Genomic DNA, 41974 nt, shown 5'->3' with positions numbered 1-41974 from the left:
TCCTGGTCTGGGTCCGGCTCAAGTCCTTGGCGGCTCAAACCGGTCGAACGGTCTATCAACTCAAGCACGGCTTACTGGATGACTACCTTATTCGACAACTTAAAAATCCTTCGCTAGAAATGCGTCTTGCGTAAGTCCTGTTCCTATTAACACCTCCATGTTATAGTTTTTTCCCTACCGAATTACTCAGGCTTTTCTCGCGCCTAGCGCAGACGGATTTCTTCCATATATGTACCAGTACGACAACTACGATCAGACCTTGGTGAATGAGCGCGTCGCTCAATTTCGAGGTCAAACCGAACGGTTCCTGAAAGGAGAGCTCAGCGAAGATCAGTTCCGGCCTCTTCGCTTGATGAATGGCTTATATATCCAAAAACATGCGCCGATGTTGCGCATCGCTATTCCTTATGGACTGCTCTCCTCGCGCCAACTCCGCATGCTGGCCCACATTGCGCGAAAGTACGACAAAGGCTACGGCCATTTCACTACACGGCAGAACATTCAATTCAATTGGCCGAAGCTTGAGGATGTGCCGGATGTTCTGGGTGATCTCGCCACAGTCGAGATGCACGCCATTCAAACCAGCGGCAACTGCATCCGCAACGTCACCAGCGATCACCTGGCCGGAGTCAGCGACGACGAACTCGAGGATCCACGCCCTTATTGTGAAATTATTCGGCAGTGGTCCACTCTCCACCCGGAATTCAGCTTTCTGCCGCGCAAGTTCAAGATTGCCGTCAATGGCGCTCTTAAGGACCGGGCCGCAACTCAGGTGCACGACATCGGTTTGCAGCTCGTCAAAAGCGATCGAGGCGAAATTGGTTTCGAAGTACTGGTGGGCGGCGGCCTCGGACGGACACCGATCATAGGCGTGACGATCCGCCCGTTCCTTGAGGAAAAGCACCTGCTGTCTTATCTGGAGGCGATTCTCCGCGTTTATAACCGCTTCGGGCGTCGGGACAACAAGTTCAAGGCGCGAATTAAAATCCTGGTCAAGGAATTAGGAAAGGAGAAGTTCACGGAGATGGTCGAGGCCGAATGGGCCTCAATGAAGGACGATCTTCTTTTGGACGGTAACGAAATCGAGCGGGTCAAAGCATTCTTCCAGCCTCCATCCTACCAGATGCTGGCCGATGATCCCCTATTAGCGGAAAAGATGGCACAGGACAGCCAATTTGCCGCCTGGTTCCGTCATAACACCTTTGCCCACAAAGTGGCGGGCTATCGGGTTGTTTTCCTCTCTTTGAAAACGCCGGGAACACCACCGGGAGATCTCAGCGCGAGCCAAATGGATATGGTAGCCGATTTGGCCGACCGTTATGGTTTCGGCGAAATTCGCGTTACCCATACTCAGAACCTTGTTCTGGCTGATGTCAGGCAGGCCGATTTATACGAACTTTGGCAGAGCCTTAAGGCTCTGGAGCTGGCAACACCAAACATCGGTACAGCGACGGATGTCATCTGCTGCCCCGGCCTTGATTTCTGTTCGCTGGCGAACGCCACATCGATTCCCATTGCCAACGGCATTCAGCAGATCTTCGACAATTTGGACTATCTCTATGACTTGGGCGATATCCGGATCAATATCTCGGGCTGCATGAACGGCTGCGGACATCATACCGTCGGCCATATCGGAATTCTGGGCGTCGATAAAAAAGGGGAAGAGTGGTACCAAATCACTCTGGGCGGTTCATCCGCTAAAGACGCCTCGCTCGGCGAACGGCTGGGTCCCTCGATAGCCAAGGACCAAGTTTCCCACGCCGTGGAAGCAATTTTTCAAACCTACCGGGAGCTGCGACTGGAGGACGAGGCATTTCTCGAAACTGTTCGACGCATCGGTATGCAACCTTTCCAGGAGCGAGTTTATGGAGATAATTAAAGACGGCCGTATAGTCGCAAACGACTGGCGGCACCTGGCCGATGACGAAATATTGCCGGAACAGGCCGTAACAGTTTCGCTGTTACGTTGGAAGAGCGAGAAAGATCGCCTGCTCGCTTGCGGCGTCCCCATTGGGCTGCGTCTTAACAGCGATAACGGGCTTGAAGACATTGCAGATGACCTCAAACACTTCGCGGTAATCGTCTTGGAGTTTCGCCATTTCACCGACGGCCGAAGCTTCTCTCTGGCTCGGCTTTTGCGGGAACGGTACGGGTTTGACGGTGAGCTTCGAGCCCACGGAGACTTTATCAGGGATCAGATATTCTTTCTGGCTCGGGTAGGGGTAAACGCTTTCGAGCCAACCCATCCCGCGAACCTGCAAGAGATGCTGCCCGTACTACAGGAGTTCACGGTGAAATACCAAGCCGCCGTTGACGTAAAAGAACCACTTTATCGCCGCCGCAAATAACCGGCGCGTCTTTTGGGCAAACCAAAACCAAAGATTGCTTCAGCAAAGCCTCGCGCAACCGCCGGCTATTAAAAGAACGGCTCCCGACAACTTAAATCACCCCGGTAAAGCCGGGGATTTATCGGGTGAGCGCCTCAAAGTCACCCAAGATGGCTGGCTTAACTCCTAGTCTCTTCTGGCGCTAAAGCTCCAAAGCGCCTTTCACCCCACCTCTTCGGAATAAGCACCAAGCGGCTTTTTACCATTCCACTGGGTGTGCCCCATATTTTGGCGCGCTTTCCTGTAAATCTCTGATCTTGGCCGAACTGCGCGACTCATGATAGCCGTCGTATAAGTCAAACTTTAGAGGGTTCCCCGGCAAAGCCGGGGTCAACCTCACTGAACGACGCGAAAGCTCAACAGTTACGGACAATTGAGTTCTGCGACTCAGTTCTTTTTATTGCCATGCCTCATAATGTTGATGCCCTTTAAAAGATTAAGCGCCTCGTTCAACGGATAATCCTGCAAGGCCAAGGCCTCTTCGCTCTTATCCTCTCCCTTGATTTCATCTTTCTTGAGCGGTTTCTCGTTTCCATTGCCGAGATGATTAACCAAATCAGCTTCCTTAATTGGAGCAAACTCAGACTGAGCGGCCATCTCCAGCTTCACTTTTGAGATCGGCACGTCCGGAGCAATACCTTCCGCCTGTATGGAGCGTCCAGAGGGCGTGTAATACCGGGCCGTGGTCAGCTTAACTGCGCCGCCATTACTGGTGGGCAAGATCGTCTGCACCGAACCTTTACCGAAAGTCTTTTCGCCCATGATGATGGCGCGCTTATGGTCCTGCAAGGCACCGGCCACGATCTCCGAGGCCGAGGCGGAGCCGGAGTTTATCAGCACAACAATGGGAGCGCCGTTCAAAATATCGTTCGGCGTTGCGCTGAATCGCATCTTGGCGTCTTCGACACGGCCGTCGGTATAAACAATCAGCCCGTTTTCCAGGAAGGCATCGCTAACCGCTACTGCCGCGTTGAGAACTCCACCGGGATTATTGCGGAGATCCAACACCACGCCCTTCAAGTCACCGTTCTTTTTGAGCTCGCTGACGGCCTCGACGACATTGTCCCCGGTCTTTGACTGGAAGCTGGTAATGCGAAGATAGCCGTATCCTTCCTCAAGAAGCCGGCTCTTTACGCTTTTGACTTTAATAACATCGCGTACAATCTTGATCTTCAGCGGTTGTTCGACACCCTCGCGGACAACGGTCAAGACTATTTCGCTACCCGGCTCGCCGCGCATCAACTTAACCGCATCATTCAGGCTCATGCCTTTTACCGGTTTGTCGTCCAGCCGGATAATGAGATCGCCGGCCTTGATGCCGGCTTTCTGCGCCGGGGTATCGTCGATCGGCGCGATGACTTTCACGAAGCCGTTTTCCATTCCGACCTCAATACCCAAGCCGCCGAACTGCCCGGTAGTGCCAACCTTCAGCTCGTTATACTGCTCCTGATCCAAATACGCCGAATGAGGATCAAGACCGGCAAGCATGCCGCGAATTGCATCCTCCAACAGTTTCTGGTCCGCTACCGGCTCCACGTAATCCTGGCGTATGCGCCCGTAAACCTCCGAAAAAGTTTTCAACCCTTCGAAGGGGATTGCATTTGCATCACCACTGACCTCGCGCTCGGCAAGCACGCTGCCGCCCGTACTGATCAAAATGCCGAGCAGAACGCCAAAGATAAGAACCAGAAAATTTCTTTGTCGCAACATAGATTTTCCTACAACAAAAAACGCCCTGAACAAGGGCTCTAATCAATCCGTATAAACCGTTAGTCTCTGTGACTACACCACAACATCGGGTTTACCGGTCGCCCCTTCTCCCGAATGCCAAAATAAAGCCCGGACTCCATGCGCCCGCCACTAGCGCCGACTGTGGCGATGATATCACCGCCGCTGACCCAGTCCCCGACATTCTTATACAAACTCTGATTGAAAGCGTAGAGACTCATATATCCGTCGCCGTGATCTAGGATGGTCAGCAACCCATAGCCTCGCAACCAATCAGAGTACGCTACCCTACCTTCCGCCACGGCGTGCACCGGAGCCCCCTCCGGCGCCCCGATGACGACCCCATCCCAACGACCGCTCATGCGCGGATTGCCAAACTGCTCAAGCATCGAACCCTTCGTCGGATATGTTAACTGACCATATAGGGTCGCAAAGGGTCCCTTCCTGATTAACGGATTTCGCGCTGGCTCGGATTCCTCCGCTAAAGGCCGAATGGCGGCAACCAGATTTTGCAGGCGTTCCTCATTTTCTTGAAGCCGCTTTAACTGGGCATCCTTATCTTGAAGGCCGTGCTCCAAGCTGGCCAAAACCTCTCGACGAGATTGCCGAGACTTATCCAGCTCAATGCGTTCCTTTGCCGCCTGTTCTCGGGTGTATTGGAGTCGCTCCGTTTCGGCCAATACTTCCCGCTGCAACCGCGAGGCGGTAGTTAAATCCTTTTGCATCCCCTGCACTAGCGAAGATCGAGCTTGATTCAGGTAATTGTAATAAGCTAACACACGACTGAGCTGGGCAGGATCTTCCTGGTTCAACACCAGTTTCAGCCATTCTTGGCGACCGGCGGCGTAGGCCGCACGAGCGTGTCCCTTCAGAGTTTTATATTGTGTTTTTACCGCCGCCTGCAGTTGGCTGCGCTGGCGTTCCAAGTCGCTTAAATGCCGGGATTGAGCTTGCACTTTCATCTCAAGCTCTTTGAGCGTTTTTGCCAGACGACCGTAGTCCCGCTCGATGGCGCTCAATTGATCGACGAGCGCGTGTTTGCGTGATTCTAGAGCATCTCGAGACTTTCGCACCGTCTTGATCCGCTCCCGGACCGTGTTTAGTTCGTCCACCCGATCCGTTGGTTCCGAAACAGCCCATGCAAAAGGCATGTTGAATGCTAAAGCCAAACATACGACACGTGCGACTCGGTGACAGGGCAAGACAGTAAACATCAGTTCAACAACGATCGCCCCGTCATCTCCGCAGGCTTTTCAATCCCAATAATGGCGAGCAAAGTTGGCGCCACATCGGCCAGATTGCCTCCATCACTCAATTGGCCGTTTCTCCCTTTATATACAAGCGGCACCGGATTGACCGAATGCGCGGTCTGAACCCCACCATTCGAAGGATCGATCATTTGCTCGACATTGCCGTGATCGGCGGTAATCAGCAATTCACCTCCAACCTTCTCCAGCGCCTCGACAACCCAACCCAATGACTCGTCCAGAGTTTCCACCGCCCGAATCGATGCCGCTAAATCGCCGGTATGACCAACCATATCACCATTGGCGTAGTTACAGATAATGACGTCGTACTCGCCGCATTCGATCGCGTTGACCAATTCATCAGTAACTTCAGGGGCACTCATTTCGGGCTTGAGATCGTAGGTCTTGACCTTAGGCGATGGCACCAGAATGCGTGTTTCCCCCGGAAACGGCGTTTCCACTCCGCCGTTGAAGAAAAATGTGACATGGGCATACTTTTCGGTCTCGGCCAGCCGAAGCTGCTTTAAGCCATGCTTCGACAAAACTTCACCTAGGCTATTGGTCATGCTTTCCGGCGGATAAGCGACGGGAAACTTAAAATCTTGATGATACTCGGTCAATGTAACGAAACCACCCAACTTCGGAACGATTTCTCGATGGAACCCTGAAAAATCGGGTTCATTGAGCGCTCGCGTCAGCTCTCGGGCACGGTCTGCCCGGAAATTCATGAAAACGACGATGTCTCCGTCTTTGAGAGTCACCGGCGCTTCATCATCCGGAACAATCGAGGTAGCCTTAACGAACTCATCCGATTCCCCGCGATTGTAGGCCTGTTTCAACCCCTCGATCGCACTTTGGGCCCGATAATCGGCTTTCCCTTGCACGATAAGCTCGTACGCCTGCTGAACACGCTCCCAGCGATTATCCCGATCCATCGCGTAGAAACGGCCGATAATGGACGCGATCCGACCGGCGCTCAGTTCGGTGAATTTCGCATCCATGGCGCGGATCGAGTCGCCCGCGCTCTTGGGTGGCATATCTCGGCCGTCCAAGAAGGCATGCACATAGACCTTTCTCAATCCCTTGCGAACCGCGAGCTCCGCCATGGCATGGATATGAGTCTCGTGACTGTGAACGCCACCGGGTGAGAGCAGTCCTAAGATATGAAGCGCCTTATTGTTCTGCAGGGCCTTGTCTACGGCTTCGCATAAAATGGGATTGGAGTAAAACGAACGGTCCCTCACCGCTTTACTGATTAGCGTAAAGTCCTGATAAATGAGTCGGCCCGCGCCCAAATGCAAATGCCCCACCTCGGAATTGCCCATTTGGTCATCGGGCAAGCCGACGACTTCACCGGAGCAATTGAGCAAAGTATGCGGACAAGTGTTCCAGAGCTGCGTCCATGTAGGGGTTTTTGCCAGAGCGATAGCGTTGTGGTCTTTGGTTTCGCTATAACCGAAACCGTCCAGAATGATAAGAACAACGGGTTTAGGACGATTCAACTTCAAAGTATAATCTCCCACTTGGTTTTTGCTTGTTTACCTGGCAATAGAAGCCTTATCGCTCCCCCGCAGAAGAAAATCAAAATGCCTTAATGGATAAGTCGCCGCTTTCGCGGGATGGAAAGGACCTTGAACTCGATATCACCGGATAAATATGAGATCGGAAAAATGGCGCGCCACACCCTTAGGCGCCGGGAAAAACTAAGTGATATTCTAACTTTTTTTTGCAAGCCCGTGTTGCTCGACCGCGCTGGCTAAAGAGCGCACAAACTCTTACATTGCGAAGCCTCCGATGACCAAATCAAACGAGATATTGATTACGGAAGATGCCGACATCGCGCAGGCTGCCTATTGCCTGAAAGCCATGTCTCATCCGTTGCGGCTCAAGATTCTATGCACACTGGGCAACAACAGAGTCAGCGTTCAGGACATTGTCGAACAGGTCGGCACGACTCAGAGCAATATTTCTCAGCATTTGGGAATTCTGCGCGACAAAGGCATTCTTGCCTGTAAAAAAGACGCCAACCGCGTGTACTATTACGTCGACGATGAGCGCACACTGCAGCTGATCAGGCTGATGAAGGAAGTATTTTGTCGTCATTAAAACTGTCTTTAGTTGGAGCTGAATTTTTTCTATGACCGTCACACTAGACCGCCTCTTGGAATTCTTGGGCAACCACTGGATCATGGCCAGCGGCTTGCTCATTGTTACGATTTTGCTGATCCAGGATTTCATTGACAGCGCCTTTCGCAAACACAAGGCCATCTCGCCCATTGAGGCTGTAGGCTTAATGAATGACGAAAATACCGTAGTCATCGATGTGCGCGAGCCCAATGAATATGCCAATGGTCATATCGAAAATGCGAAATTCATTCCCCTGGGCAAAATTGAGGAACGAGCCCATGAATTGGAGGCATACAAGCAAAATCCTGTCATCGTAACCTGCCAATCCGGTACACGCTCTCCCCAGGCCTGCAAAAAATTAATCGGTTTAGGGTTTACGCGAGTCTTCGAAATGAAAGGCGGGATGCTGGCATGGGAAGACCAAAAATACCCCGTCGTTAAGAAGCGGAATAGCAAGTAATTCGACCTACTCCGCCCCCTTTCGCTAACTTCAAAAATTAAAAGAATCAAGGATCATCCATGGCCGAAGAGACCAATCAGCAGGAAAGACAGTTTGCCCTACAAAAGATTTACGTTAAGGATGTCTCGTTCGAGACACCGAATTCGCCGGAAGTGTTTACGCTTAAATGGGAACCAAAGATCGAATTCAACCTGTCAAGCAATGCTCAAAAGCTTCAGGACAACCTGTACGAGGTTAGCCTCACCACCACCCTAACGGTCAAACTCGAGGAAAAAACCGCTTATTTGGTGGAAGTCTGCCAGGCCGGGATCTTTGCAATGGTCGGCTTTGACGAACAGGAACTCGGCCCCTTGATTGGCAGTTACTGCCCGAACGTCCTCTTCCCGTATGCACGAGAGGCTGTTTCCGACCTCGTAACCAAAGGCGGCTTTCCCCCCATGCTCCTCGCACCCGTAAATTTCGATGCGTTATACATGCAGCACATGCAACAACAGCAAGGTGCAGCCCCCACAAGCCACTAACGGGATAACCTTCGTCTTACACATGACAGCTGTATCAGTTCTCGGCGCCGGCTCTTGGGGCACAGCCCTCGCCCTGTTGATGGCCCGTAACGGCCATCCTACGACGCTTTGGGGTCATCGCCCGGAGCACGTAGCCAAACTCCATGCCGCACGCTGCAACGATCGTTACTTACCCGGCGCCCATTTTCCCGATAACCTTAAAGTCGTCGCGAATCTCGCCGAAGCCGTTGAGTGTGCGGAGATTCTCATCATTGCGGCACCCAGCCATGCATTCCGAAGCCTGCTGATAAACCTTGCCCCGCATCTTGCTTCGGAATCGAAAATCGCATGGGCCACGAAAGGCTTGGAGCTGGAAAGCGGAAAGCTTTTACACCAGGTCACGGAGGACGTTCTCGGACCCGATATTCCCGCAGCGGTACTATCCGGCCCCAGCTTCGCCCGTGACTTGGCCGCCAATCTTCCGACGGCCATTACGGTGGCGTCACGGCAGGTCGAGTTCGCCAGAATGCTGGCCGGTCTGCTGCATAACAACCGCTTCCGGGCTTATACCACCGAAGACATCATCGGAGTTCAATTAGGCGGGGCGACCAAGAACGTACTGGCCATCGCCGCCGGAGTCGCCGACGGTTTAGGTTTCGGCGCTAACTCGCGTGCGGCACTCATAACCCGGGGACTTGCCGAGATGATGCGATTGGGATTGGCGCTGGGCGGCAAATCGGAAACCTTCATGGGACTTGCCGGTGTCGGCGATCTCATACTGACCTGCACCGACAACCAATCTCGAAACCGGCGGTTCGGCCTTGGACTCGGCAAAGGACTCTCGCGGGAGCAAATCACTGCCGAAATCGGCCAGGAGATCGAAGGCATCACCACCACTAAAGTCATCTACCGGCTGGCGCAAAGTCTCGGAATCGAGATGCCGATCACCGAGCAGACCTACAAAATCCTCTACGAGAATCTCGCCCCCTTAGAGGCCGTTAACAATCTACTCATACGGGAACAAAAATCGGAAGCCGTGGTGGCGTGAGCCGTCCTCGATTACGCCCGCTCAGACGCCCCTGAAAAGCCGTTCTGCCGCCATGCTTCGTAAAGCACCAGCGCCACGGTGTTCGAGAGATTGAGGCTACGGCTTTCCGGCTTCATCGGGACATAAAGACGGTGCGAGTCCGGGAGGGCTGTAAGCAGCGCTCCCGGCAAACCTCTGGTTTCCGGACCAAATAATAAGGTGTCATTGGGTCGGAAATCGACCTCCGCATAGCAGCGCCGCCCCTTAGTAGTAAGTGCAAACAGCCGTTCCGGCCGAACCCGATCCATAAATTCGTCCAATCCTCTATATTCCCGCACATCCGCCCATTCTCGATAATCGAGCCCGGCTCGTCGCAACTTGGCGTCATCCAACCGGAAGCCCAAGGGATGAATGAGGTGCAGCAATGCGCCCGTATTGGCGCAAAGGCGGATGATGTTTCCTGTATTCGGCGGTATTTCGGGCTCGTAAAGGACGATATGGAACACGTCTAGGATTTACCGTGCTCCGGCAAGGGATTGATCGGTTCCAGTTTCCAGATGTCGCGGTTGTACTCTGAAATCGTGCGGTCGGTGGAAAACTTGCCGCTCGCAGCGCAGTTCAGGATGCTCATCCTCGTCCACTGCTCTTGATCCTGATAAGCGGCGGCTGCCCGCCTCTGCGCTTCGACGTAACTCGGAAAATCAGCCGCCGTCATCCAAGGATCGTGGGGGCTCCTTATCGCATGTATGACGGGATCGAAAATTCCGGGTTCAAACTGATTGAAGTGTCCGCTTTCTAGGAGATGTATCACTCGGCGCAGATCCTCGTTGCCGTTTATGACTGACTCGGGATCGTATTGGCTGCGGCCGGCCTCCACTTCCTCGGCGGTGAGGCCAAACAGGAAGAAGTTCTCTGCCCCCACTTCCTGGCGAATCTCGATGTTGGCGCCATCGAGGGTACCGATGGTCAGCGCTCCGTTCAGCATGAACTTCATGTTGCCCGTGCCGGACGCTTCCTTACCGGCGGTCGAAATCTGCTCCGAAAGATCGGTGCCGGGACAAATGAACTCCATCGCCGTAACTCGGTAATTCGGCAGGAAGGCCACCTTGAGCAGTTCGCCAACCGCGGGATCGCGGTTGATTACGCTCGAAACGTTATTGATCAGCTTAATAATCCGCTTCGCCATAACGTAGCCCGGCGCCGCCTTGCCTCCGAAAAGGACGCATCGCGGAGTCCAGTTCGCCGTATCGCCGCGCTTAATCCGATCGTAGAGGTGAATGACGTGAAGCACATTGAGCAACTGGCGCTTGTATTCGTGTATCCGTTTGACCTGAACGTCGAATAGAGCATCCGGGTTGATGTCCAGGCCTACTTCCGCTTTTTTATACTGCAAGAGACGCTCTTTGTTTTGGCGCTTGATATCCCTCCAGCGCTGGCGGAACGCGGAATCGTCGGCATATGCCGCGAGCCGGCCAAGCTGGGACAGATCGGTCAACCAGCCCTCGCCGATCGTCTCGGTAATCAATGAGGCAAGCTTGGGATTGCATCCGGCAAGCCATCTGCGAGGGGTAATGCCATTGGTTTTGTTATTGAACTTGTTTGGCCACAGCTCGTAGAAATCTCGAAACAGCCCCTGCATAAGCAAATTGGAATGGAGTTCCGCCACGCCATTGACGGAAAAGCTCCCGACTATGGCAAGGTAAGCCATGCGAACCTGCTGCTCCCAGCCTTCCTCGATCAAGGACATGCACGCCAATCGCTCCAAATCGCCCGGCCAGCGGTTGGCAACTTCCCCCAAAAACCGCGCGTTGATCTCGAAAATGATTTCCAGCAACCGCGGCAACAACTGCCTGAATAAACGCACCGGCCATTTCTCCAAGGCCTCAGGAAGCAGCGTGTGATTGGTATAAGCCATCGTACGCGAGGTGATCGCCCACGCTTCATCCCAATTCAGCCCATGTTCATCCGTCAACAGGCGCATCAACTCGGCCACCGCGATGCTAGGATGGGTATCGTTGAGCTGGAAGCAATTCTTTTCGGCAAACCGGCTGAAGTCCTCGCCGTGCACCAGCACCCATTTGCGGATGACGTCCTGGAGGCTTGCCGAAGCCAAAAAGTACTGCTGGCGGAGCCTTAACTCCTTACCGTTCTCGCTGGCATCATTCGGATACAACACCATGGTGATGTTCTCCGCCATGTTCTTGGAACGGACCGCTTCGGTGTAATCCCCCGCATTGAAGTCCTTAAGGTCGAATTCATCCGTGGCGGCCGACTTCCACAGACGCAGCGTGTTAACCGTGCCGTTCTTGTAACCGGGAACCGGAACATCATAAGGCACCGCAAGTACGTCCTGGGTATCGACCCAGCGCGTTTGCGGATGGGATTCCTCAGCGCCGTAAGTGTCCGTCCGCCCACCGAAACGTACCCGCACCGTCAGTTCCGGACGCTCCAACTCCCAGACATGACCGTTCCGCAACCAGTGATCGGGCTCCTCGACCTGGTGGCCGTCCTCGATGTTTTGCCGGAACATGCCATATTCGTAACGGAGGCCATACCCCATCACCGGCAACTGCAGGGTCGCACAGCTATCTACAAAACAAGCGGCCAACCGCCCCAACCCGCCGTTCCCCAATCCGGCGTCTTGCTCGCTCTCAATGACTTCCTCGAGATTCAACCCCAAATCATGCAGAGTCTCGCATAGCGGATCATCAATTCCGAGATTAAGCATTGCATTGCTCAATGTCCGCCCCATCAGGAATTCCATGGATAAATAGTAGGCGCGCTTGCAATCCGTTTCCTCGTAGGCGTAATGAGTATTCTTCCACCGCTCCATCAAGCGGTCGCGAACCGTCAAAGCGAGCGCCGTATAGGTGTAGTGCGCAGAGGCGCAGTATTTGTCACGACCGAGCGTATAGCTGAAATGGCGGCGGATATCCAAAGCCAGATCCTTGGCCTCCAGCCCTAGCGCGGGCAACTCGGTCAGCCAGGAGCTTCTCTTACTATTCACTAAACTTTTGTTCGGCATGGTCGGTCCGGTAATTTGGCAATTTCAGATTGGGCACGAAGAGCAAATCGTTCATCTCCAGCTGCGCGCGGACGGCGAAGCGGATAAATCAACAAAAGGCCGAAGGACACGATTATCGCATCAAAAACCGGGGCTGTTGATCGTTACGTTACCAGCGCCCAAGACGTTACACGTCCAGACTCAGTTCGGTGATCTTTCGCGTCAACGTGTTGCGACCATAACCCAATAATTTGGCCGCTTCCTGGCGGCGACCGCGGGTGAACTGCAGCGCCGTGGCGATTAGGATTCCTTCAGCCGATTCTATGGCCTCCTTTGCGACATTTTTGTCCCCTCGCCTCAAGCGTGTATCAACCCATTGCCGGAAGCAATCCTCCCAACTGTCGGCAATCGTAGACGTGCTCGCTTTAATGGTCAGCAACTCGGGCGGAAGATCGTCCAAATGAACCTCCTTGCCTGCGGCCATAACCGTAATCCAGCGGCAGGTATTTTCCAGCTGGCGCACGTTGCCCGGCCAATCGAGCCGACACAGATAGTCCTCCACGTCCTGCAGCAAGATTTTCGTGTCCACCTTCAGCTCTTGACTAGCCTCTTTGAGGAAATGCCCGAGCAGCAAAGGAATATCCTGGCGCCGCTCCCGTAAAGGCGGCAAATGAATGCGGATCACATTGAGCCTGTGGAACAAATCCTCGCGGAAGCGCCCCTCGGCCACCAGAGTATCCAAGTTTTGATGCGTCGCGGCGATAATGCGGACATCGACTTTGACTGGAGCATGCGCGCCCACGGGAAAGAACTCGCCGTCAGCCAGCACGCGCAGCAAGCGAGTCTGCAAATCCGCCGGCATATCGCCGATTTCGTCTAAGAACAAAGAGCCTCCGTCGGCCTGTTCGAAACGTCCGGCCCGCCGGGCTTGCGCGCCCGTAAACGCGCCGCGTTCATGGCCGAACAACTCGGATTCCAGCAGATCACGGGGAATCGCCGCCATATTGAGCGCGATAAAGGGCTTGTCGGCCCGTGGGCTATGACGGTGCAGCGCGCGGGCAACCAACTCCTTGCCGGTGCCCGATTCACCATTAATCAGAACGGTAATGTGAGAACGGGCCAGCCTTGCAATGGCGCGAAAGACCTCCTGCATGGCCGGCGCTTCCCCGATGATTTCCGGTGTTTTCGCAGGCACCGCCGGCTGTCCGTTCTCTTGACGCTTGCGCTGGCTCTGCGCACATGCGCGCTGCACCAAATCGACGGCCTCATCCACATCGAACGGCTTCGGCAGATATTCGAATGCGCCGCCGTGAAAAGCCGAGACGGCGCTCTCCAGATCGGAGTGCGCCGTCATGATGATGATAGGAAGCTGTGGATGTTTGGTCTGCAACTGCCTTAAGAGTTCCAGCCCGTCCATGCCCGGCATCCGGATATCGGTCACAATGGCGTCCGGTTTGCCCTGGTCGAGGGCGTCGAGCAAACCACCGGCGCTGGAAAAGCAACGCGCGTGTATCGAGGCCTTTTGCAGGGCTTTTTCTAAAACCCAGCGGATAGAACGATCATCATCGACCACCCATACTTGGGTTGAACTAATCATGTCCCTTCTCCAAAGGCAGAAAAATAGAAAAAACCGTGTTGCCCGGGGAACTGGTGCATTCCACCAGTCCACCGTGCTGATTGATCAAGGACTGCGCTATCGACAAGCCCAACCCCGTCCCGTCGGCGCGCCCCGTTACCATCGGGTAAAAAATCTGACCCAGCAGCTCCGGCTTGATGCCGGGCCCATCGTCAATTATGTCGATCTTGACGGCCATCGGATTGCGGCGATGACCAATGGTTACTTGGCGGTGGATTCGCGTGCGAATAAGGATATGTCCTTTCTGCCCCACTGCCTGCGCCGCGTTGCGCACGATGTTTAAAATCGACTGGATAAGTTGATCGCTGTCGCCGTTCACTAGGGGTAGACTCGGATCATAGTCTCTTTCGATGATGACGCTCGGCGGGGCTTCTACCTGAACCAATTGACGCACGCGCTCCAATATCCTGTGGATGTTAAGCGGGCTCTTCCGCGGCGGCTTGTTGGGCGCGAGCATCCGATCGACTAGGGACTGCAGCCGGTCGGATTCTTCCATGATGATTTTCGTGTATTCCCGCATCTCTTCTTCGACCAACTCCCTATCGAGCAACTGCGCCGCGCCGCGCAATCCGCCCAAAGGGTTCTTTATCTCGTGGGCCAATCCTCGAAGCAGCATACGAGCGGCGTTCTGCTGAGCCAAAAGCTGCTCTTCCATGGAGATGCGCAAATGCCGATCCAGTTGCTCAATCTGCACCAGTGCAGCAACCGGTTTATCCTGCTCCAACATTGGCGTGATCGTGAAATTGACCGTAATGGACTGGGGCGGAAGACCCAACGACAAATTTCGCTTGGTGAACGACTCCCCTTGCTGCAAGGTCCGTTTCAAATCCCTCTCAATATTCTGATCGTGTAGAAAGGACAACTCTTTGGCACGCGCTCCCAAGATCTGTCGCGCACTCACCGCAAACAGCATTTCCCCGGCCACGTTGATATAAACCAAACGGTATGCGGTATCGAAGACCAATACAGCATCGGTTAGGTAATCGAGTATGCGTTGATGCAGAGAGACGGGATCTGAGTTATTCATTACGGCTTTTAAAGCAAAATAAGGGCCAACAAGACTTTAAAGCCGCGTTTAAACGTGAGCATCCAAGCTCCGGCAAACCCGAAAGTAGAGACACACCATCGTAAAGCCGCCCATAAAGCGCACCATTAAGGTGCATATTGGACCGGTTTGCCGGAACATCCGTTCCGCATAAGGTGACCGTAGAGTTTAACGGCTATACATAACGCATCGAAAAACAAGGCAGAAGCTCTACCACTTGAGCCGGCCGCTCGCTCTGACCTATAAATTCTTCTATTAGGAAAGGCTCTTGCAGAATTCCTTTGAACCACCAAACGGTTACTCGGCCATGCAAACCACCTCGCCGTTTTTAAAAAACGAACAGCGAAACTTTAAGACAGGCTCAAAAACTGCTCCATTGCGTCTTGGACTTGACGACATACTCCCGACAAAAAAAACGCCCCATTAAGGGGCGTTTTAGATCCGAGCCGAATGGCACTTAGAGGCTGTAATACATATCGTATTCTACCGGGTGCGTGCTCATGCGCAGACGGGTAACTTCGTGCATCTTGAGGTCGATGTACGCATCGATCGCATCATTGGTGAAGACGCCGCCGCGAGTCAGGAACTCGCGATCCGCACTCAACGCATCCAGCGCCATATCGAGCGCATGACAAACCTGCGGAATGCTCTTTTCCTCTTCCGGCGGCAGATCGTAAAGATCCTTGTCCATGGCATCGCCCGGATGGATCTTGTTTTGGATACCGTCCAAACCGGCCATCAGCATAGCCGCGAAGGCAAAATACGGGTTGGCGGTGGAATCCGGGAAACGAACCTCGATGCGGCGCGCCTTCGGATTGGTGACATACGGAACGCGGATGGATGCCGACCGGTTGCGCGCCGAGTAAGCCAGCATGACCGGCGCTTCGAAACCCGGCACCAAGCGTTTGTAACTGTTGGTTGAAGGATTGCAGAAGGCATTCAAGGCTTTGGCGTGCTTGATGATGCCGCCGATGTAATACAGAGCCAATTCCGAAAGGCCGCCGTAAAGATCGCCGGTGAACAGGTTGACGCCGCCTTTGGCCAAAGACTGGTGAACGTGCATGCCACTTCCGTTGTCGCCGACCAGCGGTTTCGGCATGAATGTGGCCGTCTTGCCGTAAGCGTGGGCGACGTTCTGAACGGCGTATTTGAGAACGAGAACCTCGTCGGCCTTTTTAACCAAGGTGTTGAACTTGACGCCGATTTCGCACTGACCGGCGGTCGCCACTTCATGGTGATGGACCTCGACGACCAGCCCCATTTCTTCCAGCGTATTGCACATCGCCGAACGCAAGTCCTGCATGGAATCGACGGGCGGCACCGGGAAATACCCCCCTTTGATGCCCGGACGATGACCGATATTGCCGTCTTCGTAAACTTTCTCTGTATTCCAGCTGGCTTCTTCGGAGTCTACTTTGTAGAACGAGCCCTGCATGGAAACGCCCCAGCGCACGTCGTCGAACACGAAAAACTCGTTCTCTGGCCCGAACAGCGCCGTATCCGCGATACCGGTGGATTTCATGTAAGCTTCGGCGCGCTTCGCGATAGAGCGAGGATCGCGCTCATAGCCCTGCATGGTAGCGGGCTCAACGATATCGCAGCGCAAAACCAGGGTCGAATCGTCGAAAAACGGATCCATAACCGCAGTAGCCGGGTCGGGCATCAGGATCATGTCCGACTCGTTGATGCTCTTCCAACCCGCAATGGACGAACCGTCAAACATCTTGCCATCTTCGAACATGTCCTCGTCCACGGTATGAGCGGGAATGGTGACATGCTGTTCTTTGCCCCGAGTGTCGGCAAACCGCAAATCAACGTATTTGACCTCCTTTTCCTTCATCAACTGGAGTACATCTTGTGGCGTCATTCTTTATCTCCCAAACGTTAGGGTTGTAAAAATCTCAAGCGGGTTAATAAACAAAAATCATACCAATGGACAAACGCTTTTATCCCCCAGAATTACAATAGTGCAACAATTTATTTGCAAAAACAAAACGCACCAGACTGGTGCTCACGATCTATTTCGGTGCGCCCGACCGAAGAAATCCGCGGATACCCGCCACCCCCTGAGCTCCGTGGGACTTTGCCACATCCATGTCTGCCGGGGAGAGCCCGCCTAAAGCGAAGACCGGAATATTTATCTGCTCCACCAACTCGGCAAAAGTATTCCATCCTAACGGCACGGCACGAGGGTGCGTAGCCGTAGGAAGCACAGGAGAAAGAACCGCCAGATCTACGCCAACGCGCTCCGCGTGCTTTAGCTCACGGAGATTGTGACAGGATGCGGCAACCCAGTAAGGTTCCCCCAAGGGCCGTTCACTCGAGGCCATAAGCCGCTGCGCCGTAAGGTGAACGCCAGAGGCCGATGTCCGGGCAACCCAGCTCGGATCCGCATTCAGCAACAAGGTCACACCCCGCGGCCGGCAATATGCGGCGGCATAATCCGACAATGCTTCATATTGGTGCACATCAAGCCGCCGCGCCCGCAATTGGATCAAACTGATTCCCCGGGACACGAGGTCGTGCAAGCGCTCGCGCAAAACGACCGGATCGCCTGATTCATCGTCCAGGATTGCGTACTGATCAGGAAGCCTAGCGGCCGTTACAATAGGATGGTTCGCGGCTGGAAACACGAAGTGGGTCAATTCGTCAGGCGAAACCCAACTAATCGGTTGCCCTTGCATACCGGTCGGCATTCCTTCAAACCGATCCACCCGCCACACATCGAGCAGGACGCGCCGCTCCGAATAGGCATGATGAATCCGAATCAAGGGCGATGCCTCTATAACCTTAAGGTTAAGCTCCTCGTGGATTTCCCTACACAAAGCTTCCGTTACGGTTTCACCGGGTTCCAGCTTGCCGCCCGGAAACTCCCAGAGATCCCCCTGATGGACATGAGCGGGACGCCGCGCAATGAGAATTTGACCGAGGCCGTTTCGGATGACACCGGCGGCCACATGTAGCTCGGGGCGATCACTCACACGTCTTAGAGCAACTTCGACTTAGGTTCGGTATTCCGCGTTGATGCGCACGTAATCGTAAGAGAGATCGCAGGTGAGAACGCGCTGTTGTGCCCCCCCCCTCCCCAGAGCGACCCGGATCAGGATCTCATCTTCAGACATAACGGCTCGCCCAGCCTCCTCGGTGTAACTCGCTGCGCGTCCGCCGTCTTCCACGATTATAACCTCTCCCAACCATATCGAGACGCCGGATATATCGAGATCTGCGCAGCCCGAGCGCCCGACTGCGGCCAAAATTCGGCCCCAGTTGGGATCGCTCGCAAAAAAGGCGGTTTTGACCAAGGGTGAATGGGCGATGGTCTTGGCCACATTACGCGCTTCCACTTCGTTTCGAGCCTCTTCGACCACTATCCGCATCAGCTTGGTGGCGCCTTCGCCGTCCCGAACGATAGCTTCGGCCAACTCCTCGCAAACCTCCCGCACCGCTTGGGCTAGGAGCGGGAAAGCCGCGCTCTGCCGATTAAGTTCGGCATTACCGGCGGCGCCCGTTGCGAACAGGACGCAGGCATCGTTGGTCGAGGTGTCGCCGTCCACCGTGATCAAATTAAAAGAGCAATCGACGGCTTCGCTCAGACAAGCCTGCAAGCTAGCCTGCTCCACGTTTGCGTCAGTAGCGATGAATGCCAGCATGGTGGCCATATCGGGATGAATCATGCCGGCACCCTTGGCGATGCCGGTGACAGTCACCGGCACACCCGCCACTTCGACAATCCGGCTTGCACCCTTGGGCCGCGTGTCGGTAGTCATAATGGCCCGCGCCGCCCTGGCCCATCCTGCTTCGTCCAAGGCACCCAGAGCCTCCGGCAAAGCCGATTCGATCTTTTCCAGCGGAAGGTACTCGCCGATAACGCCCGTCGAGAAAGGCAGCACGTGTTCGGCTCGGGCGCCGGTCAGTTGACCCAATGCCCGACATGTCCGGCGGGCGTCTTCCAGTCCTCGTTGACCGGTACCGGCATTGGCATTTCCGGAATTGATCACAAGCCAGCGCGGGCGGTGGGCGAGATGCTCCCGAGCCACGATTACCGGCGCGGCGCAGAAGGCGTTTCGGGTAAAAACAGCCGCACAGGCAGAACCCTCGGCCGCTTCTATCACCAAGAGATCGTCGCGGTCGCTGCGCTTGATACCGGCGCCAGCCGCGCCGAGCCGAACTCCTTTTATAGCCGACAGTGTTAATCCTTCACTCGATAGGCTCATAGGGGACGATCTCAATCCAATTTGCCGTGGCATTGCTTGAATTTTTTTCCGGAACCGCAGGGGCAAGGATCATTGCGCCCGACCTTGGCGACATCCCGGATGAACGGCTGCGCGGGCCGGGATTTAACCGGCTTCTCCTCGACTTCGGCCTCTTCGGGTTCCGTAGCCAATACTTTTGCCTCGGCATGCTCGAAATGCATTTCTTTAGGTACGCGCCGCTGTTCCTCCATGACGTTCACTTCCTCCTCGCTGTGCACCTGGACCTTGGACACAATGCCGATCACCTCGTGCTTGATGCCGTCCAGCATCGAGGTGAACATCTCGAATGCTTCGCGTTTGTATTCCTGCTTCGGGTCCTTCTGCGCATAACCTCGTAGATGGATGCCCTGGCGCAGATGATCCATGGCCGCCAGATGCTCTTTCCATGAGTTATCGAGAACCTGCATCATTACGGTCTTCTCGAAATGGCGCATGACCGATTCTCCGATGGCGGCGCTTTTTCCCCAATAAATCGCGTCCAACTGGTCAACGATTTTATTCAGCAAGCGATCCTCATCCAGCCGCGGATCCTCATCCAACCACTGCTGCACCGCCAGCTTCGCTCCGATCTCGCGCCCCAGAGCCTCCTCCAGGCCCTTGACGTCCCACTGCTCTTCCAAGGTATGCGGCGGAATAAACTGAACAAACATTTGGCTGACAACATCGCGACGAATGTTCGTAATCGCCCCGGAAATATCCTCCGCCTCCATCAGTTCGTCACGCATGTGATAAACCACCTTGCGCTGATCGTTGGCGACGTTGTCATATTCCAACAACTGCTTACGGATGTCGAAGTTGCGCGCCTCAACCTTGCGCTGAGCGCTCTCGATCGCCCGCGTCACCCACGGGTGTTCGATCGCTTCGCCCTCCTTCATTCCCAGCTTCTGCATGAGCACCGCCACACGGTCGGAAGCGAAAATGCGCATCAAAGGATCTTCCAAGGACAGATAAAACCGTGAGGAGCCCGGATCGCCTTGCCGTCCGGACCGCCCGCGCAACTGGTTATCGATGCGCCGCGATTCGTGCCGCTCTGATCCGATGACGTGCAACCCGCCCGCTTTGACGACCTGATCGTGACGGATCTGCCACTCTCCCTTCAATCGCGAGACGGCCCCCGGATCGTTGGGATCGATTCCGGCCAGATCCTCTTCTAGGCTGCCACCGAGAACGATATCGGTACCGCGGCCCGCCATGTTGGTAGCGATCGTCACCGCACCGGGTTTACCGGCTTGCGCGATGATATGCGCCTCCTGCTCGTGATGCTTGGCGTTCAGCACCTGGTGCGGAATACCCTCCTTGCGCAGCGAAGCCGCCAGGAGTTCCGAATTCTCGATGGACGTGGTACCCACCAGCGCCGGCTGGCCGCGTTTCACGCACTCGCGGATATCCTCGATGATGGCGCCGTATTTTTCGCGAACAGTAAGGTAAACGAGATCACCCCGGTCCTGACGAACCATGGGCCTGTTGGGCGGGATGACGACAACCTCGAGGCCGTAGATCTGATGGAACTCCGGCGCTTCGGTATCGGCCGTACCAGTCATGCCGGACAATTTGCCGTAGAGGCGGAAATAGTTCTGAAAAGTGATGGAGGCTAAGGTCTGATTTTCATTTTGGACCGGCACATTTTCCTTTGCCTCGACCGCTTGATGCAGCCCTTCGGACCAACGCCGTCCCGGCATCGCGCGGCCGGTGAACTCATCTACAATGATGACCTGATTTTCCCGAACGATATAGTCGACATCCCGCTGAAACAGTGCGTGGGCCCGTAGCCCTGCATTGATGTAATGCATGAGCCTGATGTTGACGGCGTCGTAGAGGCTTTCGTGTGCATTGATCAAGCCGTTCTCTACCAGCAGACGCTCGATATGCTCGTGGCCTTCCTCTGTGAGATAGACCTGCCGCGATTTTTCGTCGACAGAGTAGTCACCGCGAGCGCCTTCCTTTTCCTGACGCTTGAGATTAGGAATGAGAGCGTTGATCTTGTGGTAAAGATCGCTGCGGTCTTCGGTCGGTCCTGAAATAATGAGCGGAGTTCGAGCTTCGTCGATCAGAATGGAGTCGACTTCGTCGACGATCGCAAAATACTTTTCCCGCTGCACCCTCTGGTCCTGGGAAAAGGCCATATTGTCCCGCAGGTAATCAAAGCCGAACTCGTTGTTCGTTCCGTAGGTGATGTCGGCGGCATAGGACTCGCGGCGCTGCTCCGGGCTTAGAGTGCTAACAATGACACCCACGGAGAGCCCGAGAAAGTTATAAAGCTTCCCCATCCATTCCGAGTCGCGGCGCGCCAGATAATCGTTTACGGTGACAACATGTACTCCCTTGCCGGGCAGTGCATTCAGATAAGCAGCCAGGGTGGCGACCAGCGTCTTGCCTTCGCCGGTCTTCATTTCCGAGATCCTGCCATCGTGGAGCACCATGCCGCCGATCAACTGAACATCGAAATGGCGCATGTTCAGGACGCGCCGAGAAGCCTCGCGGACGGCCGCAAACGCCTCGGGCAGCAAAGTGTCAAGGGCCTCTCCCTCTTTCAGACGATCCCTGAATTCTTGGGTTTTTTGTCGTAACGCCTCATCGGACAGACTCTGGAACTGGGGCTCCAGCGCATTGATCTTCTTGACGAGTTTTCTTTTTCTTTTGATGATTCGCTCGTTGCGACTGCCAACGATTTTCTTTACCAGCTTGCCTAGCATTGCGGTTTAATCCCGAGTCCAAACGAAAAATAATCCGACGATGATACCGCAAAACCATGGCGTTTATAATGACTCGAAAGTCATATCAAACTTTGCCGAAACATTGAATCAAAACCACAGACTCCCGCCGGATATGATTCGGCGGATCACCGCTTGGACGATGAGCTGATTTCGATGGCGCGCCAACCTGAATCCGTTGCAGGGCTACTTCGCGGGTCCGCGATCCAAGCGATCAGTGCGCAAATAGAAAGGCACCGCCGCGTGCTAAGCGCGGCAAGAAAGGCTCTGCCGGGATTTCTTGCGGACCATTGCGTGGACTGTGTGATCAAGCCGGACCAACTGATTCTTTACGTGGATTCACCGGCTTGGGCCTCACAGATTCGGTTTTATGCCCTACACCTTCTGCCGAGGATTGAACAATCGACCGGCCACCGGTTCAGAAATCTGCAGATTCGCAACGTGCTCCCGGCAGTCATAGAACCTCTCGATAAACCGCTTTTTGTCACCCCGCCCGGCTTCGTCGCCGAACTTCTGAAAAGTAGCGCGTCATCAACGTCCTCCGGGGAGCTTAAGGAAGCCTTGTTGCGGCTAAGTCAAACGGTACAGGCACTCAGGAACACAGGCCCCAGCGAAGAAGGTCAATAAAAGGAACTGCTTCGGAAATTCGGCAGGCGAGGACTAACCTATTCTTCAACCAATACCGGAAGTCATCGTAATGCGTGTGAACCTCAATTCAGAGATACATGAACGGCATCCCTGCCGCGTTTCGGCAAGTTTGATTTTCTAGGTCGCCAGGCTTTGACAAGATATCGAGGAAAGGGGCGTCAACGAGCGGCCTGAGCCGGTCTCATGAAGCATATCGGCAAAACGTCGTCTTCCATGTAGGTTACCGATTCCCAGGCATCTTTCTGTTTAAGTAGCTCCATAAGCAAACGATTGTTTAGACCATGACCGGATTTGTGGCCGACGAACGAACCGATAAGGCTATGTCCCAGAAGATAAAGGTCTCCGATGGCATCCAGAATTTTGTGCTTTACGAATTCATCGGCATAGCGTAAGCCATCTTCGTTCAGGACGCGGTAGTTATCCACCACAATCGCGTTGTCCATGCTCCCTCCCAAGGCCAGCCTGCGCTTGCGTAAGGCCTCTATGTCGCGCATGAAGCCAAAGGTTCTAGCACGGCTTACTTCCTTGACGAAAGACGTCGATGAAAAATCGATGCTGGCCGTTTGCACGTCCTTGCGAAACGCAGGATGTTCGAAATCGATCGTAAAGGTGACTTTAAAACCTTCATAAGGCTCAAAACTCGCCCATTTGTCACCGTCTTCAACCCTGAGTTTGCGCTTAATGCGAATGAAACGCTTCGGTGCATTCTGCTCCTCGACGCCCGCCGATTGAATGAGAAATACAAATGGACCGGCGCTGCCGTCCATGATGGGAACTTCCGGTGCGCTGACATCGACATAGGCGTTGTCGATGCCGAGTCCGGCGAATGCCGATAACAGATGCTCGACAGTGGAAATTTTTACGTCGCCCTTGACGAGGGTTGTGGATAAGGTAGTTTCACCGACGTTTTCAGGCCTTGCCTCGATAATGACGGGTTCAGGCAAATCCACGCGGCGGAATACGATGCCCGCGTTAGCGGCAGCCGGCCGTAAGGTCAAATAAACCTTTTCCCCGGTATGCAACCCGACCCCGGTCGCTCTAATGACATTCTTAAGTGTTCTTTGCCTAATCATCCGATTCACCTACCTTGTTTGACTATCCCCAAAAATGTTTCGCATGAAACATACACAGTTCATGCCACCCCAACATGCGAACTGTGCAGGTCCCGGATAACGGGGCGGACCGAAGCGGCCTCTCCACGCAGTCCGGGCTACCTGTCAAAAATCCGTCAATCCGCCTGTCGGCGCAGAAATGCCGGAATATCGAGATACTCGAGATCCATATCTTTTTTCGCTTCCGCCCGGACGTCGTGCTTAGGCTGTTTACGGATTACCGTTGGGCGCTGCAATTGGTCGTAATCGATTTCACCGGTGTGCTTATGTACCAATTTGATCGTAGCTTCGTTCGTCTGACGCTGATTGCTCAGGCCGGTCGCCACCACCGTAACGCGTACTTCATCGTCTAGCTCCGGATCGATGGCGGTACCGATTACAACTACAGCGTCGTCCGAAGCGAATTCTCTCACGGCATCACCCACCTCACTGAATTCACCGATAGAGAGGGTTTGGCAGGCCGTGACATTGACCAGAACGCCACGCGCGCCCTGAAGATTAATGTCCTCAAGCAACGGGCTGGCGATGGCCTTTTCCGCTGCCTGGCGGGCACGATGCTCGCCGGTACCCACACCGGTACCCATCATAGCCATACCCATTTCGGACATTACCGTTCTCACGTCGGCAAAGTCCACGTTAATGAGCCCCGGCCGGGTAATCAGATCGGCGATGCCTTGTACGGCCCCGAGCAACACGTCATTAGCCGCGGCAAAGGCATTGATCAGACTGACGTCTTTACCCAATACCGGCAACAGCTTCTCATTCGGAATCGTAATCAGCGAATCGACGAACTGGGTGAGTTCCTCGATGCCTCTCTCGGCCACGCTGCGCCGTTTCTTGCCTTCGAAAGGAAACGGCTTGGTGACCACGGCAACCGTAAGAATACCGGCTTCCTTGGCAATCTCCGCGATGACCGGAGCCGCTCCGGTCCCGGTTCCGCCGCCCATGCCGGCGGTAATAAATACCATATCCGCTCCTTCCAAAACCTCCATAATGCGATCGCGGTCATCCAGTGCGGCCTGACGACCGATTTCCGGATTTGCTCCCGCTCCCAATCCCTTGGTTAGCGCATTGCCCAATTGAATTACCGACTTGGACTTGATGTTCTTCAGCGCTTGCGCATCGGTGTTGGCGCAAATGAATTCAACCCCCTCGACATGGCTGTTGACCATATGGTTAAGGGCATTTCCACCGCCGCCGCCGATGCCGATTACCTTGATAACCGCATTTTGGCTATAAGAATCCACTAATTCGAATTGCATGTTTCCACCCCGTCTTTGCTGCATTCTGACCCTGAGGAATTTTTAAACCTAAAAATTACCCGTAAACCAACTCTTCATCTTTGCCCATAACCCTTTAAAACCCGTACCCACAGGCATGTAGCGGCCCGCCTGCGTATGGTGCTGCTTGCCGAATAGAAGCAGTCCGACGCTCGTCGCGTAAATCGGATTGCGAACCACGTCGGTCAAACCGTTGACATATTGCGGCACGCCTAGACGTACCGGCATGTGGAAAATTTCTTCCGCCAACTCGACCAATCCCTCGACTTTCGCGCTGCCGCCGCTCAGCACGATTCCGGCTGCGATTAAATCCTCGAAACCGCTCCGGCGCAGCTCCGCCTGCACCAGTAATAACAGCTCTTCATAGCGCGGCTCGACAATTTCCGCCAAATTCAAGCGGGAAATCTGACGCACTGGCCTATCTCCGATACTGGGCACCTCGATGGTATCCTCCAGCTTGGCCAACTGGGTTAGCGCACAAGCATGTTTAATCTTGATTTCTTCGGCAAACTGGGTCGGCGTTCGCAGTGCCACCGCTATGTCGTTGGTGACTTGATCCCCGGCGATAGGAATAACCGCGGTATGGCGAATGGCCCCATCGGTGAATACGGCCACATCCGTTGTTCCCCCGCCGATGTCCACCAAGCATACGCCGAGATCCTTCTCATCCTCGGTAAGCACCGCCGAGCAGGACGCAAGCTGCTCCAGAATAATGTCCTCAACCTCTAGACCGCAGCGGCGGATACATTTAATGATGTTCTGCGCCGCGCTGACCGCACCGGTTACGATATGCACCCTGGCTTCAAGCCGGATTCCCGACATGCCGATCGGTTCCTTGATACCCTCCTGCCTATCGATCACGAACTCCTGCGGGAGGATGTGAAGGATTTTTTGATCGGCCGGAATGGCAACCGCCCGCGCCGAATCGATCACTCGGTCCACGTCGCTCTGAGTAACTTCCTTGTCCTTGATGGCGACGATGCCATGCGAATTCATGCTGCTGATATGACTGCCAGCAATTCCCGCATACACCGACTGAATCCGATACCCCGCCATCAGCTCGGCTTCCTCGACGGCACGCTGAATCGATTGCACCGTCGTCTCCAGGTTCACCACCACCCCTTTCTTTAGGCCGCGGGACGGATGGGTACCGATACCAACCACCTCGATTTCACCGTCCTCGTTTATCTCACCGACAATGCAAGCAACCTTGGAGGTACCGATATCCAAGCCAACGATGAGATTCCGATCTGATTTTCTAGCCATTGCGATGAATCTGTATTTTTAACCCAAATCAGGTATACGCCCTGCTCCGAATCCGGCCGCGTTCGATGCAATCGGGTTGCGTCAGAGAATTAAGCTCCGCCCGGGATTCCGGCCTGAAAATCACCGCAAACCCGTTCGGATAGCGCAAATCCACTTTCTGGAGTGCTGCAATCCGCTCCTCACCCAAGCGCGGCAATAACGCAAGCAAGCGATCCATAGCGAGACTCGGATCTTGTTTTCCGAATTCGATTTCCACTCCGCTGCTCAGATGAGCGCTCCACGCTCTCCGATTGGTGAGCTTCAAGACGTCGATTCGCATATCTCTCTGCTTTAGCTTTCCGTTCAAGAGATAAAGCATGTTCAGCAGATGTTTCTCCTGCCCCTGAGGCCCGTCGAGTATCGGTAACTTCACATAAGATTGGATGTTCTCGGGCGAAAACCGCCCCCCGCGATAATTGATCAGACTGCCATCGCCCGAGCGGGCAACCGGTTTTTGCTCAATAACTTTCAGCAGCAACGTATCGGGCCAAAGCCGAGCAACCTGAACACTGGCTATCCACGGAAACGATTTGGCGGTCTCTTCTATGCCATGCATATCAGCCAGAAAATATCCGACTTGGGCCCACGGCAGCAAAGCCTTCCTGAACTCCGCCGCATCGAGATTTCGAATCTCCCCTTCTACTCGCACATAACGTATGGGCATGAAACCCTTGAGCCGACTGAAATCGACACTCATCGCGGCCAGACCGCAAAGAGCGAGAAGTCCATAAAGAAACAATGCCCTTGCGGGCACCTTTCTAGACTTCGGCATCGCCCACTCCATGGCACGAGAAGCTCGTTTCCAATATCCGCCACGTTAATTCCTCAAACGACAAACCCGCTACTTTTGCCGCCATCGGAACGAGGCTGTGATCGGTCATACCGGGAACGGTATTGGCTTCGATTAACCAGGGCTGGTTGTCTCGATCGACCAAAAGATCCACCCGCGCCCAGCCGGTCACGCCGAGCGTGTCACAAGCTTGCAAAGCCAGCTTCTGGAGCGCAGTCTCCTCGTCGAGCGGAAGCCCGGCGGGACAGTGATAACGGGTCGTCTCCGCGCGATATTTGGCATCGAAATCGTAAAATGTATGAGGTGTTTCCAAACGAATCAACGGCAGCGGCACGCCATCGAGCATACCGACCGTATATTCCCGACCAACAATCCAAGTCTCCGCAAAAACCGCACAATTATATTGCGAAGCGCGATGCCATGCCTCTCCCAATTCGACTTTATTTTCGGCCCGGCTCATTCCGATGCTGGAGCCCTCCTCGGCAGGTTTCACGATCACCGGAAATCCCAGCAATTCGGCGCATCGGTCCACATCCTCCGGTCCTTGAAGCTTCATCCAGCGCGGTGTCGGGAGTCCTGCTCCGAGCCAGCACAGCTTGGTCTTGAGCTTGTCCATGCTCAAAGCCGAAGCCAATACGCCGCTGCCGGTATAGGGCAACCCCAGCGCTTCCAGCGCCCCCTGCAGAATGCCGTCTTCACCGCCCCGCCCGTGAATGATGTTGAACACGCGGTCGAAACGTTGCTCAAGAAGCGGCTGTATCAGGTTTTCCGTCACGTCGATGCCGATTGCATCAATCTTATTTTTCAACAAGGCCGCCAATACCGCTTGACCGCTTTTCAACGAGATTTCGCGTTCGGCGGCTGCACCGCCCATCAAAACGGCAACACGTCCAAATTCGGCCACTTTCTGGATTCGCTTGCTCACTTAATCTCTCCTTATCGATTTTTCGCCCACGATCCGAACCTCCGGAACCAAGCGCTGGCCGTATGCCTGCTCTACCGTCGATTGGACGAACTGTATCAAAGCTTCAATATCCGCTGCCGTGGCCGCGCCGATGTTGATGATGAAATTGGCATGTTTTTCGGAAACGCAGGCATCTCCTATCCGATACCCTTTGAGTCCACAGGCTTCGATAAGGCGCGCTGCATGATCCCCCTCCGGATTCCGGAACACCGAGCCGCAATTCGGTAGGTTGATAGGCTGCGATGCGCTCCTTTTAGCCAACAATGCTCTAATTCGCTCCCGGCCAGCGACAGCGTCACCGGCCTGAAGCTGGAGCTCGCAAGCCAGAAACCATTCATTCTCGGGACCTTTTACGCTGCGGTAGCCGACGCAAAAATCGCTCGGACTTCGGTTTCGTAGCGTACCGGAACGGTCAACCGTCAGCACCCGAACCACCAGCGGCCATGTCTCGCCACCGAATGCGCCCGCGTTCATCGCTAGGGCCCCGCCCATAGTCCCCGGAATTCCCGCCAGAAATTCGGCGCCCGTGAGCTCCTGTTCCGAACAAAATCTTGCAACGTGAGCGCAAGGCACCCCCACCTCGGTGTAGATGCGTTCATGGTCCGGACGTCGGAGTTCTCTCAACCGATTGCGGGTGCAGATTACCGTACCCCTGATTCCACCATCACGAACCAGCAGATTACTGCCCAAGCCCAGCCATAGGACCGGCTCATCACAGGGGAGCGACCGCAGAAACAGCACCAGATCGTCCATGTCGGCCGGCAAATAGAAGCGGTCGGCCGGTCCACCGACCCGCCAGGAGGTATGGTCCGCCAGTGGTTCGTTATAACGCATCTCGCCCCGTAACCCGAGCGAACTGGCTGCGCTTACCTCATCCTCGCAGACCGCCGTCACTGCTTTGCTCCGACCGGTATTCCGGTCAAGCACAGCGGCAATTCGACAGCAATCTGCCCGATACTTCCGGCCCCAAGCGTCAAAAGGACGTCGCCCGGCTCGACGATGCCCGGCAGAATTTCCGCTAGATCACTGACCTTTTCGACAAATACCGGGTCGATCTGCCCCCGCACCCGAATCGCCCTGGACAATGCCCGCCCGTCTGCGCCGATCAACGGCGCCTCGCCGGCGGGATAGATGTCGAGCAGCACCAGAACGTCGGTTCTGGACAGAATCTGCACAAAATCCTCGAACAAGTCGCGCGTCCGCGTGTAGCGATGCGGCTGAAACACCAATACCAGCCGGCGGTCCGGCCAGGCTTGCCGGGCTGAGTCGAGGGTTGCCGCAATTTCCCGAGGGTGATGCCCGTAGTCATCGACGAAAGTGACGACCGAGTCGCCGAAAGGCACCTCGGCATTGATCTGGAAACGTCGCCCGATGCCTCGAAACCCCGCCAAGGCACGCTGTATGATGTCGTCGGAAATGCCCAACTCTCCCGCCACCGCAATTACGGCTAGAGAATTCAAGATGTTGTGGCGACCCGGAAGATTTAGGCTCACATCGAGCGGTTCATCGTGACCGGAGCGCAGCACCGTAAAGTGTGAACGCAATCCGTCTTGCCGTATATCCACCGCGCGGATATCTGCCTCCGGGCCGAAACCGTAAGTTTTCATCGGCTTGCTGATCTCCGACAGAATATCCCTGATTCCTGGGTCGTCCTGGCACAGCACGGCCAGACCATAGAATGGCACGTGGTGCAAAAACTCAACGAAAGCCTTCTTCAGTCTGCCGAAATCACCGTTGTAGGTCTCCATGTGGTCCCGATCGATATTGGTGACCACGGCAATCATCGGCTGCAAATATAAAAACGATGCATCGCTTTCATCTGCCTCGGCAACCAGATACGAGCCTTTGCCCAGTTGAGCATTGGTGCCTACGCTGTTGAGGCGTCCGCCGATGACGAATGTGGGATCAAGTCCCGCCTCGGCAAGTACGCTGGACGTTAGGCTGGTAGTCGTGGTTTTGCCGTGGGTGCCGGCAACGGCGATGCCGTAACGGAAACGCATCAACTCCGCGAGCATTTCCGCGCGCGAGATAACCGGAATTTTCTGGAGACGCGCGGCATCGACCTCGACATTGGAACGATTCACCGCACTGGAGATGACCACAACTTCGGACTGCGCGATATGCTCGGGCGCATGGCCGAAAAATATTTCCGCGCCGAGCTCCGCCAGACGGCGTGTATTGGCATTTTCGTTGAGATCCGAACCCGAGACTTGATAACCCAGGTTCAGAAGAACCTCTGCGATGCCGCACATCCCGGTGCCGCCTATTCCGACGAGGTGAATCCGCCGAATGCGATTCATACCGTATTGTCCCGCGATTTGTTCGGGCAGCTTCACGTATTCGCCTCATTCAGGCAGATCTCGGCAACGGCCTCGGACGCATCCGGCTTCGCCAGGGCCGAAGCTCGCTCAGCCATGGCCTTCAACCGGGCCGGTTGCTGCATCAGCGAGGTAATTTCGTCGGCAAGACGCTCCGGGGACAGTTCGCTCTGAGGAATCATCATGGCCGCGCCGTTATCAACCAGATAACGGGCATTGTGGCTCTGATGATCGTCTATGGCGTACGGATACGGCACCAAAATCGCGGGCAATCCCGCCGCTGCCAGTTCGCTGACCGTCATGGCTCCCGAGCGGCATACCACCAGATCAGCCCAGGCGTATGCTTCGGCCATATCCTGAACGAACGCCTCAACCCGAGCCGACATTCTCAACTGCGCATAGCGGACCGCTGTTTCCGCCCGCATCGACTCTCCGCTTTGATGAAAAACGCGTATGGGCATTTCAACCCTGGCCAGAGCCTCGGGTACCGTCTGATTCAAGGCCATGGCGCCTTGACTTCCGCCCAGAACCAATATTTTAAGGGGCTTGTCCCATCCGGCCCCAATCTCTCGTTTTAGAGAAACAATTTCTTCGCGTACCGGGTTACCCGTACAGCGCGCCCCTATATCGGGCGCAAAACTGCCGGGAAAAGCTTCCAAAACCGCTTGCGCTCGCCGAGCGAGCCAGCGGTTGGTTGTTCCGGGGATACGGTTTTGTTCATGAAGGACTAGGGGAATATCCAACAGGCGTGCCATTAGGCCACCCGGACCCGAGACAAATCCTCCCATTCCGAGGACCACGTGTGGTTTGACGCGGCGCAGAATGAATAACGCTTGCAGGCAAGCTTTCGCTAACATGAACGGAAAGCCCAGCTTGGCTCGCCAGCTCTTGCCGCGTAGTCCGGATACCGACAGCCATTCCACCGCGATATCGGCCGCCGGCACGACTCGCGCCTCCAAGCCGGACTGCGTTCCCATCCAGACCACCTGGTGTCCTTGAGACAAGAGCTCCCGTGCGACCGCCAAGGCAGGGTACACATGGCCGCCGGTACCGCCGGCCATGATCATCACACGTGTGCCCATTTGGCCCTAACCCTGGGCGCTGCGGCGTAAGTTTCAATGGCTTCGCTCCGAACCCGAAATAACAGGCCCAATGCCGCACACATCACCATCATGCTTCCGCCGCCGTAACTCATCAGTGGCAAAGTCAATCCCTTCGTGGGCAACATGCCCATGTTCACACCCATATTGATAAAAGATTGCAAACCGAACCAAATACCGATGCCGTAAGCGATAAATGCGCCGAAGCGGTTTTCGGCCCGTTCCGCCAGTTGACCGATCACGAACGCACGCCAAACGATCATCATAAAGAGAAAGATGACAGTGGCGGTACCGGCCAAACCCAACTCCTCGCCGATGATGGAGAATAGAAAGTCGGTATGCGCCTCCGGCAGATAAAACAGCTTTTGCACGCTCGAACCCAACCCCACCCCGGTCCACTCACCGCGGCCAAAGGCAATCAATGCCTGGGTAAGCTGAAAACCGGTATCGAGCGGGTGCTCCCAAGGATTGGTGAAACTGAGAACGCGCTTTAAACGATATTCGGCGCTATAAATCAGCCCAACCCCGGCAAAACTCATTACGCCGAGCAGAACCCCGAATTGCCACAGCCGCGCACCGCCCAGAAACAACATACCCAGCGCGGTCGCCATGATTACTGCGGTCGCGCCGAAATCGGGTTCCATCAGCAGCAGCACTGCTCCGACGGACAGCAGCGCTAGGGGCCGGATCATGCCCTGGACCGAGTCGCGCACCGTGCGGAGGTGGCGGTAGATGTAGCTGGCCATGTAAATGACGGCGATCAGCTTGAATACTTCGGAGACCTGAACGCGTAAGCCGAAGAGGTTGATCCATCGTGAACTCCCGTTCACGACCTTCCCAACCCCCGGTATCAAAACCAGAACCAGCAGAACCAGCCCGAACAGAAACAAGGTTAGCGACGATTTCTGCCATGACTCTAACTTGACCGAAGCGACGAAGCAACCGGCCAAAAGGCCCACAGCAATATGTGCCAATTGGTGCTTAGGAAAATAAAAGCTGTCCTCGGCGATTTTCTCCCCGAGGTGTAGAGAGGCCGAAGCGACCATAACGAAACCGAGGAGCAAGAGCCCCAAGGACGCAATCAATAAAATCGTGTCCAAATAAAAACGTCGGTCCGCCCAATGCAATACCAGACCTCGCCCGCGGACCGTCACTTTCGCTCTCATAGCGAGATGTCCTTTACTGCTTCCGTAAACACCCGCCCCCTTTCCTGATAGTCCTTGTACTGATCGAGACTGGCGCATGCCGGAGCCAGCAGAACGGAGTCCCCGCTGCGCGCCAGAGAACGCGCGGCTTGCACCGCTTGGCGCATATTTTCGACCCGCACAGTCGGTACTACATCCTTCAAGGCTTGCTCCAGCAGCGGGGCATCTTTGCCCATGAGCACCGCCGCTCGGACCTTTTCGGCGACTACGGGTCTGAGTATGGAAAACTCCGCATCCTTACCGTCACCCCCCGCTATGAGCACGGCCTTGCTATGCAATCCGGACAACGCCGCCATGCAGGCGCCCACATTGGTGGCTTTGGAGTCGTTAATCCAGGTGACGCCTTCAATTTCCGCCACCTTTTGCATACGATGCGCCAGCCCCTCGAACCGCTCGAGCGTACCGGTCATCGCTGCCCGCGACAACCCGATTGCTTCCCCAAGAGCAACGGCCGCGAGGGCGTTCGATACATTGTGGCGCCCTTGGATAGCGATTTTTTCGGTCTGCATGAGAGGTTCGCCGAGGCTCGTCAACCATTCCGCTCCGTCGATGACGGAAACGCCGTAGTCGACCCCCGAGTCCTTCAAGCCGAACCATACACGACGTCTATCCGGTTCCGCCATTGCCGCAACCATCGGGTCGTCCCGATTGAGCACCATCACGCCCTGTCCCCGGAAAATCAGCCGTTTTGCATCGGCATAAGCCTTGATGTCCGGATAGCGATCCATGTGATCCGGGCTGATATTGAGAACGGTCGCTGCGGCCGGCTTCAAAAGCGACGAGCGTTCCAACTGGAAGCTGGACAGCTCCAGGACATAAAGCTCTGCTTGATCATCCAGGAGCTCCAGCATAGGCGTGCCTAGATTCCCCCCGACTCGCACATTTCTGCCGTCCGCTTCCGCCATCAGGCCTACTAGCGTTGTGACGGTACTTTTGCCGTTTGCGCCGGTGATGGCCAGGATAGGCGCATTCGCCATGCATGCGAAAAGATCGAGATCGCCGAACACCGGTATCCCGCGGCGCCGGGCCTCTCTGATTTTCGGCTGATCCAACGATACGCCAGGGCTGACGATCAAATGGGTGGCGGCCGAGAATGCCGCACTGTGAAGACCTCCCAGAAAAACTCCGGCGTCAGGGCAAGTCTCCCGTAATTCCGCGAGATACGGAGGCCATTCCCGAGTATCGGTCACGGCAAACTCGATACCTTGTTTTACCAAAAAGCGCGCTACTGAAAGGCCCGTTTTGCCCAGTCCGAAAATCAGCACTCGTGCGGAACGCCGATCCAATCCGAGCTTGTCCAACGGATTTACGGCATCAAGATGAACTTCTGCGTTTGCCGCCATATTTCACCTCAACTTCAAAGTCGCGAGTCCAATCAAGACCAGAATCACCGTAATTATCCAGAAACGGACAATCACGCGCGGCTCCGGCCATCCCTTAAGCTCGAAATGGTGATGAATAGGTGCCATGCGAAAAATACGACGGCCGGTGAGCTTGAACGAGATAACCTGAAGCATCACCGATACGGTTTCCATGACGAACACGCCGCCCATGATCATCAGTACAATCTCTTGCCGGACCAGAACGGCCAGCGTTCCGAGAGCGGCGCCCAAAGCCAACGCGCCGACGTCGCCCATGAAGACTTGGGCCGGGTAAGCGTTGAACCAGAGGAATCCGAGTCCCGCACCGACCAAGGCCCCGCAGAAAACCACCAACTCACCTGCCTTCGGTATAAAAGGAATACCCAAGTATTCCGCGAAATTCATGTTACCCGAGGCATAGGCGAAGATACCCAAAGCGCCACCCACCAGCACGGTGGGCATAATGGCGAGACCGTCAAGACCGTCGGTAAGATTCACCGCATTGCTGGAACCCACAATCACAAAATAAGCCAGCAACGGATACGCAATGCCCATGTTCAGCACAATCTGCTTGAAGAAGGGCACGATAAACTGAGTCTCGGTGGTAACCGTGGCAGTGCTATAGAGAAAAAGGGCGGCTGCCAGACCGAACACGGACTGCCAAAAATACTTGTGTCGTGCGGCCAAGCCTTTGCTGTTGCGCAAGACCAGCTTTTTATAATCGTCAACGAAGCCGATCAGACCGAACGCCAGCGTAACCAGTAAAATGACCCACACATAGCGATTACTGAGGTCAGCCCAAAGCAAAGTGCTGATCGCTACCGACACTAAGATCAGCGCTCCCCCCATAGTCGGGGTTCCGGCCTTGGAAAAATGGCTCTGGGGCCCGTCGCTCCGGATACTCTGCCCGATTTTGTATTTGCTGAGGTGCCGGATCATCTTCGGACCGACGATGAACGAAATAATCAGGGCGGTTAGCACGCCGAGAATGGCTCGCAACGTCAAATATTGGAAGACGCGAAAAACGTCAAAGTACTTCTCGAGAGCCTCCGCGAGTATTAGCAGCATGGATCGCTCCGCTCCCGCAACGCTTCCACCACCCGCTCCATACGCTGGCTGCGTGAACCTTTAATCAATAACACAACGTTCTCGTCAATCTGCTGTTGTAGTCGTTCAATCAACTCGTCCTGATCCCGGCAGTACAAGGCGCCCTCGCCGAATGCCCCCGCCGCCCGGTCCGCATTCGGTCCGACTGCAAACAGCCTCGCCACGCCCATCGCCTTGGCTTGATGTCCGATCTCGGCATGCAATTCGCCGCTCATCTCGCCCAATTCGCCGAATGCGCCCAAGGCGACCCAGGGCTCGCCCGAAAGCCCCAACAGCACATCCAATGCCGCCCGGAAGGAATTGGGATTGGCGTTGTAAGCATCGTTAATCAGCAGGGTTCCGTGGATGCCGTTTACCGGCTCCAGACGTCCCGGCACCGGCATGGCTCGGGAGAGCCCCGTTTGGATCTGGTCGATATCGAAACCCAGCCCGAAAGCCGTCGCTGCCGCGGCCAAAGCGTTAGTTACGTTATGGCCTCCGGCTAAGGCCAGAGCTAACGGATAGCGGCCACCTCGGTATAGAAGATCAAAGGAAGTGCAGAATTTTCCTTCGCTTAGACCCATCCGCATGGAATCCGCATCGGCGCGCACGACTGCATCAGGGCCGAAACCGAAACTGATGATCGCACGGCCACGGGCCATTTCGCACCAGCGACCGAAGAAACGGTCGTCGGCATTGAGGACTGCCGTACCTTCCGGACCGAGCGAAGTGATCAATTCCCCTTTGGCCGCAACCACGCCTTCGAGCGAGCCGAAGCCTTCCAGATGCGCTGCGCCGGCGTTAGAGATTACGGCAACATCAGGTCTCGCCAACCCGCTGGCGTAAGCAATCTCGCCCGCGTGATTGGCCCCCATTTCGATTGCCGCAAATCGGTGTTCGGCCCTTAACTGCAATAACGTCAACGGAACACCGATATCGTTGTTTAAATTGCCCTGCGTCTTGAGTACCGGCGCAGCAACGCCCAGAACGGCGGCGATCAGTTCTTTGACGGTGGTTTTTCCGTTGCTGCCCGTGATGCCTACCAAACGGCCGGTCCAACGGTCGCGCCAAGCCGCCGAAAAGCGCCCGAGCGCCGCTCGTCCGTCGTCGACCCGCACCTGAGGCAAGTCGCAATCGGCCCAGCGTTCGACCACCGACGCACAAGCACCGGCGGCTTTGGCTTGAGCGACGAAATCGTTACCGTCGAAGTGTGTGCCGCGGATCGCCAGATAAAGGTCACCCGATTTCAAAGAGCGGGTATCGATACCCAAGTTTTCAAACGACACGTCGGCGCCCCGGCATTCGCCGCCGACAATTCCGCTGAATTCGGAAAGACGCACCGTCATCTTGGCAGTCCTAGTACGGAAATGGTTTCCATAACAACGTCACGATCACTGAAAGGATATTTCTGGCCCTGAATTTCCTGGGTGTTTTCATGCCCTTTTCCAGCCACCAGAACAACGTCGCCTACGCCCGTCCGCTCCAGCGCCCAGGCGATGGCGTCGTGGCGGTCTCTGATCGTAACGATATCGTCGCGACGGCAGCCGGACAGAATATCCCGGATTATTTCGTCGCCGTCCTCGGAGCGGGGATTGTCGTCGGTCAGCACGACGCCGTCAGCCAGCGTCTCGGCAATGGCACCCATCTGCGGACGTTTGCCCCGGTCGCGGTCGCCACCGCACCCAAACACCACCCATAACTTGCCTTCGCAATGCCGGCGCAGACTGCGCAGCACGCTAGCCAAGGCATCCGGAGTATGGGCGTAGTCCACGACGGCAGTCCGCCCTTGCCCCGAAAACAACTCCATGCGCCCAGGCACGGGACGAACATTCTTGAGCAACTCAGCCGCCTCCGGCAACTCGTGACCCAGTTCGAGCAAAACGGCCAATGAAGCGGCCAGATTTTCGACGTTGAAATCGCCATATACCGGTGCAAACACGTCGGCAAGCTGTTGCCGATACCGGGCCTGAAAAGCGATCCCCTGCGAATCGTGATGCACGGAGGCCACGGAGACCACGGATGCGGAATCGATTTTTTGGCCGCGCAAACTAAAGGCGGTCCGCCTCACATGAGACGGCGTCCGGCTCGAAATAGCATCGGCAATCGGATCATCGGCGTTGAAGACCACGAATTCGAGTCCCGGCCACCCCAAAAGGCGCAGCTTTGCCTCCAGGTAAGCCTCCATTGTGCCGTGGTAATCCAAATGATCGCGGCTGAAATTGGTGTATAACGCCCCCTCGAAACGCACGCCGTTGAGACGGCCTTGCACCTGACCGTGGGACGAAGCCTCCATGGCCACGGTTTCTATACCTTGATCGCACAAGCGGGCCAGGAGATCGTGAACTTCGATGGCGTCCGGCGTGGTGTGGTTTGTCATATCGAGTGCGCCAGGTCTCCCCCAGCCCAGGGTTCCTACGACAGCGGCCGGTGCCTTAGCTGAAAGCGCATACGCCAAAAAATGACTACATGAGGTCTTTCCGTTAGTACCGGTAATACCGATTGCATTCAAGGATGCGGAAGGCTCGCCGAAAAAGCGATCGGCGATGAATCCGAGTTTCTGATCGAGCGAATCGACCGGCATGCAGTGTATTCCGGCGACACCCTGAGCCAAGAGACTTCCGCCGCCCGCAGGATCATAAATAATGGCCGAACAACCATGCCGAACCGCCTGTTCGGCGTGGCGCATTCCGTGCGAACGATGCCCGGCCAAAGCCACGAAAAGATCGCCGGGACGAATACACCGGCTGTCATGGCAAAGACCGGTGACATCAATCAAGCGCGGAACCGGTGCGTCGATAAAACCGGACAACAAGGCATCCAGCCTGCATCCGTGAGGCCGCGCTTCAGCCGTCATCATGCCGGGTCGTCCTGCTGCGAGGCGAGCAGCGGCATATTCTCTTCCTGGTCCGGGGCGATGTTCAGCAACCGCAAAGCACCCTCCATCACACTCGAGAACACCGGCGCGGCCACCGCACCACCGTAATACTCTCCGGCCGACGGTTCATCAACCATTACTACCATGACCAAGCGCGGCTTGCTGGCAGGCGCCATTCCTGCGAATACCGACATATAAAGCGAGGACGAATAACCGCCGACCCCGCTTTTCTTCACCGTACCCGTTTTACCGGCCACTCGGAAGCCGGGAATGGCGGCCTTCAGCGCGGTACCTTCACGGGTAACCACTTCCTCCAGCATCGTGCGCACGCTGACGGCGGTCTTGGTGGACATGATGCGATGCGATTCGGACGCTTTGTCCCGTTTGATCAGACTGATCATCGGCATTACCCCGTCATTGGCCAAAGACAGGTAAGCCCTTCCAAGCTGTAGCGTCGAGGCGGACATTCCATAGCCAAAAGAGAGGGTCGCCTGTTCGAACGGATTCCAGCTTTGGTAATCCGACAAACGCCCGTTGGCTTCGCCCGGAAAGCCGGTTTCCAAAGGCTGACCGAAGCCTAGATTGTTATAGAACGCCCAGAACTTTTTCGAAGGCATGCTCAGCGCGATTTTGGTGACGCCCACATTGCTCGATTTCTGGAGAACGTGCGCCACGTCGAGGACGCCATAGTTATGGATATCTTTGACAAGATTGTGCCCCACACGCATCGTACCCGGCGTGGTATCAATCATGGTGTCGGCGCGGTAAAGCCCGAGTTCCAGCGCCAAGGCTACGGCGAACGGCTTCATCGTCGAGCCCGGCTCGTAAACATCGGTGATCGCCCGATTGCGCGATGCGCTGCTCTTCATCTGGATACGGCTGTTGGGGTTGTAGGATGGTTGATTGACCATCGCCAGTACTTCGCCCGTTTGCGTATCCAACAGCGCCAAGGATCCGGAACGGGCCTGATGCTGAAGGACGGCTTTTTTGAGTTCTCGATAGGCCAAATATTGCAGACTCTGGTCGATGCTCAAGACGAGGTCCTTGCCGGGCACCGGCGACCTGATGTTTTCCAGGTCTTCGATGACTCGCCGCTTGCCGTCGCGAATAATCCGTTTGGCCCCTTCCACGCCCTTCAGCCAATCGTCATAGGCCAATTCCATCGCCTCTTGGCCCTTGTCATCAATGTTGGTGAAACCGACCAGATGGGCGGCCACTTCGCCCGAGGGATAGTATCGGCGATATTCGCGCTCCGAATAAACACCCGCAATACCCAGAGCCGTAACCTGATCCGCCAGCTCGGGATTTATCCTTCGTTTCAGGTAGGCAAAGCTGCGATTTTCGTCGCTTCCAACGTACTTTTCGAGTTCTTTGGATGATAACCCCAGAAAATCGGCCAAAGCCTTAAGCTTATCCGCCGGAATCTGCGCCTCGCGGAACTCTTTGGGATTGACCCAAATCGACTTGACGGGCGTGCTAATCGCCAGCAATTCTCCGTTACGGTCGAAAATCCGTCCGCGGTGTGCCGGCACCGGCAGTATGCCGACGTGACGAAGATCCCCCTGCCGCTTCAGAAACTGCCGATCTAATACTTGCAGGTAAACGGCGCGCCCGATCAAAACCGTCATGGCGATCAACATGACAATCAACAGGAAATGCCAGCGACCGCTGTAATCCGCCTCATGTACCGGCCTGTTTTGTATGATCAACATTTTTCGGCGCGACTTCTAAGGTTTGATATAAATGATCGATTCTCTAGCTGGCAATAGCATACCCAAGCGGCCGTGCGCCAACCTCTCGATACGGCTATGCTCGGCCCAGGTATTTTGCTCGAGCTGCAACTGTCCCCATTCTTCGTCATAGGCATCCAGCGCCTGTTCGAGCCGCTGAACCTCGGCGAACAACATCCTTGAGCGATACTTGGTATACACAACGCACAAGGCAGAGGCCATCGCCACCGCAAGCAACACCAACAGAAATCTCATGGCTAGAGACGCTCCGCCACGCGCAATACCGCACTTCGGGCGCGCGGATTGTTCCTAACCTCGTCCGCTTCCGGCATTCGGGCTTTACCGATACGTCTCAGTCGTCCTGGTTCGGCTGGGTGCAAGGAAAAATGCGAGAGCACCGCCTCTCCGCGCTCCTCGTCACGCATAAATCGCTTCACGATCCGATCCTCCAAGGAGTGAAAGGCTATGACCACCAATCGCCCGCCGGGCCGCAACACATCCACAGCCTGCCGCAATCCCTGTTCGAGCTCATCTAGTTCTCGATTAATAAAAATACGGATGGCCTGAAAGCTTCGGGTTGCCGGATGCTTACCTCTTTCTCGCGTAGGGACAGCCTTCTCGACGATCTCGACCAGCGCGCCCGTGGATGCAATTGCGCTTTTCGATCGCCCCTCAAGGATCGCCCGGGCAATGCGGCGGGCATAACGCTCTTCGCCGTAATCCCGAAGCACGCTGATCAACTCGCTTTCGGATGCACCCGCGAGCCATTCGGCCGCCGTCATTCCTCGGCTGGTATCCATGCGCATGTCCAAAGGACCGTCGCGCATAAAACTGAACCCGCGGTCCGCCTGATCCAGTTGCGGCGAAGACACGCCCAAATCCATCAACACTCCGGAGACACAGCCTAGCCACGCGCGGCGTTCCGCGTACTCGCGCAGACTTGCATAGCTGCCGTGCTCGAGCACAAACCGCGGATCCGCCATGAGCCACTTTGCCTCTTCGGAAGCCACCGCATCGGGATCTTTGTCCAAAGCCAGCAGCCGTCCCTCTCCACTTAAGCGTTCGAGAATCGCGAGGGCATGCCCTCCGCGACCGAACGTGCAGTCGATGTATAACCCGTCGGGCTTCAGCGCCAGACTGTCCAACACCTCGGGCAACATGACCGGCTGGTGCGCCCGATCTTCTAGACTCACAGCGCCAACGATCCCAACTCGGGTGATAGATCCTCTAGGCTCTCCAGGCTCTCCTCTTCGATCCACTCATCGCGATTGGCATTCCAGGAATCCTCGTCCCAAATCTCGAATTTGTTGCCTTGACCGATTAGTGCCACGCGTTTTTCCAACCCGGCGAACTTCCTCAAAGGCTCAGAAATCAGGAACCGTCCCTGACCATCCATCTCGCACTCGGTCGCATGACCGATCAGCAGGCGCTGCAAACGTTTTGCCTGCTTATTTAGGGAGGGAAGCTTCACAAGTTTGCGCTCGATCTCCTCGAACTCGGGAAGCGGGTAAAGCAAGAGGCATTTATCCAGACCAACCGTAACCACTAGCTGCCCGTCACAATTCTCATGCAACTCAGCCCTATAGCGGGTAGGCATGGCTAGACGACCTTTCTCGTCGAGATTGATCGAATTAACGCCTCGAAACAAGAAATCCCCCGACTTCCATTAGGCTCCATTTTTTTCCACTTATTACCACCTGAATGGAATATAGAAATCATCTGCAGCCAAGTCAAGCAAGATTCTTCATTATTTTTTTGCGGCAACGACATAGCCGGAACAAGCACCAACGAAAGCGGCTTGCCCAAGGCATTATTCAGATATATCAATGATTTAATAGGAAAGTTGTGACCGAGCCCGACGCCCGGTGAACTCGATGAGGATTGTGTAGCAGCGGCCCCGTCAGTTCCCGGCCCGCCAACGCGACCAATACTGGAGGGTACCTCGAAAAACCGGTTTGAGACGGCGATATTCGACCCCGAGTGGGCCGTTGTTGAGTCGATATCAGGATACTGTTGTTATTTTGCCCCCAACCGAGGCATCGTTTCGGCCGGAGGTCGTCATCTTGTGCGAGTCC

The 41974-nt window shown here is 55.4% G+C and carries 35 protein-coding genes and 1 pseudogene; 8 read left to right on the top strand and 28 right to left on the bottom strand.

What is annotated here, in order from left to right; all coding sequences use genetic code 11:
- From VEB01_RS23225 to VEB01_RS10595, 3 genes and pseudogenes are all read left to right on the top strand, one after another.
- Window positions 1–134: pseudogene (locus VEB01_RS23225) on the top strand (IS701 family transposase); the annotation flags it as partial.
- Window positions 135–229: 95 nt separating this feature from the next.
- The gene (locus tag VEB01_RS10600) at window positions 230–1879 is read left to right on the top strand and encodes a nitrite/sulfite reductase (RefSeq protein ID WP_324875244.1); all 1650 of its coding nucleotides are present in this window, start codon (window positions 230–232) and stop codon (window positions 1877–1879) included.
- Window positions 1866–2348: a DUF934 domain-containing protein gene (locus VEB01_RS10595; protein ID WP_324875243.1), complete on the top strand. Its 483-nt coding sequence runs from the start codon at window positions 1866–1868 to the stop codon at window positions 2346–2348. The genes VEB01_RS10600 and VEB01_RS10595 overlap by 14 nt, the downstream gene beginning before the upstream one ends.
- A gap of 426 nt (window positions 2349–2774) precedes the next feature.
- Here VEB01_RS10595 and VEB01_RS10590 read toward each other — a convergent pair whose 3' ends face one another.
- The 3 genes from VEB01_RS10590 to gpmI all read right to left on the bottom strand — a co-directional run bounded on the left by VEB01_RS10590 (window position 2775) and on the right by gpmI (window position 6870).
- Window positions 2775–4097, bottom strand: coding sequence for a S41 family peptidase (locus VEB01_RS10590; protein WP_324875241.1), 1323 nt, complete (start codon window positions 4095–4097; stop codon window positions 2775–2777).
- A gap of 59 nt (window positions 4098–4156) precedes the next feature.
- Complete coding sequence (locus VEB01_RS10585) at window positions 4157–5266, bottom strand: murein hydrolase activator EnvC family protein (RefSeq protein ID WP_324875239.1); 1110 nt, start codon at window positions 5264–5266, stop codon at window positions 4157–4159.
- Between the two features lie 62 nt (window positions 5267–5328).
- Window positions 5329–6870, bottom strand: a complete 1542-nt coding sequence (gpmI, locus tag VEB01_RS10580; protein ID WP_349255739.1) for a 2,3-bisphosphoglycerate-independent phosphoglycerate mutase — start codon at window positions 6868–6870, stop codon at window positions 5329–5331.
- A 286-nt stretch (window positions 6871–7156) separates the two neighbouring features.
- Here gpmI and VEB01_RS10575 point away from each other — a divergent pair, with 286 nt between their 5' ends.
- The 4 genes from VEB01_RS10575 to VEB01_RS10560 all read left to right on the top strand — a co-directional run bounded on the left by VEB01_RS10575 (window position 7157) and on the right by VEB01_RS10560 (window position 9497).
- Complete coding sequence (locus tag VEB01_RS10575; protein WP_324875237.1) at window positions 7157–7468, top strand: ArsR/SmtB family transcription factor; 312 nt, start codon at window positions 7157–7159, stop codon at window positions 7466–7468.
- Between the two features lie 82 nt (window positions 7469–7550).
- On the top strand, window positions 7551–7949 hold the full coding sequence (locus VEB01_RS10570) for a rhodanese-like domain-containing protein (protein WP_324875235.1): 399 nt from the start codon (window positions 7551–7553) through the stop codon (window positions 7947–7949).
- 59 nt (window positions 7950–8008) lie between these two features.
- The gene (gene secB, locus VEB01_RS10565) at window positions 8009–8470 is read left to right on the top strand and encodes a protein-export chaperone SecB (RefSeq protein ID WP_324875234.1); all 462 of its coding nucleotides are present in this window, start codon (window positions 8009–8011) and stop codon (window positions 8468–8470) included.
- A gap of 22 nt (window positions 8471–8492) precedes the next feature.
- On the top strand, window positions 8493–9497 hold the full coding sequence (locus VEB01_RS10560; protein ID WP_324875232.1) for an NAD(P)H-dependent glycerol-3-phosphate dehydrogenase: 1005 nt from the start codon (window positions 8493–8495) through the stop codon (window positions 9495–9497).
- A gap of 11 nt (window positions 9498–9508) precedes the next feature.
- On the opposite strand, the gene VEB01_RS10555 is transcribed toward VEB01_RS10560, so the two are convergent.
- The 8 genes from VEB01_RS10555 to secA all read right to left on the bottom strand — a co-directional run bounded on the left by VEB01_RS10555 (window position 9509) and on the right by secA (window position 22107).
- A complete protein-coding gene (locus VEB01_RS10555; RefSeq protein ID WP_324875230.1) occupies window positions 9509–9982 on the bottom strand; it encodes a tRNA (cytidine(34)-2'-O)-methyltransferase in 474 nt (157 codons plus the stop codon).
- 2 nt (window positions 9983–9984) lie between these two features.
- Entirely contained in the window at window positions 9985–12501 is a 2517-nt protein-coding gene (locus VEB01_RS10550; RefSeq protein ID WP_324875228.1) for a glycogen/starch/alpha-glucan phosphorylase, read from the bottom strand.
- A 166-nt stretch (window positions 12502–12667) separates the two neighbouring features.
- Complete coding sequence (gene ntrC, locus VEB01_RS10545) at window positions 12668–14077, bottom strand: nitrogen regulation protein NR(I) (protein ID WP_324875226.1); 1410 nt, start codon at window positions 14075–14077, stop codon at window positions 12668–12670.
- On the bottom strand, window positions 14070–15143 hold the full coding sequence (glnL, locus tag VEB01_RS10540; RefSeq protein ID WP_324875224.1) for a nitrogen regulation protein NR(II): 1074 nt from the start codon (window positions 15141–15143) through the stop codon (window positions 14070–14072). Before glnL ends, ntrC begins: the two co-directional genes overlap by 8 nt.
- A gap of 475 nt (window positions 15144–15618) precedes the next feature.
- A complete protein-coding gene (gene glnA, locus VEB01_RS10535) occupies window positions 15619–17028 on the bottom strand; it encodes a glutamate--ammonia ligase (RefSeq protein WP_324875223.1) in 1410 nt (469 codons plus the stop codon).
- A gap of 151 nt (window positions 17029–17179) precedes the next feature.
- On the bottom strand, window positions 17180–18142 hold the full coding sequence (locus VEB01_RS10530; protein ID WP_324875221.1) for a Nudix family hydrolase: 963 nt from the start codon (window positions 18140–18142) through the stop codon (window positions 17180–17182).
- Between the two features lie 21 nt (window positions 18143–18163).
- Complete coding sequence (gene argJ, locus VEB01_RS10525; protein ID WP_324875219.1) at window positions 18164–19375, bottom strand: bifunctional glutamate N-acetyltransferase/amino-acid acetyltransferase ArgJ; 1212 nt, start codon at window positions 19373–19375, stop codon at window positions 18164–18166.
- A gap of 11 nt (window positions 19376–19386) precedes the next feature.
- Window positions 19387–22107, bottom strand: a complete 2721-nt coding sequence (gene secA, locus VEB01_RS10520; protein WP_324875218.1) for a preprotein translocase subunit SecA — start codon at window positions 22105–22107, stop codon at window positions 19387–19389.
- A 174-nt stretch (window positions 22108–22281) separates the two neighbouring features.
- Here secA and VEB01_RS10515 point away from each other — a divergent pair, with 174 nt between their 5' ends.
- Window positions 22282–22752 carry a DciA family protein gene (locus VEB01_RS10515; protein ID WP_324875216.1) on the top strand — a complete coding sequence of 157 codons (471 nt, stop codon included), beginning with the start codon at window positions 22282–22284 and terminating at the stop codon, window positions 22750–22752.
- Between the two features lie 179 nt (window positions 22753–22931).
- On the opposite strand, the gene lpxC is transcribed toward VEB01_RS10515, so the two are convergent.
- The 17 genes from lpxC to mraZ form a co-directional block, all read right to left on the bottom strand.
- Window positions 22932–23846, bottom strand: a complete 915-nt coding sequence (gene lpxC, locus VEB01_RS10510; protein ID WP_324875215.1) for a UDP-3-O-acyl-N-acetylglucosamine deacetylase — start codon at window positions 23844–23846, stop codon at window positions 22932–22934.
- Between the two features lie 155 nt (window positions 23847–24001).
- Window positions 24002–25147: a cell division protein FtsZ gene (ftsZ, locus tag VEB01_RS10505; RefSeq protein WP_324875213.1), complete on the bottom strand. Its 1146-nt coding sequence runs from the start codon at window positions 25145–25147 to the stop codon at window positions 24002–24004.
- A 48-nt stretch (window positions 25148–25195) separates the two neighbouring features.
- On the bottom strand, window positions 25196–26431 hold the full coding sequence (ftsA, locus tag VEB01_RS10500) for a cell division protein FtsA (RefSeq protein ID WP_324875211.1): 1236 nt from the start codon (window positions 26429–26431) through the stop codon (window positions 25196–25198).
- A 28-nt stretch (window positions 26432–26459) separates the two neighbouring features.
- On the bottom strand, window positions 26460–27242 hold the full coding sequence (locus VEB01_RS10495; RefSeq protein WP_324875210.1) for a cell division protein FtsQ/DivIB: 783 nt from the start codon (window positions 27240–27242) through the stop codon (window positions 26460–26462).
- Window positions 27229–28185, bottom strand: a complete 957-nt coding sequence (locus tag VEB01_RS10490) for a D-alanine--D-alanine ligase (RefSeq protein ID WP_324875209.1) — start codon at window positions 28183–28185, stop codon at window positions 27229–27231. Before VEB01_RS10490 ends, VEB01_RS10495 begins: the two co-directional genes overlap by 14 nt.
- Window positions 28186–29118: a UDP-N-acetylmuramate dehydrogenase gene (gene murB / locus VEB01_RS10485; protein ID WP_324875208.1), complete on the bottom strand. Its 933-nt coding sequence runs from the start codon at window positions 29116–29118 to the stop codon at window positions 28186–28188.
- The gene (murC, locus tag VEB01_RS10480; RefSeq protein WP_324875246.1) at window positions 29115–30524 is read right to left on the bottom strand and encodes a UDP-N-acetylmuramate--L-alanine ligase; all 1410 of its coding nucleotides are present in this window, start codon (window positions 30522–30524) and stop codon (window positions 29115–29117) included. Before murC ends, murB begins: the two co-directional genes overlap by 4 nt.
- Before the next feature lie 32 nt (window positions 30525–30556).
- Window positions 30557–31624: an undecaprenyldiphospho-muramoylpentapeptide beta-N-acetylglucosaminyltransferase gene (gene murG, locus VEB01_RS10475; protein ID WP_324875207.1), complete on the bottom strand. Its 1068-nt coding sequence runs from the start codon at window positions 31622–31624 to the stop codon at window positions 30557–30559.
- Window positions 31609–32808: a putative lipid II flippase FtsW gene (gene ftsW, locus VEB01_RS10470; RefSeq protein ID WP_324875205.1), complete on the bottom strand. Its 1200-nt coding sequence runs from the start codon at window positions 32806–32808 to the stop codon at window positions 31609–31611. The genes murG and ftsW overlap by 16 nt, the downstream gene beginning before the upstream one ends.
- A complete protein-coding gene (gene murD, locus VEB01_RS10465; RefSeq protein WP_324875203.1) occupies window positions 32805–34190 on the bottom strand; it encodes a UDP-N-acetylmuramoyl-L-alanine--D-glutamate ligase in 1386 nt (461 codons plus the stop codon). Before murD ends, ftsW begins: the two co-directional genes overlap by 4 nt.
- Window positions 34191–34193: 3 nt before the next feature.
- Complete coding sequence (gene mraY / locus VEB01_RS10460; RefSeq protein WP_324875202.1) at window positions 34194–35276, bottom strand: phospho-N-acetylmuramoyl-pentapeptide-transferase; 1083 nt, start codon at window positions 35274–35276, stop codon at window positions 34194–34196.
- The gene (locus tag VEB01_RS10455; RefSeq protein WP_324875200.1) at window positions 35267–36640 is read right to left on the bottom strand and encodes a UDP-N-acetylmuramoyl-tripeptide--D-alanyl-D-alanine ligase; all 1374 of its coding nucleotides are present in this window, start codon (window positions 36638–36640) and stop codon (window positions 35267–35269) included. Before VEB01_RS10455 ends, mraY begins: the two co-directional genes overlap by 10 nt.
- Entirely contained in the window at window positions 36637–38151 is a 1515-nt protein-coding gene (locus tag VEB01_RS10450; protein ID WP_324875198.1) for a UDP-N-acetylmuramoyl-L-alanyl-D-glutamate--2,6-diaminopimelate ligase, read from the bottom strand. Before VEB01_RS10450 ends, VEB01_RS10455 begins: the two co-directional genes overlap by 4 nt.
- Window positions 38148–39881, bottom strand: coding sequence for a peptidoglycan D,D-transpeptidase FtsI family protein (locus VEB01_RS10445; protein WP_324875196.1), 1734 nt, complete (start codon window positions 39879–39881; stop codon window positions 38148–38150). The genes VEB01_RS10450 and VEB01_RS10445 overlap by 4 nt, the downstream gene beginning before the upstream one ends.
- Before the next feature lie 15 nt (window positions 39882–39896).
- On the bottom strand, window positions 39897–40154 hold the full coding sequence (gene ftsL / locus VEB01_RS10440; protein ID WP_324875194.1) for a cell division protein FtsL: 258 nt from the start codon (window positions 40152–40154) through the stop codon (window positions 39897–39899).
- 2 nt (window positions 40155–40156) lie between these two features.
- Window positions 40157–41092 carry a 16S rRNA (cytosine(1402)-N(4))-methyltransferase RsmH gene (gene rsmH, locus VEB01_RS10435; protein WP_324875192.1) on the bottom strand — a complete coding sequence of 312 codons (936 nt, stop codon included), beginning with the start codon at window positions 41090–41092 and terminating at the stop codon, window positions 40157–40159.
- On the bottom strand, window positions 41089–41547 hold the full coding sequence (gene mraZ / locus VEB01_RS10430) for a division/cell wall cluster transcriptional repressor MraZ (protein WP_324875190.1): 459 nt from the start codon (window positions 41545–41547) through the stop codon (window positions 41089–41091). Before mraZ ends, rsmH begins: the two co-directional genes overlap by 4 nt.
- Window positions 41548–41974: the final 427 nt, after the last annotated feature.

The sequence above is a fragment of the Methylocaldum sp. genome, from assembly GCF_035627495.1.
Classification (GTDB): domain Bacteria; phylum Pseudomonadota; class Gammaproteobacteria; order Methylococcales; family Methylococcaceae; genus Methylocaldum.
This window is presented reverse-complemented; position numbering and strand designations above follow the sequence as displayed.

Bases quoted from the DNA above. Each gene is read 5' to 3' on its own strand.
- VEB01_RS10600 (WP_324875244.1), top strand. From the start codon at position 230: ATGTACCAGTACGACAACTACGATCAGACCTTGGTGAATGAGCGCGTC.
- VEB01_RS10595 (WP_324875243.1), top strand. From the start codon at position 1,866: ATGGAGATAATTAAAGACGGCCGTATAGTCGCAAACGACTGGCGGCAC.
- VEB01_RS10590 (WP_324875241.1), bottom strand. From the start codon at position 4,097: ATGTTGCGACAAAGAAATTTTCTGGTTCTTATCTTTGGCGTTCTGCTC.
- VEB01_RS10585 (WP_324875239.1), bottom strand. From the start codon at position 5,266: ATGCCTTTTGCATGGGCTGTTTCGGAACCAACGGATCGGGTGGACGAA.
- VEB01_RS10575 (WP_324875237.1), top strand. From the start codon at position 7,157: ATGACCAAATCAAACGAGATATTGATTACGGAAGATGCCGACATCGCG.
- VEB01_RS10570 (WP_324875235.1), top strand. From the start codon at position 7,551: ATGGCCAGCGGCTTGCTCATTGTTACGATTTTGCTGATCCAGGATTTC.
- secB (WP_324875234.1), top strand. From the start codon at position 8,009: ATGGCCGAAGAGACCAATCAGCAGGAAAGACAGTTTGCCCTACAAAAG.
- VEB01_RS10560 (WP_324875232.1), top strand. From the start codon at position 8,493: ATGACAGCTGTATCAGTTCTCGGCGCCGGCTCTTGGGGCACAGCCCTC.
- VEB01_RS10550 (WP_324875228.1), bottom strand. From the start codon at position 12,501: ATGCCGAACAAAAGTTTAGTGAATAGTAAGAGAAGCTCCTGGCTGACC.
- ntrC (WP_324875226.1), bottom strand. From the start codon at position 14,077: ATGATTAGTTCAACCCAAGTATGGGTGGTCGATGATGATCGTTCTATC.
- glnL (WP_324875224.1), bottom strand. From the start codon at position 15,143: ATGAATAACTCAGATCCCGTCTCTCTGCATCAACGCATACTCGATTAC.
- glnA (WP_324875223.1), bottom strand. From the start codon at position 17,028: ATGACGCCACAAGATGTACTCCAGTTGATGAAGGAAAAGGAGGTCAAA.
- argJ (WP_324875219.1), bottom strand. From the start codon at position 19,375: ATGAGCCTATCGAGTGAAGGATTAACACTGTCGGCTATAAAAGGAGTT.
- secA (WP_324875218.1), bottom strand. From the start codon at position 22,107: ATGCTAGGCAAGCTGGTAAAGAAAATCGTTGGCAGTCGCAACGAGCGA.
- VEB01_RS10515 (WP_324875216.1), top strand. From the start codon at position 22,282: ATGGCGCGCCAACCTGAATCCGTTGCAGGGCTACTTCGCGGGTCCGCG.
- lpxC (WP_324875215.1), bottom strand. From the start codon at position 23,846: ATGATTAGGCAAAGAACACTTAAGAATGTCATTAGAGCGACCGGGGTC.
- ftsZ (WP_324875213.1), bottom strand. From the start codon at position 25,147: ATGCAATTCGAATTAGTGGATTCTTATAGCCAAAATGCGGTTATCAAG.
- ftsA (WP_324875211.1), bottom strand. From the start codon at position 26,431: ATGGCTAGAAAATCAGATCGGAATCTCATCGTTGGCTTGGATATCGGT.
- VEB01_RS10495 (WP_324875210.1), bottom strand. From the start codon at position 27,242: ATGCCGAAGTCTAGAAAGGTGCCCGCAAGGGCATTGTTTCTTTATGGA.
- murC (WP_324875246.1), bottom strand. From the start codon at position 30,524: ATGAATCGCATTCGGCGGATTCACCTCGTCGGAATAGGCGGCACCGGG.
- murG (WP_324875207.1), bottom strand. From the start codon at position 31,624: ATGGGCACACGTGTGATGATCATGGCCGGCGGTACCGGCGGCCATGTG.
- ftsW (WP_324875205.1), bottom strand. From the start codon at position 32,808: ATGAGAGCGAAAGTGACGGTCCGCGGGCGAGGTCTGGTATTGCATTGG.
- murD (WP_324875203.1), bottom strand. From the start codon at position 34,190: ATGGCGGCAAACGCAGAAGTTCATCTTGATGCCGTAAATCCGTTGGAC.
- mraY (WP_324875202.1), bottom strand. From the start codon at position 35,276: ATGCTGCTAATACTCGCGGAGGCTCTCGAGAAGTACTTTGACGTTTTT.
- VEB01_RS10455 (WP_324875200.1), bottom strand. From the start codon at position 36,640: ATGACGGTGCGTCTTTCCGAATTCAGCGGAATTGTCGGCGGCGAATGC.
- VEB01_RS10450 (WP_324875198.1), bottom strand. From the start codon at position 38,151: ATGATGACGGCTGAAGCGCGGCCTCACGGATGCAGGCTGGATGCCTTG.
- VEB01_RS10445 (WP_324875196.1), bottom strand. From the start codon at position 39,881: ATGTTGATCATACAAAACAGGCCGGTACATGAGGCGGATTACAGCGGT.
- ftsL (WP_324875194.1), bottom strand. From the start codon at position 40,154: ATGAGATTTCTGTTGGTGTTGCTTGCGGTGGCGATGGCCTCTGCCTTG.